This is a genomic window from Pseudomonas sp. LB3P93, assembly GCF_054898025.1.
Window position 1 is genome coordinate 4,984,631 of the sequence record NZ_CM142713.1, and the last position, 57,406, is coordinate 5,042,036.

Genomic DNA, 57,406 nt, shown 5'->3' on the forward strand with positions numbered 1-57,406 from the left:
CTTGATAGCCCGTGACCGGGCTTGCCCTAACGTTTTCATAAGTAACTCCCTTTACTGTCCAACTCCTTTATTGCTCCGTGTCGGTGCCTTGGGTTGGGCACTCTTGCGCTGCAATTTTCAAATTGCGAGCGACATCGTTAGCTACGAGTCAGCTTAGACAGCCACTTGAGGGAAGCAAGGCCACTAGTCGGCCAGTATTGAGGACAAAATCGGTTCAGCGAGCATTTCCAGCAACGCCAGTACGGCCGCAGAAGGTTTCTTGTTCGATGCGGCCAGGGCAAACTCACGATCGATCCGCGGATGGACCGGCACCACGCGCAAGCCTTGTCGATTACTTGGCAGCGTCATCTCGGGCACCAGCGTCACGCCGATGTTTTCCCGCACCAGCGTGAACGCACTGCTCCATTCCCGGACCTCGACCCGAACGTCACGCAAGTGCAGCCCGGCATCGGCGGCGAGGCTGCGGGCATTGGTCGAGCAACCACCGGTGGCCAGCACAAAAGGTTGCTCCGCCAACTCCGCGAGGGTGATGCCTTCTTCATTCGAACGGCGCGCCAAAGGATGGCCACCCGGCAAAACCGCCATCCAGGAATCACGCCCCAAATGACCGGCATTGCGCTCAGGTGTCGGGTTTAACACCACGCCGACATCCACCAGCCCGGCAGCGAGCAGCGTTTCGACTTCATCGTCGCTGACTTCCAGCGCCACCACTTGAATACCGGGATACAGCCGATTGAACTGGCGCAGCAGCGGCGGCAGGAACGTTGCCAGCACCATGGGAAAACTGGCCAGGCGAATAGTGCCGCGTTGAATGCCTTTGGCGGCATCGACGGTGCTGCGAATCGATTCCAGAGCATCGAGCATGGTCCGCGCATGCTCGATCACAGGAAGGCCGATGGCCGTCGGCAGGGTCTGGCGATTCTCTCGACTGAACAGCTGAACACCCAGGGTGTCTTCGATCAGGGCCAACGCCTGGCTGGCCCCTGACTGGGTCATGCCGACGCGCTCCGCAGCCCGGGTGATGTTGCCGGTATCGGCCACCGCCACCACCATTCGCCAGTGCATCAGATTCATCATGGCAGTAGCTTTCCTTATGGCAGGGCTCTGAAAGATTAATTTTACCGAGGGTGGCGCGCACTATGACACTGGCGCAAATCCCCAACCAGAGCCCTGCCGATGAAGTTGTATTACGCCCCACACGCCTGCTCGCTGGCGCCGCACATTGTGCTGCGTGAACTGGATTTGCCCTTCGAACTGGTACGTGTCGATAACAGGACCAAGAAAACCGAGACCGGCGCTGACTTCCTCGCGATCAACCCAAAAGGTTATGTCGCGGCCTTGCAATTGGATAACGGCGAGGTGCTGACTGAAGGACCGGCACTCCTGCAATACCTGGCGGATCTGCGACCCGATTCGAACCTTGCTCCGGCGAACGGGACGTTCGAGCGGGTACGGATGCAGGAGTGGTTGAATTTTGTCTCGACGGAGATTCATGGAGGGTTGGGTTGGCTGTTCAATTCGCAATTTGCGGATGAAGTGAAGGCGCAGATCAAAGAGAAGCTGTTCAAGCGGTTTGCGGTGCTGAGCCAGACGCTGGAGCGGCAAGATTATTTGATGGGCGAGTTCCGCGTGGTTGATGCGTATTTGTTTACGGTGCTGCGTTGGGTGCCGCTGTTTGCGATTGATTTGGGTCAGTGGCCGGCGTTGGTGCGATTTCAGGCCAGAATTGACCAGAGGCCAGCCGTTAAGGCAGCGTTGGCTGCTGAATCTTTGTGAGTCTTGAGACCATCGCGAGCAGGCTCGCTCCCACAGGGATCGTCTGTGAACACACTATTTGTGTGCACCCGAGATCCACTGTAGGAGTGACGGTGCGACCTGCTCATGATGGCGGTGGCTCATGCACCGCAAAAACATCAGGAAAAAACTACAAACTCGCACTCACCTTGGTCGCCACCTCCCCCGGCACCCATGTTTTCCAGATCTGCGGCTGATCGCGCAGAAACGCTTCGGCGACCTGACGCGGTTGCTGGCGTTTTTCGCTCATCTGCCCCAGCGTCTGGTTCAGCAAATCGATTGGAAAATCGACCTTTTCAAAGAACGCCACCAGGTCCGGGTACTGCGCCTTGAACGGCGCGGACACGCCAATCGCCAGGCTTGCCGGCATCGAGCGCGTGCCTTTGGGATTCGGGTTTTTGGCATCGGCCAGGGTCTTCCAGGCTTCGGCATCGAATGGCGGCTCGTCGAGTTTCACCAGTTTGAATCGCCCCAACAGCGGTGTTGGCGACCAGTAGTAAAACAGCACCGGTTTGCCGCGGCGGATCGATGATGCGACTTCGGCATCCAGCGCCGCACCGGAGCCGGTGCGGAAGTTGACGTAGCTGGCAGTCAGGTCATAGGCCTTGAGTTTCTGGCTGTTGACGATCTCCGAGGTCCAGCCGGTCGGGCTGTTGAGGAAACGTCCGCGGCTTGGGTCTTCCGGATCACGGAACACGTCTTTGTAACGCGCCAGGTCGGCAACGGATTTCAGCTCCGGGGCCAGTGGTTTGATGCCGCGCTCCGGGTCGCCCTTGATCACGTATTCGGGCACCCACCAACCTTCGGTGGCGCCTTTGACCGTGTCGCCCAAACCAAACACCTTGCCCTCGGCGGATGCCTTGACCCACGCCGGACTGCGCCCGGCCCACTCTTCGCCGATCACCTGAATGTCGTTCTTGGCCAACGCGGCTTCGAGGCTGACGGTGCTGCCTGGCAAGGTGTCGGTCGGGTAGCCGTAACCTTTCTCGACGATCATTCGCAGGATTTCCGTGATCAGGCTCCCGCTCTCCCAAGTGATGTCACCGAAGTGAATCGGTGCGGTTTTTTCGGCGGCCGGAACCTGGGAAACCACAAGGCTCAGGGCCAACAGCGAACTGCCGAGCAGGGTTTTGATCGATCTCATGCGGACCTCTGGGTCAGGGATTGGTTGGCGCTGTGCTGGGTGCACAGGGCCTGGGAGCGGGTCATGTAGACGCTGACCGAGCGCTGGGAAATGCCCAGTTCGGCGGCGATTTGCGGGTAGGTCAGGCCGTCGACTCGCGCCAACAGGAACGTCGCCCTGACCTTGCCGGGCAAGCGTTCAAGTGTGCGATCCAAGCCATGCAATGACTGGCTGAGTTGCACCAGTTCCTCGGGGGATTTCACATCGATATGTTGCAACTGATTGAGGTGTTGGTGCTCCAGATCCCGGTGGCGCCATAGCTGATAAATCAACCGGTGGGCGATGGTGGTGAGCAAGGCGCGAGGCTCGCGGATCGGCGTAAGGCCTGGGGATTCGAGCAGTTGCACGAAGGTTTCGGCGGCGATGTCTTCAACGCTGGAACTGCTCCCCAGATGCCGGCGCAGGCGTGTGCAAAGCCAGGGGTAATGAGCGCGGAACAATCCGCCCACATAATTGGAATGGGAGATATCGGTGCCGGACATAGAGGCTCCAAGGGTTAGGGGTCGCTGAATGTCCGGTGATCCGGTGGCGCGATCCTAGCAAGGAGCCTTATTCTTTAATAATACTTAAAAAGCATTTTTATATTCTTTAGAGGAATTTAGATTAATGGCGTCTGATCAATCGCTATCGCGGGCAAGCCACGCTCCCACAGGTCCACCGACATCCTGTGGGAGCGTGGCTTGCCCGCGAAAAATCTATCGGTCAACGCAACCGCCCATACCCCAGCGCCTCAGCCTCCTGCTGATAATCGAGAATGACTTGATAGTCGCTCTCGCTGGCCGGCAGCACTTCCTGCAGGCCGAGGATTTCCGCGACATCGGGCAACTCATGCAATGAGGCGTTCATCGCCTGCCGAAGCACTTCAACCTGCTCATCGGTCAGCGTCGCAGCCGTAATGAACGGCAAGGTCGGACTGAATGCACTTCGGGCCACGACGTGCAGACCTGCGACCTCGTTGTCGGCATGCCGCGCCAGATAGGCGAAGGTCACGCTGTCGATGGCTGCCAAGTCTGCAAGTTCTTTGCGCAGCCAGCGCAGGCTCTCGCGGTGACTCCCACTGATAGCGACACTGGAAAAAAACTGCCCGTCGCGGTGCAGTGACGCCAGTCGATGCCGCAAGAGATTCATGCCGCTGTTAGAGTCTTCGCCATTGATCACCCCGCGACTGTCGCGAAAGGCCGGCAAGGTTCGCCGTGGATCATCGGCACGGCTCAGCAGCAGGCTGCAATGGTTGCCACCGTTGCTGTCGGGGAGTTCATAACGAGGCCGGCCGACGACCCGGACTTTGCCGCGCAATGCGGTCATCAGCGGGTAGCCGCAGGTTTGGGTCAGCAGCAGATCCGGCGAGAGGCAGAGTTCGGGTAGCGACAGGCCATTGGCACTCAAACGGGCATGGCCCAGGTGTTCGAGGATGCGCGAAAGCCAGCGTTCGTTCGCCGCGCGGATTGGCTCGGGGGCGACGTACATCAAGAGTTCGGCGATGTGTTCAGTCATCAAAAATCTCCCGGACAACAAGTAACCCTGTGGGAGCGGGCTTGCCCGCGATAGCGTTGGATCAGTCACCAAATGTGTTGAATGTTAAATAGTCATCGCGGGCAAGCCCGCTCCCACAGGGTTCAGTGGTGTTCATGGATTAGTGGAATGGATGCCTCGGGCTATCAATGGCCTTCACTCCATTCTCCCGCCACAACTGCGCATAACCCTGCACCAGAAACCCGCCGCTGCGCGCCAGCCATTGCTCGCGGCGCGTGTGGTAGGCGCGTGGCAAGTCGTACCAGGGCAAGCCCGGCAAGTCGTGATGCACCAGGTGAAAATTGAGGTTCAGGAACAGCCAGCGCCACGGCCAGGCCGCTTCGTTGAGCACGGTGCGCTGCTCGGGTTCGACGTGCGGGCGGTGTTCATAGTAGGAGCGAATCATGGCAATCGAAAGCGCCGGCACGCTGATCAGCAACAGGTAATGCCAGACCGGCAGCACACTGTAGCGCGCGATGAACACCAGCATCAGCAGGGTCAGCGCACCGTGGGTCAGCCACATCAACCATGCTTGTCGCTCACCGTTAATCAACCGCTGCAATTCCTCCTTCGCCAGTGCCAGCAGAGCCAGCGGCGCGCCGAGCATGAAGCGACCGAGCACGGTTTTGTTCAGCCAGTGCAGGCCTTGTTCGAAGAGCGAACTGCCCTGCCACTGCTCGGCCGTCAGGTAACGGCTTTCCGGATCGATTCCGGGGAGGGTCAGGTCTTCGTCGCGGTGATGCAGCAAATGGCTGTCGCGATACAGGGTGTAGGGATACCAGACGGCAAACGGTGCATAACCGAGGACTTTGTTCAGCGACGTCCAACGAGTGGGATGCCCGTGAAGCAATTCGTGCTGTACCGACAACCAGAGCACCACCAGCGGAATCAGCAGAAAAGTGCTCCACCACAGCCCCAGCCGATCACTTGTCAGGACAATGCTGAACCAACCGACATACACGCCGATCAGCAACAGCCAGGTCGGCCACTCGGTGCGAGCGGTCAGGCGTTGACGCAGGGTTTCGATTTCTTCTCGGTGGGCAGCATCGAAGTAATGGGGCATGGCGTTGCTCAGATCGGGGACCAGTCCCCCTCTGTGCAATGGCGCAGGGAAATCTTGCAGATTATTTGGTGATCGTTCCCACGCTTTGCGTGGGAACGATCGATTAACGCGGGATCAATGACCGAACACATCCACCTTCTTGGCCTTCTTGTCTGCGCGCTTTTCATCGGCGGTTTTCGCCGGCTTCTTCTTTGCTGCTTTTTTTGAATCCATGCCTTTGGCCATGATACGTACTCCACTCATACGGGATGTGAGATCAGGTATACACCTATCCCCGGCCGCGCGTTCTTTTATAATCCCCCGCTTTGCGCACCGACAGACCCAACCCATGCCCGACACCCAGTACACCCTGCTCGCCGAGCCGTTATGGCCGTTGATGAACAAGTTTTATCGCGCCCACCAATCGCCGATGAAAGCGGTCCGCGACGCTCAGCTGTGGGTCGCCAGGCGCGATGGGATCATCGGCGCGCTGTGTTTGCGGCCGGTCTCGGGCGGGCATTGGTTGACGGGATTGTTCGTCGATCCGGCCTGTCGGCAACAAGGGATCGCGGCGGCGTTGATGGCCGAAGCGGTGAGCGGTCTCGAACAACCGGTCTGGCTGTTCTGCCATCCCGACTTGCGTGGCTTTTATGAACGCCAAGGGTTTTCCTTCGATCCGCACATGCCTTACGCCATGACCGAGCGCTTGAGCCGTTACGCGCGCAGCAAACCGATGATCGCCATGGGCCTGGCTAAACAGCACACTTCAGACTGATGGAGCCCCCTGTAGGAGCGAGCCTGCTCGCGAAATCGGAGTGTCAGACGACATCAATGTTGAATGACAAATTGCTTTCGCGAGCAGGCTCGCTCCCACAGGGGGTTGTGGTGTTCTCGCATCAGTCGTCGGCGTTGGGATCGAGATCCGGGAACATCACTTCGGTAAACCCGAATTTGCTGAAATCGGTAATCCGCGATGGGTACAACCGGCCGATCAGGTGATCGCACTCATGCTGCACCACCCGCGCGTGAAAGCCTGAAGCAATACGCACGATCGGCTGCCCCTTGGGATCAAACCCTTCGTAGCGAATCTCTTGATAACGATCCACCGCGCCACGCAGGCCAGGCACTGACAGGCACCCTTCAAAGCCCTCTTCCATCACCGGGCTCAACGGCGTGATCAGCGGATTGATCAGAATGGTCTGCGGCACCGCTTCAGCGTCCGGATAGCGTTCGCTGTGCTCGAAACCGAAGATCACCAATTGCAGATCGACACCGATCTGCGGCGCGGCCAAGCCAACGCCGCCGACGCTTTCCATGGTCTGGAACATGTCGTCGATCAATTGCCACAGTTCAGGGCTGTCGAACATTTCTGCCGGGACCGGCGGGGCAATGCGCAGCAGGCGCTCATCGCCCATTTTCAGAATTTCACGGATCATTTGATGACTTCGTCAGTGGTGGGCTTGATCGAGTGATCCCGACCCAGTCCCGAAACGTGGTGTTTGTGTTCGTGGTCGTTCTCGCCCGGGACTTTTTCGCCATCATTCTTGCCTTCGGTCGACATGTGCTCGATCACCGCATTCATCTCCGCGCCCAGCAACAGTACCGCGGCGGAAATGTAGAAGTAGAGCAACAGCACGATGATCGCGCCGATACTGCCATACATGGCGTTGTAGTTGGCGAACTCCTTGACGTACAGACCAAAGCCCACGGAAGCGAGGATCCACACCACCACCGCCAGCACCGAGCCTGGGGTGATAAAACGAAACTCCTGTTTGACGTCGGGCATGACGTAATAAATCAGCGCCACGGCCACCATCAGCAAAATCACCACCACTGGCCAGCGCACGATGGTCCACAAGGTGACGATGAAGTCTTCCATGCCGACTTGCGCGGCAATCCAGCCCATCAATTGCGGCCCGAGCACCATCAGCGCGGCGGCGATCAGCAGCATGCCGGCAATGCCGACCGTATAGATAATCGACAGCGGAAAACGCTTCCACGCAGGCCGGCCTTCGACCACGTCGTAGGCGGCGTTCATCGCGCTCATCATCAGCCGCACACCGGCGGACGCAGTCCACAGGGCAATCACGATACCAATCGACAGCAAGCCACCCTTGGACTGCTGGAGCTGGTCGATCACCGGGTTCACCTGTTCCAGCGCTTGCGGCGGCAGGACCAGCTCGGATTGCAGGCGCAGCCACGAGAAGAAGTCCGGCAGGTGCAGGAAACCTATCAGCGCGATAAGAAAAAGAATAAAGGGAAACAGCGAAAACAGCATTTGATAGGCCAATGCCGAGGCATAGGTCGACATCTCGTCGTCGACGAACTCGGTGACCGTGCGCACCATGACACGGTGCAGGCGCAGACCTTTCATGTGTGGGAAAAACATTAGCGTCTCCTTTCGCCGCAAGATGGGTAGAAGTCGAGGCGACTCAGGGGCCGTTTTCTACATCAAAGTAGCCTACTTGGCGACTTTGAAACAATTTCCGTGCGCAAGTTCAGGCTGACACAAAAACGGCCATCCGTGGATGGCCGCTCATGTTGCTCATCAAAGGCCGATTCAAGCCTTGTCGACGCCTTTCTTGATGGCGTCCTTGGCTTTGCCGACCGCTTGTTGGGCCTCACCTTTCTTTTCCTGGATTTTGCCTTCGGCTTGCAGCTTGGTGTTGTCAGTTGCCTTGCCGACACCTTGCTTGACGTTGCCGACGGCTTCGTTGGCCATGCCTTTCACTTTATCGCCAGTGCTGCTCATGGTGTTTCTCCTGTGAACAAATCAATGAGAAAAGTCGTTACACAAAGATTGACCGGAGGCGTTTGCACGGAGTTTCATTTATTTTCAGCCACACATTTCATCGTTCAGCGCAGATCAGGCTTTATGTTTGCCAGCCAACCCCCGAGAATGCGCAACGTATTCAGGCCATGCGCTGAAGATCCAATCCCGTAGGAATGTTATGAAACTCGATAAAAAGCAGGCCATTGCCCGCAGAAACCAGGAACTCGGCGGTGCTGTGCTTGGCGTCAACAACTGCCATTTCACCGAACTGAACCGCAACCGCAACATTTGGTGGTTCGATATCCCGGTGGCGCGCCTGGCCATTGGTCAGTACGAATGGGTTCACCTGCTGATGCACACGCCGGACACCGACGAACTGCTGCACCTGAAAGTGCCGACGGTGTTCCTGCGCGAGAAGCTTGAAGGCCTGGTGGTGCGCAACGAAGGCAAACGCAAAGCCGCTTTGAGCCTGGAACTGAGCGCGGACAAGGATTCGTACCTGCAGGACATGCGACCGGCGGGCACCAACGTCAATTTCGCGCCGTTCCGCCTGTAACACCGACTTCCTGTGCCGATCGTTCCCACGCTCTGCGTGGGAATGCCTCAATGGACGCTCTGCGTCCGCTGTTGGGACGCGGAGCGTCCCGGGCTGCATTCCCACGCAGAGCGTGGGAACGATCAGGTAGAAAAAAGCCCCGCATCTGCGGGGCTTTTTGTGGGTTACGCGCCTACTTTCTTCGCGTTCAGCTTCTTCAGCTCTTCGTCGCGCAATTCACGACGCAGGATCTTGCCGACGTTGGTGGTCGGCAGCGCATCGCGGAATTCCACGGAGCGCGGGACCTTGTAGCCGGTCACGTTCGCACGCATGTGCTCCATCACCTGTTCCTTGGTCAACGTCACGCCTGGTTTGGCAACGATGAAGATCTTGATCGCCTCGCCCGACTTCTCGTCCGGCACACCGATGGCCGCGCATTGCAGCACGCCCGGCAGGGTCGCCAGCACATCTTCGAGTTCGTTCGGGTAAACGTTGAAACCGGAGACCAGGATCATGTCTTTCTTGCGATCGACGATGCGCATGTAGCCGTCAGGCTGGATCACCGCGATGTCACCGGTCTTCAACCAGCCTTCGCTGTCGAGCATTTCATCGGTGGCGTCCTGACGCTGCCAATAGCCCTTCATCACTTGCGGACCTTTCACACACAGTTCGCCGATTTCGCCCAATGGCTGCTCAACACCGGCATCGTCGATGACTTTGCACACGGTCGACGGAACCGGAATACCGATGGTGCCGATCTGAATGTGCTGAATCGGGTTCACGGTGGCCACCGGGCTGGTTTCGGTCATGCCGTAACCTTCGCAGATGGCGCAACCGGTGACCGCTTTCCAACGCTCGGCCGCGGCCAGTTGCAGGGCCATGCCGCCGGACAGGGTGACTTTCAGTGCGGAGAAATCCAGCTTGCGGAAGCCTTCGTTGTTGCACAGCGCCACGAACAAGGTGTTAAGGCCGACAAATCCGCTGAACTTCCACTTCGACAGTTCCTTGACCATCGCCGTCAAATCGCGCGGGTTGCTGATCAGGATGTTGTGGTTGCCGATCAGCATCATCGCCATGCAATGAAAGGTGAAGGCATAGATGTGGTAAAGCGGCAGCGGCGTGATCAGGATCTCGCAGCCTTCGTTGAGGTTGGAGCCCATCAGCGCCTTGCACTGCAGCATGTTCGCGACGAGGTTGCGATGGGTCAGCATCGCGCCCTTGGCCACGCCGGTGGTACCACCGGTGTATTGCAGCACGGCAACGTCGCTGCTGGCCGGATTGGCTTCCGCCACTGGCTGGCCGTGGCCCTTGCTCAGCACGTCGTTGAACTTGATGGCCTTGGGCAAGTGATACGCCGGGACCATCTTCTTCACGTACTTGATGACGCTGTTGACCAGCAGGCGCTTGAGCGGTGGCAGCAGGTCGGCCACTTCGGTGACGATCACGTGCTTGACGCCGGTTTTCGGCACCACGGTCTCGGCCAGATGCGCCATGTTGGCCAGGCAGACCAGGGCTTTGGCACCGGAGTCGTTGAATTGATGTTCCATTTCCCGCGCGGTGTACAGCGGGTTGGTGTTGACCACGATCAGCCCGGCGCGGATGGCACCGAACACAGCGACCGGGTACTGCAACACGTTGGGCAGTTGCACGGCGATTCGATCGCCCGGCTGCAAGTCGGTATGCTGTTGCAGGTAAGCGGCAAAGGCACCGGACAATTCGTACAGTTCACCGTAGGTGATTGTCTTGCCCAGGTTGCTGAATGCCGGTTTGTCGGCGAAGCGCTGGCAGGATTGTTTCAACACTGCCTGAATATTCGGATACTCGTCAGGATTGATCTCGGCAGCAATCCCGGCAGGGTACTTATCCTTCCAAAAGTCTTCGTTCATGGAAGCCCACTCCTCAGCAACGCGAATTCAGCACCGCATTTGATGCGATTATTATTGGTGTGTGTTTGTAGGTGAATCTAGCGCTTTTACAAGCCCGAGAAGTCACAAAGCGCGCCGAGAGTAGCAGCTTTGCCAAGGGTCGACCAGAGCCAAAAGCGGCCTCTATGGTCACAATAGTGACTCAAGAATTACTAGCGGTCATTTTAGAGCAAAAATTCTATACCACCCTGAAAGCCCCGTATTTTGGGGCTTCCCTTAAAAGCATCGCGGGCAAGCCCGCTCCCACAGGTTCCGTGCTGTCCACAAAATTGGTGAACGACGCGAAACCTGTGGGAGCGTGCGGTGCGGCGATCCGACTTGCCCGCGATCCGCGCAAAGCGCGGCCATTCAACGCCTACGCGATATCACGCAGTTCCCGTCGCAGAATTTTCCCGACCGGCGTCATCGGCAACGACTCACGCAGCACAATGTGCTTGGGCACTTTGTACGCCGTGAAGTTTTCCTTGCAGTACGCCTTCAGCTCTTCAAGGCTGACCCCCGCTTCGCGAGCCACCACAAACAACTTCACCGCCTCCCCCGAACGCTCGTCTGGTACGCCGATCACCGCGCAGTTGGCGACTTTCGGGTGAGCCATCACGATGTCTTCGATCTCGTTCGGGTACACGTTGAAACCCGAGACGATGATCATGTCTTTCTTGCGATCAACGATGCGCACGAAACCGTCGGGGTCGATCACCGCGATATCACCGGACTTGAACCAGCCCTCGGCATCCAGCACTTCGGCGGTGGCCTCCGGTTTCTGCCAATAGCCCTTCATGATCTGCGGGCCCTTGATGCAGAGTTCGCCGCGTTCGCCCAAGGCCTGCTCGACGCCTTCATCGTTGATCACTTTCAACGTGGTGCCCGGCACTGGCAGGCCAACCGTGCCGATACGCGATTTCTCGCCGTACGGGTTGGTGCAAGCCACCGGGGAGGTTTCGGTCAGGCCGTAACCTTCGGTGATGCGGCAACCGGTGAGCTGCTCCCAGCGTTCGGCGGTGGCCTTGACCAGCGCGGTGCCGCCGGAGTTGGTGAGTTTGAGGCTGGAGAAATCCAGGGTCTTGAAGTCCGGGTGATCCATCAGCGCGACAAACAGCGTGTTCAGCCCCAGCAGCGCCGAGAACCGCCAGTTCTTCAGCTCCTTGATGAAGCCGCCGATGTCGCGAGGATTGGTGATCAGCACGTTGTGGTTGCCGGTCACCATCATGCACATGCAGTTCGCCGTGAACGCATAGATGTGGTACAGCGGCAGCGGCGCGATCATCACTTCCTGACCTTCGCGCAGCAGTGGCTGACCGTCGCTGCCGAACTGCCCGAGACAGGCCCGCGCCTGCTGCATGTTCGCCACCAGGTTGCCGTGGGTCAGCATCGCGCCCTTGGCCAGGCCGGTGGTGCCGCCGGTGTATTGCAACACCGCGATGTCGTCGAGGCTGACTTTCAGTGGCTTGATGCCCAGGCCCCGGCCCAGACGCAGCGCGCTCTTGAAGGAAATCGCCTGCGGCAAGGAATACGCCGGGACCATTTTCTTGACCTTGCTGACCATGGTGTTGACCAGCCAACCCTTGGCACTGGGCATCAGGTCGCCCATCTTTGCTTCGATCAGGTACTGGATATCGGTGTCGGGCAGCACTTCCTGGACCTTCTGCCCGAACATGTTCAGGTACACCAGCGCCCGGGCGCCGGAGTCCTTGAACTGATGACGCATCTCCCGCGCGGTGTACAGCGGGTTGGTATTGACTACGATCAGCCCGGCGCGCAAGGCACCGAACACGGCAATCGGGTAATGCAGGACGTTGGGCATCTGCACCGCAATGCGATCCCCCGGCACCAGGTCGGTGTGGGCTTGCAGGTAACCGGCGAACGCCAGGCTGTAGCGTTCCAGTTCGGCGTAGGTCAGGGTCACGCCCATGTTGCTGAAGGCGGGGCGATCAGCGAATTTCTTGCAGGAACGCTCGAACACCTCAAGCACCGACTTATAGGCCCCAAGGTCAATATCCAGGGGCACGCCGGCCGGGCGTTTGTCATTCCAGAAATCAGGTTGCATTGTTCTTGTCCTCTTTACCTGAGCCTATCCGGGCCGCTTTTCTGTCACTTTTGAACAAAGCGGGGCTTCACGGACACTAGCAGCTATGGCGAATCAGGCAAATATGCCAACGGGCGTCATTGACCGTGTGAATCTTGCTGCAACGGCGTGGCCTGATCAGACGGCAAGCGCAGGATGCGCTATAAACTGCATCGAGGCTGTTTTCCCACCCGGCAGCCCCATGCAAAGGAATCGCCATGATCCACGACACTTTCTGGCTGACCGCGAGTGACCGCAGCCGCCTCTACGTCAACCAGTGGCTGCCCGATCCGCCTTTAAAAGCCGTGATACTGCTGGCCCATGGCATGGCGGAACACAGTGGTCGCTACGCCCGCCTCGCGGAAAAACTCTGCGAGCAGGGCTACGGCATTTACGCACCGGACCTGCGGGGACATGGCAAAACTGCCGAAAACGGGACACTCGGCCATTTCGCCGACGACGATGGCTGGTGCAAAGTGGTCGGCGACCTGGCCAGCCTCAACCAGCACATCGGCCAGCAACATCCCGGTACACCGATCGTGCTGCTCGGCCACAGCATGGGCAGCTACATCGCCCAGGCCTATCTGCTGCATCACAGCGCCAGCCTGCACGGCGCGGTACTCAGCGGTTCGAACTTCCAGCCGATCGCGCTTTATCGCGCGGCGCGACAAATCGCCCGGCTCGAACGTCTGCGCCAGGGCCCCACAGGTCGAAGTGCGCTGATCGAGTGGTTGTCGTTTGGCTCGTTCAACAAAAAATTCAAACCGGCGCGCACGCGGTTCGACTGGCTCAGTCGTGACCCGACGGAAGTTGATCTGTACGCCAACGACCCGCTCTGCGGCTTTCGTTGCACCAATCAGCTGTGGATCGATTTGCTCGGCGGGTTGCAGCAAATCAGCAAAGCGTCCAATCTCGCTCAGATTGATCCGGGCCTGCCGTTGCTGGTGATTGGCGGTGAATGTGATCCGGTGAGCGAAGGCAAACGTCTGAACGATCTGGCCCATGCGCTGCGCGCGGCCGGCAGCCAGAACCTGCAACTGACTATTTACCCGCAGGCACGGCATGAACTGTTCAACGAGAGCAACCGCGAAGAAGTGATCAATGACGTGCTGAACTGGATCGCCCAGGCGCTGAGCCACCGCCGGCCACACAGATCGGAATAGTTTTTTTGTGGATTTTTTATTTGTCACAGGAATTGAAACAGATGACCCAGGTTACCAACACCCCTTACGAAGCCCTCGAAGTCGGCCAGACCGCCAGCTACAGCAAGACGGTCGAAGAGCGCGACATTCAGTTGTTCGCCGCGATGTCCGGTGATCACAACCCGGTGCACCTGGACGCCGAATTCGCCGCTGGCACCATGTTCAAGGAGCGCATCGCTCACGGCATGTTCAGCGGTGCGCTGATCAGTGCCGCCGTGGCCTGCGAGTTGCCTGGGCCGGGCACTATTTACATCGGTCAGCAGATGAGCTTTCAGAAGCCGGTGAAGATTGGCGACACCCTGACCGTGCGCCTGGAAATCCTGGAGAAACTGCCGAAGTTTCGTGTGCGGATTGCGACGCGGGTGTTTAACCAGCGCGATGAATTGGTGGTGGATGGCGAGGCCGAGATTCTGGCACCCCGCAAGCAGCAGACGGTGACGTTGCCGACTTTGCCGGCGATCAGCATCGGCTGAACTGCGTGATCGTTCCCACGCTCTGCGTGGGAATGCATCCAGTGACGCTCCGCGTCACACAACGGCTGGACGCAGAGCGTCCGGGGCGGCATTCCCACGCGGACGGTTCGACGGTTCGACGCCTCGACGTGGGAACGATCAGCGGTTACCCTCCTGCACCTGCACACTCGCCGTCATCCCCGAACTCAAGTTCATCCCCTCCGGCAACTGATCAATCTTGATTCGTACCGGAATCCGCTGCGCCAGCCTCACCCAGTTAAACGTCGGTTCGACCTCCGCCAACAACTGCCCATCCGGCGTGGTATTGCGATCGGTAATTCCGCGGCTGATGCTTTCCACATGCCCGTCCAGCGCTTCCCCCGCGCTCATCAACCAGACCTTCACCGGATCGCCAACACGAATCCGCGGCAGCTTGGTTTCCTCGAAATATGCCTGCACATAGAAAGTCGAATCATCGATCAACGCCATCACCGGTTGCCCGGCATTCACGTAATTGCCTTGGGCCAGACGCAGGTTGGTGATGTGGCCGCTGCGCGGCGCATGAACCTGGCTGCGGGCGAGATTGAGTTCCGCGACCTTGGCTTCCGCCTGAGCTTCACGCAGTTCACCACGGGCGATGCCGGCGTTGATCTGTGCGTTCTCGCGCAGTTCGGCGCTGATCGCTTGCGGCCCGAGACTGGCGCGGCGACTGGCTTCGCGTTCGCGCAGATTGAGTTGTTGCTGACGGGTCTGCACCACCGCTTGGGCCTTCTCCAGCGCCGCCTCGAAACGATCTCGATCGATGCTCAGCAACAGATCGCCGGCCTTGACCTGCTGGTTATCGAACGCCTTGAGCTCACGCACCCAACCCGAGACGTCCGGGGCGATGACCACCACGTCGGCGCGGATTCGCGCGTCCCGGGTCCAGGGCGTGAGCATGTAGTACTGCCACAAATGGAAGCCGGCAAATATCGCCACCGCCACCAGGCACAGGGTTACCGCGACACGTACGGGGGTACGCATTTTCAACTCCTTATAAAGGTCCGAGGACGACGGTGATCAGGGTCAATACACAGACGTACAAGGCGCAATCAAACAATGCTTCGTGCCAGATCCAGCGGCCGACCGGGGTCAGGCGCAACAGCATGCGCAAGGCTCCGGTGACGAGCAGTGCCAGCAGCACATAAATCAGAAACGGACTGAGCAGCACACCGCCCACCGCCCACTCACGCAAGCCCATGGCTTTGCTCCTGTTGACGACACCAGGCGCGCCAGCTGCTTTGCAATTGCAGCACCGCACCCTGGGCCAGTTTCACCGCATCACTGGGCGGCAACGCGTACAAGGTTTTCAAGAATGCTTCGCTGGGTTGTTCCAGTGCATCGGCGCAGTTGCCCGCCGGGCCTTGCTCGAGGATTTTTTCCAGCTGTTCAAGATAACGCCGTTGAGGCGCACTGACCGGCGCCTGCGCCACTGCAAGACTCAAACGCAGATGCAGCAATTCATCGCCAATGTCGAGACCGAGCAAGCCGTCATCCCAGCGACTGCGCGCCGGTTCTGGCAGTTCCGGATAGTGCCTCGCCAATTGCAACAAGCGGTCGGCCATGCGCCCGCCGAACCAGCTTTCGGCACCGCGCAGGTTGCGTCGGGTCAGGCGTACCAGATCATCGAGCGTCGCCGCCAGCAAGCGGCGGCCATGCCACACCGGGTTACGCAGGATCAGCAAATGAAACGCCAGCACCGCTGCGCCGACACCGACCACCATCGCTTGTGCGCTATTGAAGAACGTGGCGACGTCGAATTTCATCGCGTTCAGCGGCGCGACAAGCACGATGAAGTGCAGACAGAACGAAGTGGCCGTGGCGCCAATCTGCGGCTTGGCCATGCCCAGCGCACCGAGAAACAACGGCACGCCCATGCCCATACACAGCAACGCAAATCCACTCCATTGCGGCAGCAGAATCTGCCCGACGAAGAACGCCGCTGGAATCGCCAGAAAAATCCCCCGCATAAAACTCATGCCAATCTGCGCACCGTTCTCGCGACTGGCAAACAGGCTGCACACCACGCAGGTCAGCACCAACGCTCCCGCTGCGGCGGGCCAGGCTGTCGCCAGCCAGAAGCACGACACCACCAGAAACGCCAAGGCACTGCGCGCGCCGAAAACCAGCGCCAATGACAGGTCGCGGTGCGGTGTCAGGGTACGTGGCGGATCGACCGTTTCGCGGCCCTCCTCCACCGCTTTCAGCGCCGCAGTCGCCGCCATCGCGGTATCGAGCAGCAAAGTGAATCGGGCCAGGCAATAACTCTGCGCGGAGCTGATGAGCGGATCATGGCAAGCATCGAGCAACCTCGGCCGCAACGCTTGCAGGGTCGCGGTATCGCAACCGCTGAGCGCGGCTTGAACCTCGGACATCCAAGGCAACAGTTGCTCGGCTTCCTGTGGTTCCAATTGCTTCCACTGCCGACGCACTGAACGGGCGATACGCAGCAGCATCAACAGCTTCTGACTCAAACCGCTGATGGCGCGTGCGCGTTGCCGACCGAGGCCACCTTCAAACCAGGCATGTTCTCGCTGGGCATCGACAGCGACAATTCGCCCGAGAATTTCCAGCAAGCCTTTACGCGCCTGAGCATCGCCGGCCAGGGTGGCACGCGCAGCATTCATCCCGCTGTTCCAGGCCGCTCGTGCCTGATCCGCCAGTTGCCGCTCAACCCGCATCGGCCAGAGCAACGCGCTGGCGGCCGTAGCGCAAAGGATGCCCAGACAGATTTCCGTACAGCGCGCCACGGCTTGGTCGAACACTGTCAGCGGATGAGCAATCGCTGGCAACGCAATGATCGCCACCGTGTAACCGGCCAGCACAAATGAGTAGGACCAGGCACTGCGCAACAGCGTCGAACTCGCCGTACACAGCCCGAGCCACAACGCCAACGCCAGTAAAAACAGCCAGGGCGTCTGGGCGAACAAGCCCATGAACACGACCGACATGATCGTTCCGACCAGCGTGCCCAGCAATCTCGCCAAACCTTTCTGCACCACCATTCCGGACAGTGGCTGAGCAACGATGAACGCCGTCATCAGCGCCCAGGCAGGTTGCTCCAGACCCCAGCGTAATGCCAGCCACAGTGCCAGGCCGCCGCCGATCAAGGTCTTGATCGCGAACTGCAGCGCGCGGCGGTCTGGCGCGAATAACGCCTGCAAAGTGATCAGCACGAAAAACACTCTTGAATGGACGATTTAACGATAGTCGGGTTCGGCGAGAATCCATCAACAACGCACAGTTTATGTAGCAGCTGTCGAGTGAAACGAGGCTGCGATCTTTTGATCTTGTTTCTTGAAAGCAAATCAAAAGATCGCAGCCTCGTTTCACTCGACAGCTGCTACAAGGGATGATTCAGGATTAACCGCCAGGCATAAAAAAACGCCAGACTGGCTGGCGTTTTTGACAGATTACGAACGCTTAAGAGCGTGCGCGAGCCTGATTACGCAGGGCTTTCACCTGATCGTGATTACGTTGCACGCCGTGGTACTGACGCTCAACCAGGTCACGAATGCCCACCAGGTTGTGCTTGTTGATTTTTTCCATGGCTTCTTTGTAAGCCTTCAGCGCGTGGTCTTCACCGCGTTCGGCTTCGTTCAGCACGGCTTCTTCATCCTTGCCGGTGAACATCGCTTTCACGTCGACCCAACGACGGTGCAGGTCGCCGCTGACGCTGGTGGAAGTTTCCGGATCGCCACCCATCGAACGCACGGCGCTCTGAAGTTCGGCAGCAGCAGTTGCGCAGTCAGCGGAGCGTTGCACGAACAGGGTTTTGAGTTCAGGGTGTTTGATGTCTTCAGCGCAAGTCTTGAACCCTTCCTGACCGTCTTTGCTGGTTTCAATCAGGTCATTGAGTACAGAGATCGCTTCTTTATTCATGTCGGTCATTTTTCAATTCCTTGCGGGTTGATGAAAGATGCAATAGCTATTGCACCCTGCATGCCAGCTTCGAATTGATAATTTATCTGTTATTTTTCAATGCCTTAGTAATAGCGACAAAATCTGTCTCCGCTTTTTTTGCATGATCTGTCAATTGGCCTGCATGCAGAATGCCTGTATTTTCCAGATCGAATGAATTCAGACGACCTATGATGAACCCAGAAAAACTCGAACTGTTGATCACCCGTGAAATGCCCTTCGGCAAATACAAGGGTCGAATCATTGCCGACCTGCCCGGCCAATACCTGAACTGGTTCGCCCGGGAAGGTTTCCCCCATGGCGAATTGGGGGGTTTGTTGGCCCTGATGCAGGAGATCGATCACAACGGTCTGTCCGAACTGCTCGAACCGCTGCGCGCCAAACATGGCAAACCTGCCCCGCGCCACTGAGATTGCCGAAACCGAGTAGCCCATGCCCGATAACACCCGTCGCGCCCGTGATGAACAATTCTGGAAGACCTTCGCCGACCGTTACGCTGTCGAACCCGGGCCCATCAACCTGGAAAACGGTTACTTCGGACGAATGTCGCGCACCGTGGTCGAGGAGTACCAGCGCAATATCGAGCTGATCAACCGCAGTAACTCGGTACACGTGCGCCAGCGTTTCGAACAGGTCGAAAGCCTTGAGATCCGGGCGCAGCTTGCCGGGATGATGGGCGTTCCCGCCGACACCGTGGCCCTCACCCGCAACGCCTCGGACGGTCTGCAATCGCTGATCCGTAATTACAATCGCTTGCAGCCAGGCGATCAGGTGCTGATCTGCGATCTGGAGTACGACACGGTCAAAGGCGCAATGCGTTGGCTGGCCCGGCATCGCGGCGTGGAAGTGATCGAGATCGACCACGCGCATCCCGCAACTTTCGACAGCTTGCTGACCACCTATCGCGACGCCTTCGTGCGTTATCCAAAGCTCAAATTAATGGCCCTGACCCACGTCACCCATCGCACCGGACTGGTCATGCCGGTGCAGGCTATCGCGGCCGCTGCAAAGGAACACGGCATCGACGTGATCCTCGACGGCGCGCATGCCTTGGGCCAGATCGAGTTCAATCTGGATGAACTGGGCGTTTCCTTCGCCGGCTTCAACCTGCACAAGTGGATCGGCGCGCCCCTGACACTGGGCTTCATTTACATCGCCCCTGAGCGCCTGGCCGACATCGACCCGGACATGGGCGAGATGCATTTCCCGGTCACCGATATTCGCGCCCGCACGCCGTACAGCACGCCGAACATCCCGGCGCTGCTGACGCTGCCGCTGGTGTTCGAGGAGCATATCGCCATGGGCGGCGCTGCTGCCAAGAGCACACGGCTCAACTACTTGCGCAACCGGTGGGTCAGCGCGGTTCGCGAGCTGCCGGGGATTGATGTCATGACACCCGATGACCCGCGACTGTATTGCGGCATTACCTCGATGCGCTTTACCCGTCATGCCGATCAACAGGTGATGGTCGAGCGGCTGCTCAGCGACTACAACCTGTTCACCGTGGCCCGCAGCGGCGCCGCGAGCGGGCCATGCATTCGCATTACGCCGGGGCTCACCACAACCGCTGCCAACATGGATCTGCTGGCCCGGGCGCTGACGGAACTGCGCTGACGTCATACCGTGTACTTGTCGAAGTCCTCCGGTTTGATTTGCGTCGAAGCGGCGAACGTGTCGATACCGATGGTGGTGTGGCCGAAAAAGCCATCCTCGTTCGAGTCCCGACCGAGGGTGTGGACCGTTAATGTCGAAGCCTCGCCACCCTGATGCCGGTAGTGAAAGTCTTCATTGTTGATCAGCGGCGAGATGGATCGGCCGCTGTACTCCCGGGCATTGAGCACCGAACGCGAGGCAGGTTCGGGAAAGTACAGCTGACCGACCCAGGCGACATGTCGCTCGTCGAGGAAATTGTTGCCGGACGTGATGCGAACGGCGACGTGGATGTGCAAGGCACGACCGGCATAGAACCCCGGGTAGATGGTGGTAAACCGCACCACACCTTTTTTGTCGGTGAACTGCCCGCCACGCAGATAGGTGTCGTCGTCAGTGCGCGGGACCGAGCCGATGTCACCGACATCGACTTCCTTGTCCGGGTTGATCTTGCTCCAGCCCGAATACGCACCGCGCGCATTGCAATGCCAGATATCGACCAAGGCCCCGGTCACAGGCTGGCCGGTCATGGCATCGACAATCGCCAGTCGCAACACCAAGGGAATGCCGTCGGCGCTTTCGCTGATGTTGCGGCGGATCAGTTTCGGATTGCGGAAATACGGGCCGGCGATTTGCTCGGGAGACAGCAGGTAAACCGGGGGTGGAGGTGCAACTGAGGTGTTGTCGTCCATGACGTTCTCTCTTCCTTAAGATGAACGCAGGTTAACGCTGGTCGAGCGGCGAGATGCGGTAACTATGTATCGCTTGATGTCCCCTGTGGGAGCTAGCCTGCTAGCGATAGCGGCATGACAGACACCCAATTAGTGAATGTCAGACCGTTATCGCCAGCAGGCTAGCTCCCACATTTTTGCGGGCAAAAAAAAACGGTGCACCGACCAAGCGCACCGTAAAGCCGTAGAACACACAACGAAGTGTCGGGTAAAAGCCGATCAGTCCAGCAGCGCCAGTGCCTCGGCGGTGCATTCCTGAATGCGGGCCCAGTCGCCGTTCTTGATCCACTCCGGATCAAGCATCCAGCTACCGCCCACGCACATCACGTTTTTCAACGCCATGTAGCTCTTGATGTTGGCCGGGCTGACGCCGCCAGTCGGGCAGAATTTCACTTCACCGAACGGGCCGCCGAGGGCCTTGATGGCCGCAACGCCACCGCTGACTTCCGCCGGGAACAGCTTGAAGCGGCGATAACCCAGGCCATAGCCTTCCATGATGCCGGACGCGTTGCTGATGCCTGGCAACAGCGGGATCGGGCTGTCGACACTGGCTTCGAGCAGGTCACGGGTAATGCCCGGCGTGACGATGAACTGCGAGCCGGCGGCTTCGGCCGCGGCGAGCATATTGCGATCCAGCACCGTACCGGCGCCGGTCACCAGCTCCGGACGCTGCTCACGCAGAATCTGGATGGCCTTGAGACCGAACTGCGAACGCAGCGTCACTTCCAGGGCTGTCAGGCCACCGGCGGCCAGAGCGTCGGCCAGTGGCAAAACGTCCTGTTCGCGCGCGATGGTGATAACCGGCAGGATCCGCGCCTTGGCGCAGAGGCTGTCGATCAGGGCAACTTTGTCCGCCATGGAAACGGTCGGGGATGGGGTTGTCATAGCGGCTGTTCCTTGGCTCATGGGCACCAGTAAATCTCTAACGTAGGTTGCAGAAACGCGCGAATCGGCATGGCGGCGACATCGTCACCGGCCAATGCGGCACTCAGGGTGGTCAGCTTGGACTGACCGGAAATCGATAGAACGGTGGTCTTGGCCGAGGCCAGTAGCGCGCGACTCATGGTCAGGCGCTGATGCGGCACGGTCGGCGCCAGCATCGGATAGCAACGACGTGTGCCGTCGACTTTCAAGGCGTCAGCCAGGTTTGGGCTGTTGGGGAACAACGAGGCGGTGTGACCGTCATCGCCCATGCCGAGGATCAGCACATCGATCGGCGGCAACTCGGCGAGCAAGCGGTCGGCCTGCTCGGCTGCCAGCTCAAGGTTCGCGGTGGCGCTGTACAGGCTCAGAAACTGAGCCTTGGCCGCCGGGCCTTGCAGCAGATAACGCTTTAGCAGGCCGGCATTGCTGTCGGCGTGCTCGACCGGCACCCAGCGCTCGTCGGCCAGGGTGATGACCACCTTGGACCAGTCCAGTTTCTGCTTGGCCAGGTTCTGGAAAAACGCCACTGGGCTACGGCCACCGGACACCACCAGCGTCGCAGTGCCACGAGCATCGATGGCGTCACTCAGGTGCTTGGCCACATTCAGCGCCAAACCATCGGCCAGCAGCACCGGGCTCTTGAACTCATGGGCGCTGACGCCCTGAGGCAGTTGCAAATTAGATATCGCCATACCACGACCTCCCGTCCCGCGTGATCAGAGCAATGGAGCTCATCGGTCCCCAGGACCCGGCCGCGTACGGCTTGGGCGCATCACCGGATTTTTTCCACCCGGCGATCAACTGGTCACACCACTTCCACGCGGCTTCGATTTCATCTTTACGGACAAACAGGTTCTGATTGCCGCGCATTACTTCCAGCAGTAACCGCTCGTAGGCATCGGGAATCCGTGCGCTGCGATAGGTGTCGGAAAAATTCAGCTGCAACGGACCGCTGCGCAGCTGCATGCCCTTGTCCAGGCCTTGTTCTTTGGTCATCACGCGCAAGGAAATGCCTTCGTCCGGTTGCAGGCGGATAATCAGCTTGTTGCTGATTTGCAGTCGCTGCTCGGGGGCGAAGATGTAGTGCGACGGTTCCTTGAAATGGATGACGATCTGCGACAGTTTCTGCGGCATGCGCTTGCCGGTACGAAGGTAAAACGGCACGCCGGCCCAGCGCCAGTTGCGGATGTCGGCACGTAGGGCGACGAAGGTTTCGGTGTCGCTCTGGGTGTTGGAATTAGGTTCTTCCAGATACCCCGGTACTGATTTTCCTTCGCTGTACCCGGCGATGTACTGGCCGCGCACCACTTGCGTGGTCAGGCCTTCCGGGCTGATCGGCGCCAGGGCCTTGAGCACTTTGACTTTCTCGTCACGGATGCTGTCGGCGGACAGGTCGGCCGGCGGGTCCATGGCAATCAGGCAGAGCAGTTGCAGCAGGTGATTCTGGATCATGTCCCGCAGCTGACCGGCCTTGTCGAAGTAACCCCAGCGGCCTTCGATACCGACCTTCTCGGCCACGGTGATTTCCACGTGGGAGATGTAATTCTGGTTCCACTGGGTTTCGAACAGGCTGTTGGCGAAACGCAGGGCAATCAGGTTCTGGACGGTCTCTTTGCCCAGGTAGTGGTCGATGCGGTAGGTGCGGTTCTCCGGGAAGAACTGCGCCACGGCGTCGTTGACCTTGCGCGAGGATTCCAGGTCCGAACCGATGGGTTTTTCCAGCACGACGCGGGTGTTTTCGGTCAGGCCGACCTTCGCCAGGTTCTCGCAGATCGCACCGTAAACAGCAGCCGGTGTGGCGAAGTAAGCAATCACACGCTGAGCGCTGCCGGCCATTTCGGCCAGGGCGACGTAATCGTCAGCCTTGAGAAAGTCGACATGCAGGTAGCTCAAGCGGGCCAGGAAGCGTTCGACCACAGCTTCGTCCAGCTCTTTGGCACCCACGTAACGGCGCAGTTCGGAGGCGATGAACGCCAGGTGTTCCTGCTCGCTGCCAGGCTCACGGGCCAGCGCGATAATGCGCGTATCCTCGTGCAAGAGGCCTGCGCCATCGAGTTGATAGAGGGCAGGAAACAGTTTGCGCAGGGCCAGATCGCCAAGGGCGCCGAACAAGGCAAAGGTGCACGGTTCAACCGTAATCGAAGGCATGATGTTTGTTCTTTTATCAAGTTAAGCTACAAATACCTTTTTTCAAGGCATCACTCAAGGGAAAATGTAGTAATAACCACAACATTTTCGCAAAATACAGATTCCGAGTGGTGGTCGGTCGGAGCCATCAGTAGGATAGGCCACCGTTACGGGCCGCACCAAAGGCCCAATTTGCATTAGCCGAACGCTTATTTGCGCTGCTGACCTAAGGAACATGAAATGGACCGCGTGCGAAATCTACTGGAACAGATCCAGAATCGCCTTGAAGACCTGAACAAGGCTGAACGCAAAGTCGCCGAAGTGATCCTGCTCAACCCACAGCAGGCCACCCGGTTCAGCATCGCCGCCCTCGCCCAGGCCTCAAAGGTCAGCGAGCCGACGGTCAACCGTTTCTGCCGTTCATTCGGCGTCAGCGGTTACCCGGAACTCAAACTTCAGTTGGCCCAGAGCCTGGCCAGCGGCGCGGCGTATGTCAGCCGTGCGGTCGAGGCCGATGACAATCCTGAAGCGTATACGAAGAAGATTTTCGGCAGCGCCATCGCCTCTTTGGACAGTGCCTTGCAGGCGCTGGACCCGAACCTGATCAGCCGCGCCGTCGACCTGTTGATCCAGGCCCGGCAAATTCACTTCTTCGGCCTCGGCGCCTCGGCCCCGGTGGCGCTGGATGCACAGCACAAGTTCTTCCGCTTCAACCTGGCCGTCACTGCCCATGCCGACGTGCTGATGCAACGCATGATTGCCTCGGTGGCGCATACCGGCGAGTTGTTCGTGATCATTTCCTACACCGGCCGCACCCGCGAATTGGTGGAAGTAGCGCGTATCGCCCGGGAGAATGGCGCTTCGGTGCTCGGTTTGACCGCGGAGAACTCGCCACTGGCCAAGGCCAGTACGTTGAGCCTGAACATTCCGCTGCCGGAAGACACCGACATCTATATGCCGATGACGTCGCGGATCATTCAATTGACCGTGCTGGATGTACTGGCGACCGGCATGACCTTGCGCCGGGGCGTGGATTTCCAGCCGCATTTGCGCAAGATCAAAGAGAGCCTGAATGCGAGTCGGTATCCGGTTGGGGATGAGTTTAACTAGGCCAGCATCTTCATTTCCTGACCTGGCCTCTTCGCGGGCAAGCCCGCTCCCACAGGGATCTTCAGTGAACATAAACTTGTGTGCACCGCAAATTCCTGTGGGAGCGGGCTTGCCCGCGAAGAGGCCCAGCGCCACACCGTAGATTTTGGACTAAAGCCCCACCCTTGCCTGCAAACTCAAATGCGCCTTCTGCCCCGGCGCCAGGCTCAAACTGTCCGTCCCGCCACTCGCCGCCTCAACACAAACAAACTCCGAAATCTCGTTCCAACTCACCCCAAGCAACGGCCGCGAGCCGGGATGCCAGACCACCGTGTCCGCATGGTCACCGGTGTCGATACACAATTCCCGCTGCCAGGCGTGGTCCTTGAGCTGCAATTCACCGTCATGCTGGAACACCCGCTGACATCCACCGTCGACCCTCAACTCGCCCTCCTGCTGGCAAACCTGGCGGTTCAACTGGTCGTAACCCTGCGCTCCGTCGAGACCAGACAGCGCTATCTCGCCGACATCACCAATACGCCAATAGGCATGCAACGCCTGGCTCAATTGGCACGGCAGGCTGTCCTGATGCTCGGTGCTCAGGCGCAGATCCAGGCGTTCGCCAAGGTGTGCATGCAGGTCCACTTGCCAGTCGCACAGTTGAAGCTGCCAGTGCAGCCGCACGCCATCGTCGTCATGGCTGCTGTCGAGCAGCTTCCAGTCGATCAACCGCGCCCAGCCATGGGAAGGCCAGGCGTTTTCGCTCGGATGACGGCCATACCACGGCCAGCACACCGGCACGCCGCCACGAATCGCACCGACTTGCGGCCACTTCGCCGCGCACCAGAGCCAGGGTTTCTGGCCCTTTGGCTGGAAGTGCAGCAACTGCGCGCCCTGACGACTGAACACCGCCTGACACAGCGGATGGTCGATCACCAGCACGTCGCGCTTCTGATAGCGCTCCCACGCAAACACCGGACGTTCGCGCAAGGATTTGAAGAAGCGTTGTAGCGGATGCTCATGCATGTGCCACGGTCCTGAAAATCACTCGGGGTGCGCCGCCCCAAAAAAAAGCGGACAGCCAAGGCTGTCCGCAAAAATGCGCACATAGAGAGGAGCTTATCGCAACAGCGTTAGAACACCGACTGAATTTTCAGGCCGGCCACCAACGCGTTATCGACTTCATCCACACCGCCCGGGTGAGTGATGTATTGCAGGTTAGGACGCACGGTCAGCCAGTTGGTAACGTGGAAGCCGTAGTTGATCTCGTAGTTGTACTCAGTGTTACGCAGCGGCGCGAACAGCGGGTCCTGATAGTCAGTGACATTGTTGGAGGCATTGACCAGTTCAGAGTTTTTCTTCACGTCATCGTTGACATGGATACGCGCGGCACCGATACCGAAGTCATCCTTCGGACGTGCATCGAACGGCCCCTTGTACACCAACATCAGCGACTGGTAGTTGTCGACGAAGTTGGTGTCCTTGTCGTGGAACGTGGCGTTGGCAGCAATGTTCAGGCCGCGAGATTTGTCACCGTTGTGACTGGTGAGTTGTTGTTGCGCCACGAACCAGTAGCCGGACTTGCTATCGTGACTGCGATAGGCGTTGCCGCTGGTGGCCGCATCATTGCCGTTGGCATCTTCGCGGACGTCATCGGCATTGGCCGTGCTTTTGTAGTAACCGACACGGTATTCGCCCGGCAGGTTGCCAGGGTTAGGCAGCCAGACCAGTTCGACCGGCAACACGGTGCCTTTGGTACCACTGCCGCTGAGCTTGAAGCCGTTACCGTGCTCCAGTTGCGACGGGTTCTGGTTGTACGCGCCGATCTGCGCATACCACTCAGGCGAGATGTTGTACTTCACGCGGATCGCGGCCTGGCTGATCGGCCAGTTGTACCAGATGTTGGTCGCCCAGTTACCCACTTGGGAGCCGCAGAACGCCAGGTTCTGGAACTCGCAAGGGAAGGTGTTGAAGTCTTCGCCTTCGCCGAAGTAACCGGCCTTGACGTCCAGTTTGCCGTCGAGGAACTGATGCTTGATCCACAACTGGGTCAGACGGACCATGTGGCCACGGCCGTAGACTTCCTGGGAGGAACTCAAGGTGCCGGCACGCGGATCGCCAACACGGTCATTGGAGATGTTTTCGCCGTTACGGTTGGTGAACTGGACCTTGGCCTGGGTGTTATCCCAGCCCCAGAGTTTTTGCAGGTCCAGCGCCACGCCCAGGCCAAACTGGTCAGCGTAACGCGCGGTCTTGTCGTTGTTGTAGCCACCGTGGAGGTTGCCGCCGACTTCACCGACATAGTCCATCTTGATGTCGATACCTTGCTCGATCAGCTTGGTCCGCTCGCCACCCCAATCACCGGTCATCCATTCGGAATCGGCGCTGAACGCGTCAGCTGCATGCACACTGCCGGCCAGCATCATTGCCGCTACTGCTGACAACTGGCAGATAAGCTGAGCGTTGTTCTTCTTCTTCATCCCTACATCCTCGTTTTATTGTTATTAACTGTTTTTATTTAACGCGGTTACATCAGGTGCGGAGAGCGACAGGCCGCTCACCGCATATCCCCCTGTAGGAGCGGCTTTTGTGGGAGCTGGCTTGCCTGCGATGGCATCAGCTCGGTTCGACGTTGAACCGAGTCGCTTGCATCGCGGGCAAGCCAGCTCCCACAGAATCCCACTCCTACAACTATCTTCAGCGGCCTTTGAATTGTGTGACGTTGGCGCTGTGGCTCTCGGCTTTTGGCAGGCCGGCCACCCCCAGGCGCTCCCCGGTCTTGGCATCGAACAACAGCACTTTCGATGGATCGAATTGCAGGGTCAGGGTCTCGCCCACGTTCGGCGCGACGTCCGGCGCCAGGCGGCAGCAGACCTTGGTTTCGTTGAGATTGACGAACACCAGGGTGTCGGGACCGGTCGGTTCGGTGACCTGGACTTCGGCGCGAATGGTCGGCAAACCATTGGGCTCGCCGTTCGCCAGCACGATCTGTTCCGGGCGCAGGCCGAGGATCACTTCGCGATCTTCGAGGCCGGCGTCCTGCATGCCCATTGGCAATTCGCAACGCGCCTGGCCACTGTCGAGCAGCGCCACCAGACGGCCGTCCTTGCGCTGCAAACGCAGCGGGATGAAGTTCATCGGCGGCGAGCCGATGAAGCTCGCGACGAACAGGTTGGCCGGGTTGTTGTAGATGTCTTTCGGCGTGCCGAACTGCTGGATGATCCCGTCCTTCATCACCGCCACTTTGTCGCCCAGGGTCATCGCTTCGATCTGGTCGTGAGTCACATAAACCGTGGTGGTTTTCAGGCGCTGGTGCATCAGTTTCATTTCGGTACGCATCTCGACCCGCAGCTTGGCGTCGAGGTTGGACAGCGGTTCGTCGAACAGGTAAATCTTCGGCCGACGCGCCAGGGCACGGCCCATGGCCACGCGCTGTTGCTGACCACCAGAGAGCTGGCCGGGTTTGCGGTTGAGCAGGTGTTCGATCTGCAGCAGTTTGGCCACCCGCGCCACTTCCGCTTCGATGTCGGCGGCGGGCATTTTGCGGATCTTCAAGCCAAAGGCGATGTTTTCGCGCACGCTCATGGTCGGGTACAGCGCGTAGGACTGGAACACCATGGCGATGTCGCGGTCTTTCGGGCTCATGCCACTGACGTCCTGATCACCGATCATGATCGCGCCGCCGGTGATGGTCTCAAGGCCGGCGATGCAATTCATCAGGGTCGACTTGCCGCAACCCGAAGGTCCGACAAGGATCAGGAACTCACCGTCCTTGATCGACAGTTCGATGTTCTTGAGGGTGTCCGGCAGGCCGGGGCCATAAGTCTTGTTTACATTGCGAAGTTCGAGCGTAGCCATGATTACCCCTTGACTGCGCCGGCCGTCAGCCCGCGCACGAAATACTTGCCTGCGACCACATAGACCAGCAGGGTCGGCAGCCCGGCGATCATCGCCGCCGCCATATCAACGTTGTATTCCTTGGCCCCGGTACTGGTGTTGACCAAGTTGTTCAACGCCACCGTAATGGGTTGCGAGTCACCGCTGGAGAACACCACACCGAACAGGAAGTCGTTCCAGATCTGGGTGAACTGCCAGATCAGGCAGACCATGATGATCGGGGTGGACATCGGCAGGATGATCAAGCGGAAGATGGTGAAGAAACCCGCACCATCGAGCCGCGCCGCCTTCACCAGCGCATCGGGAACGCTGACGTAGTAGTTACGGAAGAACAGTGTGGTGAACGCCAGGCCGTAGACCACATGCACGAACACCAGGCCCGTCGTGGTGCTGGCCAGGCCCATCTTGCCGAGAGTGAATGAGGCCGGCAGCAGGACGGTCTGGAACGGCAGGAAGCAACCGAACAGCAACAAACCGAAGAACAACTGCGAGCCACGGAAGCGCCACATCGACAGCACATAGCCGTTCAGCGCACCGATGGCGGTGGAGATCATTACCGCCGGGACGGTGATCTTGATCGAGTTCCAGAAGTACCCGTCAACCGTGCCCCAGGCCTTGACCCAGCCAATGCCGCTGACCACGGTCGGCCAGCTCAGCAGGTTGCCGGAGTTGATGTCTTCCGGGGTCTTGAAACTGGTCAACAGCATGACCACCAGCGGAATCAGGTACAGGAATACCGCAAGGATCAACACGCCGTAGATCGCGATGCGACTCAGGCTGATGGAAGGTTTGGCAGCGAAACTAGTCATGGCGCTTGGTCCTCAGCTCGGAGTACAGGTAAGGCACGATGATTGCGAGAATCGCACCGAGCATCAGAATTGCACTGGCCGAACCCATGCCCATCTGGCCGCGACTGAACGTGAAGGAATACATGAACATCGCAGGCAGGTCGGAGGAGTAACCCGGACCACCGGCGGTCATTGCCGCCACCAGGTCGAAACTCTTGATCGCGATGTGAGCCAGGATCATGACTGCGCTGAAGAACACCGGGCGCAGGCTCGGCAACACCACTTTCAGGTAGATGCGCGGCATGCTCGCGCCGTCGATCTGGGCGGCACGGATGATCGATTGATCAACGCCACGCAGGCCGGCGAGGAACATCGCCATGATGAAGCCCGAGGCTTGCCATACCGCAGCAATCACCAGGCAATACACGACGCGATCCGGGTCAATCAGCCAGTCCAGGCGAAAGCCTTCCCAGCCCCAGTCCCGCAGCAATTTGTCCAGGCCCATGCCCGGGTTGAGCAACCATTTCCAGGCGGTACCGGTGACGATCATCGAGAGCGCCATCGGGTACAGGTAAATGGTGCGAATGAAGCCTTCGCGACGAATGCGCTGATCAAGAAACACCGCCAGCAACACGCCGATCACCAGGGTGATGCCGATGAACATGCCGCCGAACACTGCGAGGTTCTTGCTCGCTACCCACCAGCGGTCGTTGTCGAACAGCCGTTGGTATTGCGCCAGTCCCGCCCATTTGTAAGTCGGCAGGAAAGTCGACGTAGTGAACGACAGGATGAACGTCCACAGGATATAGCCATAGAAGCCCACCAGGACGATGAACATGCTCGGCGCCAGCACCAGTTTGGGGAGCCAGCGCTGCAGTGCATCGAACGGCGAGGCCTTGCTGAACACAGCAACAGAACTCATGGGAAGATCCCGTACGTAGAAAAAGGATTACATGCAGGCCCTTTGTAGGAGCCGGCTTGCTGCGGGCTCCTACAGGCCAAGCATTACTTGGCAGCTTTAACGGCAGTGCCCAGTTGTTTGGCGGCAGTGGCCGGATCGGCTTTCGGATCGTTGATGAAGTTGGTCACGACATCAAAGAACGCGCCTTGTACTGCCAGCGTGGTCGCCATGTTGTGCGCCATGCTCGGCTGCAGGCCGCCGGACTTGGCGTCCGCCAGGAAATCCTTGGCAGCGGTCTGGGCGCAGGAGTCGAAACCGTACTTGCCCATGTCGTTCAGCATGTCGATTCGAACCGGGATCGAGCCCTTGTTGATGCTGAACACTTTCTGGAAGTTCTCACCCAGCACGACCTTGGCAATGTCCTGCTGAGCGGCAGCAGTGCCTTTGTCTTTCTGCTTGAACACGGCCAGGGAGTCGATGTTGTAAGTGAAGGCCTTGTCGGTACCCGGGAACGCTACGCACTCGTAGTCCTTGCCGGCGACTTTCTTGGCCGCTGTCCACTCGCTCTTGGCCCAGTCACCCATGATCTGCATGCCGGCCTTGCCGTTGATGACCTTGGCCGCTTCCAGGTTCCAGTCCTGGCCTTTGCCGTCGGCGTCCATGTAGGTCGCGACTTTCTTCAGCTCGGTCAGCGCCTTGACCATTTCAGGACCGGTCAGTGCAGCGTTATCCAGGTCTACCAGGGCTTTCTTGTAGCCGTCGACGCCCATGACCGAAAGGACCACCGCTTCGAACACGGTGCTGTCCTGCCAAGGCTGGCCGCCGTGAGCAAGGGCAATGAAGCCCGCTGCCTTGAGCTTGTCACCGGCCGCGTAGAATTCTTCGAGGGTGGTTGGCGCTTTTTCGATGCCGGCTTTCTTGAAGACTTCCGGGTTGATCCACAGCCAGTTGACGCGGTGAATGTTCACCGGCACGGCCACGTAGTCACCCTCGTACTTCACGGTATCGGAGACTTTCTTGTCGAGCAGGCTGTCCCACTTCTCGGTCTTGGCAGCGTCTTTCAAGACGTCGGTGTCGAGCAGACCGGTCGACGCCCATTCCTGGATGTCCGGGCCTTTGATCTGCGCTACGCCCGGCGGGTTACCGGCAACGGCGCGGCTTTTGAGTACGGTCATGGCCGTAGCACCGCCACCACCGGCGACTGCGCCGTCCTTCCAGGTGAAACCGTCTTTTTCGACTTGGGCCTTGAGCACATCAACGGCCGCTTTTTCGCCACCGGACGTCCACCAGTGAACGACTTCTACCGATCCTTTGGAATCGGCGGCAAGTGCACTGACAGGGAATGCAGAGATAGGAAGCAATGAGGCAAGAGAAATGACAGTAGCGAGGCGAGAAATCGCATTCATCTAGAATTACCTTTCTTGTTGTTATGCATGCAAGTCTGGTGCTTGCGCTGCATACGATTTTAAACAGGAGTTATCCCCTCGCAGGTAACGAAGGGACGCTTGAATGTCACCACATGGTTACACAGGAGCGCTCTGGGACAACTGCCCCAAGGCAGTCGCCATGCTCGGCGCCAACGGCAGGCGCGGAATCAGAACGGCTTGCCAGGCGTGATACAGATCGGGTTTGCCGGCCCAGATATCGGCGCTCGGGCTGTTTTGCGGATCGAGCTCATGGTGCCAACTGCCATCGCAGCGGTCGATGAAATGACTGTCACAGAATTCCCAGAACAGTCGGTACCAGCGCTCGTATTGTTCGTCGCCGGTGCGTTTGAGTAGCGCGCTGGCGGCAGCGCTGGCTTCGCAATGGGTCCAGTGCAAACGATGGCGAACCACCGCGCGATTGTCCCAGTCGAGGGTGTAGACAATCCCGGGCAGCCCGTCGACATCCCAGCCGTGACGGCAATTGTTATCAAAGAGTTTTTGCGCGTCCGTCGCCAGCCAACCCGGCGTGAGCATCCCGGCCTGCCCCCGCGCGGCTTCGAGGTGCAGCAACAGCCGCGCCCACTCGAACCCGTGGCCCGGCGTGGTGCCGTAGGGTCGAAAACCGTCGGCTGGATTGTCGTGGTTGTACTCGCGCAGCGGCTGCCAGTCGCGATTGAAATGCTCGACCACCAGGTAATCGTTGGCCGCGGCGTGACCATGAATGACTCGCTCGACGATGCGTTGAGCGCGGCATAGCCAGCGGTTGTCTTCGGTGACATCGGCCAAGGCGAGAAAGGCTTCGGTGGCGTGCATGTTGCTGTTGGCGCCGCGGTAGGCTTCTTCAGCGCTCCAGTCGCGATCAAAGGATTCGCGCATGGCACCCTCCTCTTCGCTCCAGAAATGCGTGTCGATGATGTTGATCGCGTCATCGAGCAAGGCTTGTGCGCCGGGGCGTTGCGCGACCACTGCGGAACTGGCGGCGAGGGCCACGAAGGCGTGCAGGTAAGCGGCCTTGCCGGTGTTGCCATCGCGATGATGGGCAACGGCAAACCAGCCGCCGTGCTCGGCATCTCGCAACGGGCCGCTGAGCGCCTTGATGCCGTGATCGACCAGCTCGGCAAAACCCGGCAAGCCCTGGATGTGTGCCATGGCGAAGCTGTGGGTCATGCGTGCGGTGTTCATGGTTTCGGCTTCGGCGTTGGCCGGGAGCCGGCCCTTTTCATCCAGATTGCCGAAGCCTTCGGCAAGCTTTGAAGCCTTGGCAAATGCGAGCAGGCGCAGGCCTTCGGCAGCGAGCCATTGCTGATGGGCAGGTGCGTTGAGCCAACTGCTGAAAGCAGGTTGGAAGGTGTCCATGGGGTGCCTTTTTTGTTGTTTTGACTGGGGGCAGTCTAAACAACGGGCGGGGGCGGGCTTGTAACGAAGGGGGCGAGTTATGTCACTGGGTTGTGACATTCAGATTTTGTGCGGGGTGATTATTTGTGGCGAGGGAGCTTGCTCCCGCTGGACTGCGCAGCAGTCCTTCTTTTAGGGGCCGCTTCGCGCCCCAGCGGGAGCAAGCTCCCTCGCCACAGGGTCAGTGTTAATCGATCGAACGAGGCAACTGCAACGTCACCCGCAACCCGCCTTCACGCAGGTTTTGCAGGCTGACCTCACCGCCATGACTATGCGCAATGTTTCGCGCAATGCCCAAGCCCAACCCATATCCCTGCTGCTGCCCGCTCAGGCGGAAGTGCGGTTCGAACACCTGCTCCATCCGCTGCTCCGGCACACCCGGCCCTTCGTCATCGACATGCAGGATGAAGGCGCTCTCGTCGTCATCGATATGCAAATGCGCGTTCTGCCCATACTTCAACGCGTTGTCGATCAGGTTGCCGATGCAGCGCTTGAGCGCCAGCGGTTTGCCCGGATACGCCGCCAGCGCCCGGCCCTGCTGAGTCACGCGACCATTGCCGTTGGGCGCCAGGTACGGCTCCACCAAACAATCGAGCACATGATTGAGGTCCACCGGTTCGATGTTTTCGTGAATGTCGGTGTCTTTCACGCATTGCAGCGCGCCCTTGACCAGCAGCTCCAACTCATCGAGATCGCGACCGAATTTGGCTTGCAGCGTTTCGTCTTCGAGCAATTCGACCCGCAACCGCAAGCGAGTGATTGGCGTGCGCAAGTCGTGGGAGATGGCGCTGAACAATTGGCTGCGTTCGGTCAGGTAACGGCTGATGCGTTCGCGCATCGCATTGAAAGCGCGGCCCACTTCGACCACTTCACTGCCGCCGCCTTCGGCCACCGGCTCGACTTCGGCACCGAGGGACATGTCCCGCGCCGCCCGCGCCAGGCGTTTAAGCGGACGACTCTGCCAGTGCACCAGCAGGCCAATGAACAACAGCAAGAAGCCGCTGGTGAGCACGATGAACCAGACTTGCTGCGCCGGCAGGCCTTGCTCCTCAAGACTGGTGTAAGGCTCGGGCAAGAGTGAGGCGATGTACAGCCACTCACCCGGGGCCATCTGGATTTGCGTGACCAGCACGGGCGGGTTCACCGGCTCCAGCGTGAGCGCGTAATGCGCCCATGAGCGCGGCAATTCATCGAGTTTCAGCCCGCTGTTGAAGATCCGCAGGTCTTCGGGGCTGACGAAGGTCACCGAAATATCCGTGTCTTGGCCGAGAGACTCGCGCAACACCTGGTCCACCGCCTTGAGCACGGCTTCCTTGCGCGGGGTGATCGGCAGCACTTCCATGCCCAAGGGTTTGTCGTTGAGCGTCACCACGAAACGGGTGCCGCCCATGCTGCGCAATTGGTCGAGCACCAAGGGACGAAACGCCACCGGCAGCGAGCGAAAGTAACTGACGCTGGCCGTCATCGAATGGGCAAGGCTGCGGGCGCTGGTCACCAGGCCTTCGAGCTGGGTGGCGCGCAGTTGCGACACCCAGATCACGCTCGACAAGGTCTGCGCGAACAACACGGCCAGCAAGGTCAGCAGCAACATGCGCCCGAGCAGCGAACGCGGCACCGGCACGCGGGCGGCGAGCTTGCGGAGAAACTCAGTGGCCATTACTGGCAACCACATTGGCTGCCAGTTGGTAGCCGCTGCCGCGCACGGTACGGATCAGCCGCGGCGGTTTTTCGGTATCGCGCAGACGCTGGCGCAAACGGCTGACCGCCATATCAACAATGCGATCCAGCGGCATCAGATCGCGGCCTCGGGTGGCGTTGCCGATGGTGTCGCGATCGAGGATTTCCTGAGGGTGATCGAGGAACAGTTTCAGCAGCGCAAAATCGGCGCCGGAGAGAATCACTTCTTCGCCGTCGATGTGGAACAACCGGTGACTGACCATGTCCAGCCGCCAGTCGTCGAACGCCAGCACTTCACCGCCGGAGCGCTCCTGACCGAACTGCGCGCGGCGCAACAAGGCCTTGATGCGTGCCTGCAATTCGCGGGGGCTGAAAGGTTTGCCGAGGTAGTCGTCGGCGCCCAGTTCCAGACCGATGACGCGGTCGGCCTCGTCGGAGCTGGCGGTGAGCATGATGATCGGCACCTGCGCCTGACGCGGGTGCTGGCGAATCCAGCGGCAGAGGCTGAAACCGTCTTCGTCCGGCAGCATCACGTCGAGGATCACCAGGTCGCTCGGCGCTTCGTTCATCGCTTGGCGAAAGCCTGCACCATCGGGCGTGGTACGGACCTGGAAACCGGCGCGGGTCAGGTAGGTGTCCAGCAACTCGCGTATCTCTTGATCGTCATCGACCAACAAAATCGACCTGACTGAGCTCACGGGGCGGCTTCCTTGTTGTTTGAATTGGGCGGATTATGCCTGATCGATCATAAATCTATGTGTCTGTGAGGGCCCCATCGCTGGCAAGTCGAATCGTCGCACCGCAGCTCCCACAGGTCATGTGCACATTTTGAAAGTGTCACCAATCCTGTGGGAGCTGGCTTGCCAGCGATGGGGGCTCCGCAGTGTCAGGTCTGATCGAGCGCCACACCCGCACCCATCAGGCCAGAATACGGCGCCGTCACCAGCCACACCGGGATGCCTTTGAAGTAATCGCTCATGCAGCCCTTGTCGGCGAAGCATCGGGCGAAACCGCTTTCGACGAAGAAATCGGCGAACCGTGGAATCACCCCGCCTACGATATACACGCCACCGCGTCCACCCGTGGTCAGCACGTTATTGCCGGCCACTCGGCCGAGCCAGCAGCAGAACTGCTCCAGCACTTCCAGCGCAATAGGGTCACCCGCCAGACCAGCCGCGGTAATCGATTCCGGGGTGTCGAGCACCGGTTCGTGACCGTCCACCGCACAAATCGCCCGATAAACCCGAGGCAAACCGCTGCCGCTCAACGCGGTTTCAGCGCTGACATGCCCGATCTCATTGAAGATGTGTTGCCACAGTTGCGTTTCACGCGGGCTGCTCAAGGGCAGATCGACGTGACCGCCCTCCCCCGGCAACGCGGCGAAACGGCCTTCGCCCAGATCCAGCAAGGTGCCAACACCCAGGCCCGTGCCAGGACCGATTACCACGGCAGGGCGCAACGGTTCCGGCGTGCCTTCGCAGACCACCCGAAACTCGTCCGGCTGCAAGCGGGTCATGCCCAGCGCCATCGCCGAGAAATCATTGACCAGCAACAATTGATCGACCTGCAAGGTCGTGCAGAAACCCTTGCGACTGAGCCGCCAGTGGTTGTTGGTGAACTTGAATTCGTCACCGCTCACCGGGCCGGCCACCGACAGGCACACCGAGCCGATCGAACCCAACGCCAGGCCAAGCCCGCTCAGGTAGAGGGCAATCGCCTCTTCCGGGCTGGCGTGGTCGGCCGTCGCCAGCACCTGGATCGCTTCCAGTTGCTGGTTTTTCCACAACGCGAAACGTGCGTTGGTCCCACCGATGTCACCGACCAAAGCCAGTTTCAATTAAGCGTCTCCAGGGCAGAAGTAAAGGCGCTGGCGCCCTGCTCTGCGGAGCTGAAGGCCATGCGCATGAAACCAAACAGTTCGCGACCGCTGCCAATGTTATTGCCCAACAGGCCCTTGGCCGGCGTGCGCGCTGCGAATTCTTCGGCGTCCACCTTAAGCTCCAGGGTGCCTTTGACGCCATCGACGCGGATGATATCGCCCTCTTGCACCCGCGCAAGAGCACCGCCGACATAAGCTTCGGGACTGACATGAATCGCCGCCGGGATTTTCCCCGACGCGCCGGACATCCGCCCGTCAGTCACCAGCGCCACTTTGAAACCGCGATCCTGCAGCACGCCGAGGAACGGCGTCATCTTGTGCAGTTCCGGCATGCCATTGGAGCGCGGGCCCTGGAAGCGCATCACCGCGACAAAATCCTTCTCCAGCAAACCGGCCTTGAACGCATCGGCCAAATCCTGCTGATCCTGAAACACCATCGCCGGTGCTTCGACGATCTGGTTTTCCAATGCCACGGCCGAGACTTTCATCACGCCGCGACCGAGGTTGCCTTCCATTACCCGCAAGCCGCCCTCTGGCGAAAACGCACGTGAAACCGGGCGCAGGATGGTTTCATCGAGGCTGTCGGTCACGCCTTCGCGCCAGACCAGTTCGCCGTTATCGAGGAACGGTTCCTGGGTGTAGCGGCTCAGGCCATGGCCCAGCACGGTGTTGACGTTTTCGTGCAGCAAGCCGGCTTCCAGCAGTTCGCGGATCAGGAACGACATGCCGCCCGCCGCCTGGAAGTGGTTGATGTCGGCTTTGCCGTTCGGGTAGACGTGGCTCAGGGTCGGCACGACTTCGGAGAGGTCGGCCATGTCCTGCCAGGTCAATTGAATACCGGCAGCCATCGCGATGGCCGGCATGTGCAGGGTGTGGTTGGTCGAGCCGCCAGTCGCGTTCAGCGCCACGATGGAGTTGACCAGCGAACGTTCATCGACGATTTCACCGATCGGCATGAAGTTGCCATTTTGCTTGGTCAGACGAGTGACCTGATGCGCCGCTTCGCGGGTCAGGGCATCGCGCAATGGCGTGTTCGGGTTGACGAAAGAAGAGCCCGGCAAGTGCAGGCCCATGACTTCCATCAGCAGCTGGTTGGTGTTGGCGGTGCCGTAAAAAGTACAGGTGCCGGGGCTGTGGTAGGAATTCATTTCCGATTCCAGCAGCTCTTCGCGCGAGGCTTTGCCTTCGGCATAGCGCTGGCGCACATCGGCTTTCTGCTTGTTGGAAATGCCCGAGACCATCGGCCCGCCCGGGACGAAGATCATCGGCAGATGACCGAAGCGCAACGCGCCCATCATCAGGCCCGGCACGATCTTGTCGCAGATGCCGAGCATCAGCGCGCCATCGAACATGTTGTGGGACAGCGCCACGGCGGTGGACAGCGCGATCACTTCGCGGCTTGGCAGGCTCAGTTCCATGCCCGGCTCGCCCTGGGTCACGCCATCGCACATCGCTGGAGTGCCGCCGGCGAACTGGCCGACAGAGCCGATCTCGCGCAGGGCTTTTTTGATCTGTTCAGGGAAGACTTCGTACGGCTGGTGCGCCGAGAGCATGTCGTTATATGACGAAACAATCGCAATGTTGGCGGAGTTCATCATCCGCAGACTGTTTTTGTCTTCGGTGCCGCAACCGGCCACGCCGTGGGCGAAGTTGGCGCATTGCAGCTTGCCGCGCATCGGACCGTCGGTGGCCGCACCGCGAATGAGCGCAAGGTAAGCCTCACGGGTTGCACGGCTGCGGGCGATAAGCCGTTCGGTGACCTCAATTACGCGGGGATGCATGTGTAGAACTCCAGGCTAACGGATGTGGCGACCTGATTGTCTATGCTGAGCAAGAGCCGGTGTCGATGGGATGACAGACGGTTTTCTTGATCGGTCGGACCAGTTGATTCAGGCCACTCGTTGTAGATTGAACAAAATATTGCCATTAAAAAGGCTTGTTTTCTATTTTTATGCGAATAATCTTGTAATTCCAACAACAAAACGACGGCGGCCCTGTTAAATGACTCTTCGAATCGCAATCAATGGTTTTGGCCGAATTGGCCGTAACGTCCTCCGCGCACTGTATACCCAAGGCTATCGCCAAGACTTGCAGATCGTTGCCATCAATGACTTGGGCGACAGCGCGATGAACGCTCATCTGCTCAAGTACGACACTGTTCACGGCACGTTCGACGCCGATGTTCAGCACGATCAGGAAAGCCTGACCGTAAACGGCGACCGCATTGCAGTCAGCGCCATTCGCAACCCGGCCGACCTGCCCTGGGCCGCGGAAAAAATTGATGTCGTGTTCGAATGCACCGGTCTGTTCACCGACCGTGCCAAAGCCGCCGCGCATATTACGGCCGGCGCGCGCAAAGTGATCATCTCGGCACCCGCCAAAGGCGCCGACGCCACCGTGGTTTACGGGGTCAACCACGACATTCTGCGCCAGTCGCACCAGATCATTTCCAACGCGTCGTGCACCACCAACTGCCTGGCCCCGGTGGCTCAGGTGCTGCACCGCGAACTGGGTATCGAAAGCGGTCTGATGACCACGATCCACGCCTACACCAACGACCAGAACCTGACCGACGTCTACCATACCGACCCGTACCGCGCCCGTTCGGCCACCCAGAACATGATCCCGAGCAAGACCGGCGCCGCTGAAGCGGTCGGCCTGGTGCTGCCGGAACTGGCAGGCAAGCTGACCGGCATGGCGGTGCGTGTTCCAGTGATCAACGTGTCGCTGGTGGACTTGACCGTGCAGCTCAAGCGCGAAGCGTCGGCCGATGAAGTGAATGCGCTGCTGAAAGAAGCCAGCCAGCACTCGAAGATTCTCGGCTACAACACCCTGCCGCTGGTCTCCAGCGACTTCAATCACAACCCGCTGTCGTCGATCTTCGATGCCAACCACACCAAGTCCAGCGGCAAGCTGCTCAAGGTACTGGCCTGGTACGACAACGAGTGGGGCTTCTCCAACCGCATGCTCGATAACTGCCTGGCGCTGTGCAACGCAGAGTGACCCGAGACCGTGTGGCACATTCCCTGTGGGAGCGAGCTTGCTCGCGATGAGGGCGTGTCAGTCGACATTGATGTTTGCTGATACACCGCTATCGTCGGAACGCCGCCCGGAGCAAGCTCGCTCCCACAGGGTTTGCTGTGCATTACAGGTAACTCACAAATCAGCACTTGACCACTCGAGCGGATGATAAGCATTATCATTCGCTCGAAATGGATCAGGTCCTCCCGTGAGTCAATCTCGCTTCAATCACGTCTTCATCGCCCAGCGAGTCTCTCTGCTGCGCACGCTGGAGCGGATGGTCAACAATCACAGCACCGCCGAAGACCTCTTGCAGGAGACCTACCTGCGAGTGACCCGGGCGCTCAGTGAACGGGCCATCGATCACCTTGAACCCTTCGTTTTCCAGACCGCCCGCAACCTGGCGCTGGACCATTTGCGTGCGCGGCGCATTCAGTCGCGCACGATGCTCGACGACGTGCCACTGGACGTGGTTGAAAGCGTTGCCGCCCCCGTCAGCAGTGCCGAGGATGCAGCCCATGCCGAACAATTGCTGGAGCGTTTGAACGTGAGCCTCAGTGAACTCAGCCATCGGCAACAGCAGATTTTCATCCTCAGCCGGCTGCACGGTCACAGTTATCTGGAGATCGCCGAAAAGCTCAACGTCTCATTGAGCACCGTGCAGAAAGAGCTGAAGCTGATCATGGCGATCTGCATCGGTGTTGCCGAACGGTTAAACGGCGACTGAGTCTGTAGGTTTATTCTCAACCTGCCGGGATCGCCTGCGCTGACCCTCGGGCTTTGCTACCCTTGCCCACTTTCAAGCTTCACTCATAAAACAGCCGTGCACAGACACTGCCGAGGAAACACCGTGACGGACACCCCCCGTTCCCCTCCGCCCTCCCCGGCGCGGGATGCCGCAAGCGCGATGGACCAGGCCTTGGACTGGCTGATCGTGCTGGGCAGTCCGAGCGAGGAACAGACCCGACAGTTCCATGACTGGCTGGCCGCCGATCCGTTGCATGCCGAAGCGTTCGCCAAGGCTCAGGCGATCTGGGATGGCCCGCAAGTGGTGCAATGCGCACAAAGCCTGGCCGCCCGGCCGCCGAAAGTGACGGTGCTGTCGCGTTTGCGTCCGCACTGGAAACCGCTGGCCACGGCTGCCGTGCTGATTCTCGGTTTGTTCAGTTTCAGCAACCTGCCGATGCGCCTCCAGGCCGATCACTTGACCGTGGTCGGTGAACGCCAGCGTCTGCAACTGGAGGACGGCTCGAAAGTCCTGCTCAATACCAACTCGGCATTCTCCAGCACCATCAACGATCAACAGCGCGTGGCCCGGTTGTATCAGGGCGAGGCGTTTTTCGAGGTACCGGCCAATCGCGGCCAGCCACTGGAAATCGATGCTGGCCCGGTCAAGGCCAGCGTGCGCGATACCGCGTTTGCCGTGCGTTACCTGGATGGCGTGGCGCAGGTTCGGGTGCAGCGTGGCGATGTCGATCTGCGGGCCACCCGCGACGATGCCCGGGTGCGACTGTCTGCCGGCGAAAGCATCCGCATCGGCCCCAACGGTTTCGACCGCCCGGCCAAGCTCGATGCCGCCACGGACCTGGCCTGGGTCCAGGGCCGACTGGTGTTCGAGAACTGCCCGCTGAGCCAGGTGCTGGCGGAGCTGCGACGCTATTATCCGGGCTGGATTATCAACAACAACGAACAGTTGGCTGACGTCGCCGTGACCGGCAATTACCGTCTCGACCAGCCGCTGGACGTGGTCCGCTCCCTCGCTCACATCACCTCCGCACGCCTTCAGGAATTCCCCGCGCTGGTGATCCTGAACTAAATGAGAATTATTTTTACTCGATAGCTGAAGCTCGTTCGTCTCGTTATAGCCAATGCAATTGATTCGCATCTCTACATGCCAATCAGCACCTATAAAGATTCGTGCGACACGGAGCGCTATCGATGTCCTCTCGCCATACCCGCCAGTCCTCTTCACCTTCCCGCGTGCTATCGCTGCTGACTGCCGCCATCCTGATGGCCGGCAGCGCGCCGCTGATGGCCGCCACTGCCGCCGGGCAGCCGACCCGCAACATGGGCGATTACTCGTTTGCCATTGCGCAGCAGTCGCTGGTCTCGGCACTGAATGCCTTTACGGCGGTGACAGGCTGGCAAGTCGGCTTGCCCGCCGAACTTGCAGACGGTGTGGCCTCGCCGGGTGTGCGCGGTTCGTTGCCGCCGGAAAAAGCCCTCGATCGCCTGTTGGTGGGGACCAACCTGAGCTATCGCAAACTGGGCAGTAACAACATCGTGCTGGAAAAGCGCAGCAACAGTAACGCGCTCAACCTCGATCAGGTGACCATCAGCGCCACCCGTAATGAACAGGACGTGAGCAGCGTGCCGAGCACGGTGACGGTCCAGACCCGCGAAGACCTGGACCGCAACAACGTCAATAACATCAAGGATCTGGTGCGCTACGAACCGGGCGTATCGGTCGGCGGGGCTGGCCAGCGTGCCGGTCTCACCGGCTACAACATCCGTGGCATCGACGGCGACCGCGTCCTGACGCAGATCGACGGCGTGCAAGTGCCCGACAGTTTCTTCAACGGCCCTTACGCCCAGACCAACCGCAACTACGTCGACCCCGAGATCGTCAAACGCGTGGAAATCCTGCGCGGCCCGGCGTCGGTGCTTTACGGCAGCAACGCCATCGGCGGCGCGGTCAGCTACTACACGCTGGATCCGGACGACATCATCAAACCGGGCAAGGATGTCGGCGCACGTCTGAAAACCGGTTACAGCTCGGCGGATGACAGCTGGCTGACCTCCGGCACGGTCGCCGGTCGCACTGGCGACTTCGACGGCTTGCTGCACCTGAGCCAACGCAACGGTCATGAAACCGAATCCTACGGCGAGACCGGTGGCATCGGCCTGAACCGCACCGAAGCCAACCCCGAAGACGTGCGCACCACCAACGTGCTGGCCAAACTGGGCTGGAACTATGCCGACGACGCGCGCTTCGGCCTGACCTACGAGCACTACAAGGACGACCGCGACACCAATCAGCTGAGCGCAGTCGGCGGCCCGTTCAACGCGGGACGCGGTTTCGGCTTCTATAAATCTCGCACCGGTAATGACACGGTCACCCGCGAACGCTTCGGCCTGGAGCACAGCTTCGGCCTGGACAGTCTGCTGGCCGACAACATCAAGTGGTCGCTGAATTACCAAATTGCCAAGACCGATCAGAGCACCGAAGAAATCTACGCGCCGTCGCGGACCGTGCTGCGTAACCGTGATACCAACTACAAAGATCGCCAATGGGTGTTCGATGCCCAGGCTGACAAGTCGTTTGCCATCGCCGACACCGATCACCTGGTCACCTATGGCACGACCATCAAGCAGGACAAAGTCACCGGCCTGCGTACCGGCAGCGGCACTTGCCTGACCGTGTCCGGTGCCTGCCGGGTCATTGGTGCGCCGAGTGCCGCCGACACCCTGAAACCGGCCAGCGACTTCCCGGACCCGACCATCAACAGCTACAGCCTGTTCGCCCAGGATCAGATCAGCTGGGGCAACTGGACTTTCCTGCCCGGCGCACGCTACGACTACACCGAACTCAAGCCGCACATCACCGACGAGTTCCTGGCCACCGCCGACCAGAGCGGCAACGGCGTGGTGAGCGACAGCACTAAAACCTGGCATCGTCTGTCGCCGAAATTCGGCACCACTTACAGCTTCAACGACAATTACACTTGGTACGGCCAATACGCCGAAGGCTTCCGCACGCCGACCGCCAAGGCCTTGTATGGTCGTTTCGAAAACCTGGCCGGCGGTTATCAGGTCGCGCCCAACCCGGACCTGGAACCGGAAAAGAGCAAGAGCTATGAAACCGGACTGCGCGGCCAGTTCGACGCAGGCACGTTCGATGTGGCGGTGTTCTATAACAAATACCGCGACTTCATCGATGAAAACGCCATCACCCCCGGCTACACCGAGACCACGTTCCAGAGCAATAACATTGCCCACGCCACCATCAAGGGCGTGGAGCTCAAGGGCCGCCTGAACCTCGACAATTTCGGTGCCCCGACCGGCCTTTATACCCAAGGCTCGGTGGCTTACCTGTACGGCCGCAACGACGACAACGGTCAGCCGCTGAACAGCATCAACCCGCTGACCGGCGTGTTCGGCCTCGGCTACGACCAGGATAACTACGGCGCGCTGTTGAGCTGGACTCTGGTCAAACGCAAGACCCGGGTCGACAGCACCAGCTTCAAAACCCCGGACGGCACCAGCACCCAGTTCAAGACCCCGGGATATGGCGTGCTCGACCTGGCCGGGTTCTACAAGGTGACCGACGACGTGACCGTCAACGCCGGCCTGTACAACCTGACCAACAAGAAATACTGGCAGTGGGATGACGTGCGCGGTTACGACAGCGTCGGCGAGGCCTCGGTGACGCAACCGGCCAACCTTGATCGACTGACCCAACCGGGCCGCAACTTCGCGATCAATCTGGTCTGGGACATCTGAGGTTAATCACCTCACTGCGCCGCTTTTATAAAAACGCTGCAGTGAGGTTTTTTTACTGTCCTGCCCCTTCTTATTCGTCTCGTTACCAAGCGCCTCTTTTTCTCAAGGATTTCTCATGATTCAGGACACTGCTCAACGCCCTGCACTTCGTTCGCAACGCTTGAACCAGATCACCCACGAGCCTCACACCAAACTCGATGCCTTGGTCAAAGCCCACGCACCGTTTGAAACCCAGGCCAACTTTGCCCGTTTTGTGGTGGCGCAGTATCTGTTCCAGTCGGAACTGGTGTCGCTGTACAACGATGCAGATCTGACGGCCATCGTTGCGGACTTGCCCGCGCGTTGCCGTGCTGAAGCGGCCAAGGCTGACCTGGCGGATCTGGACACTGAAGTGCCGGCACCGGTGGCTGGCGCGGTGAAGAACCCGAGCAAGGCCGAAGCGCTGGGTTGGCTGTTCGTTTCCGAAGGTTCGAAGCTGGGCGCAGCGTTTCTGATCAAGCGTGCTGTCGGTCTCGGTTTGAGCGAAACGTTCGGCGCCCGTCATCTCGGGGAACCGGCCGGCGGCCGCGCTGAAGGCTGGAAAAGCTTCGTCAAAACTCTCGACTCGTTGGCGTTCAGCGCTCAGGAAGAAGCTGAAATCGAGCAAGCCGCTGTTGATGCATTCAACCGCTTCACCGTGCTACTGGAACAGGCTTACACCACCACCCCCGAACTCGCCTGACACAACACCCTCCCTGTGGGAGCGGGCTTGCCCGCGATGACGGCTTACTATTCAACAGAGATGCTGAATGTTGTATCGCCATCGCGGGCAAGCCCGCTCCCACAGGGGACGGAGCAAGTCTGCAAGATTCCGATCCGCCGAGTACCCGCTCCCTTAAGCACATGCCTCAACCAGCCTCCTCAAAACTCGCCCGCATTCTGTTCGGCCTTCTGGCCTACCTCAGCCTGGGCATCGGCCTGATCGCCATCGTCATCCCCGGCCTGCCGACCACCGAGTTCATCCTGCTCGCCGCCTGGGCCGCGACCAAGAGTTCGCCGCGCCTGAGTGCCTGGCTGGAAAACCATCGGCTGTTCGGGCCGATCCTCTGCAACTGGCGCAACGGCAAAATCATCGCGCGTCGAGCCAAAGTCAGCGCCACCGTGAGCATGCTGCTGTGCGCCGGGTTGATGCTGGTCATGCTCGATCACGGCTGGGCGATTTACCTGGCCATTGCAGGCATGAGCCTGGGCAATCTGTGGATCTGGTCACGACCGGAATCACTACCGAAAATCTCCTGATTTTTTGTCCTTTTCAGGGAGTTTTCCTGCGCAAACGTTCAACCATGACCGTTCGTCGGAGCCACCATCATGCATGCTCGCCCCACGCCGATGTGCATTAAATGGCGCTGAATGGATTTGGCGACCGGGTCGACCTCGACTCACAGTCAACACTTCATCCCTTCGCGAGTTCGCCCTATGTTTGACTCTCTCTCTATCCGCCTGAAAATCGTCATGCTGTCCGGCCTGTGCCTGCTGGGCGTGGTCGCGTTGATCGTCAGCATGAACTTCTACCAGACCAATCAGAACGATGAGCTGGTCAGCGCCTCGAGCAGCAAGATGCTCACCGCCAGCGTGCAGGACCTGCTCCAGGCCAAGGCTGCCGAGCAAGCGGTGCGGGTGCAGAAGACCTTCGGCGAAAGTCTGCTGGTGGTGACCGCCCTGGCCGATCAGATCAAAGACATGCGGACAATGGCCGCCAAGCGCTCGCTTGAGGCCGGTGCCCTGCGTGAAGAGTTGAACCAGAGCCTGAAAACCGCGTTCGAGCGCAACAACAAAGTGCTGGGGATCTGGCTGGCGTTCGAACCAAACGGGCTGGACGGCAAGGACAGCGAGTTCGCCAACGATGCGGCCCGCCAGTCCAACGAAATCGGACGTTTCGCCAGTTACTGGAGCCGTGCCGGTGGCCCCGGGATCAACACGGTCATGGTCGAAGACGACATGACCAAAACCACCTTGAGCCTCAGCGGCACGCCTTACAACAGCTGGTACACCTGCCCTCGTGACAGCAAGCGCACCTGCCTGCTGGACCCGTATGCCGACACCGTTGGCGGCAAGGAAATGCTGATGACCACGATTTCCGTACCGCTGCTGGTGGACGGCAAATCCATCGGCGTGGTCGGTATCGACATTGCCCTCGACGCCCTGCAAGCCGCCGCGGTCGATTCCCAACGCGACCTGTTCAACAGCGCCGGGCACATGCTGATCGTCTCCGGCAGCGGTGTATTGGCCGGTTACAGTATCGACGCGAGCAAGGTCGGGAAAAACATCGGTGAAACCCTGGGTGCGGAAGGCAAAGACGTCCTGCAACTGCTCAGCGGCGGCGCCCCGAAGATTCTCGAACAAGGCGAGTTGATTCGCGCGGTGTACCCGGTCAGCCCGATTGCCGACTCCAAAGCCTGGGGCGTGGTGATCGACCTGCCGAAACAAGTGCTGCTGGCCGATTCGGTCAAGCTGCAAGCGGTGCTCGATGACGCCCAGCAAAGCGGCACGATCAAAGCGGTGCTGGTGGCTGTCGCAGCCGGCCTGGTCGGTCTGTTGCTGATCTGGCTCACCGCCTCGGGCGTGACCCGGCCGATCAACAGCGTTGCCGAGATGCTCAAGGCGATTGCCAGCGGCGACGGCGACCTGACGCAGCGTCTGCACTACAGCAAGAAGGATGAACTGGGCGAACTGGTCAGCTGGTTCAACCGTTTCCTCGACAAGCTGCAACCGACCATTGCGCAGATCAAACAAAGCATCACCGACGCCCGTGGCACCGCCGACCAGTCCTCGGAAATCGCCCGCCAGACCAGCGAAGGCATGCAGGTGCAGTTCCGCGAAATCGACCAGGTCGCCACCGCCTCCAACGAAATGAGCGCCACCGCCCACGACGTCGCCAACAGCGCGTCGAACGCGGCCAATGCCGCTAAAGGTGCCGATCAATCGGCTCGCGACGGCATGTCGATCATCGAACGCAGCACCCGCGACATCAATCAACTGGCCGACGAAGTCAGCAAGGCCGTGACCGAAGTCGAGGCGCTGGCGGTCAACAGCGAGCAAATCGGTTCGGTGCTGGAGGTGATCCGCAGCATCGCCGAGCAGACCAATCTGCTGGCCCTGAACGCGGCCATCGAAGCGGCGCGTGCCGGCGAGAGCGGGCGTGGTTTTGCGGTGGTGGCTGACGAAGTCCGTAACCTGGCCAAACGCACCCAGGATTCGGTGGAAGAAATCCGCATCGTGATCGAGCGCATCCAGACCGGCACGCGCGGCGTGGTCGCCACCATGCATTCGAGCCAGACCCAGGCCCACAGCAACGCCGGGCAGATCCAGCAAGCGGTGCAGGCGTTGAGCAAAATCAGCGACGCGGTCACCGTGATCAGCGACATGAACCTGCAAATCGCCAGCGCCGCCGAACAGCAAAGCGCCGTGGCCGAAGAGGTCAACCGCAACGTCTCGGCGATCCGTACCGTCACCGAAACCCTGACCGGGCAAGCCACCGAATCGGCGCAGATCAGCAGCCAGCTCAACTCCCTGACCACCCACCAGATGAAATTGATGGACCAGTTCCGGGTGTAGCAAACAAACACAAATCCCTGTGGGAGCTGGCTTGCCGGCTCCCACAGGGTCAGATGTTCGTCAGGCAATCGGCGTTTTCATCTAACCGACCAGATTTTTGATCTATGCTCGGGCTCTCGTTCCGGAGGGCCTTCGATGACTGGTTTACTCTCGTCCATTCAAGCCGCACTCGGCTTGCCTCACACGCCGATTCCTTTTACGTCGAGCGGCGCCCTGCCCTCGGCGTTTGCCGTAACTGACCTGGCCTGTGCCAGCATCGCTGTCGCAGGCCAGGCGGTCGGCGAATTACTGCAGCAACACACCGGTCGTTTGCCCAGCCTTGAAGTCGACCGACGCCTGGCCTCCTTCTGGTTTGCCACCTCGATTCGTCCCGTGGGCTGGAGCGTTCCACCGCTGTGGGACCCGGTGGCCGGTGACTACGCGACCAAGGATGGCTGGATCCGCTTGCACACCAACGCGCCGCATCACCGCGCCGCCGCTGAAAGCGTGCTCGGCGCCTGTGCCGACCGTACGGCGATGGCGAGCAAGGTTGCGCAATGGGCCAAAACTGATCTGGAACAGGCCGTGGTCGAGGCCGGTGGGTGCGCCGCCGAGATGCGTAACTGGGCGCAATGGCAGGCGCATCCCCAAGGGTTGGCGGTGAACGCCGAACCGTTGATTCAGTTCAGCGCCGCTTCCTCTCAACAGCCGAAATCGTGGCAGGGTTCTGTGGCGCAACCCTTGGCCGGGATCAAGGTGCTGGACCTCACGCGCGTGCTCGCCGGCCCCGTCGCCAGTCGTTTTCTCGCGGGCCTCGGCGCCGATGTGTTGCGCATCGATCCACCGACCTGGAACGAACCGGGCGTGGTGCCGGAAGTCACGTTGGGCAAACGCTGCGCGCGGCTGGACTTGCACAACAACGACGACCGAGCGGTGTTCGAAAGCTTGCTCAAGGATGCTGATATCGTGCTCCACGGCTACCGCGCCGATGCCCTGGAAAAGTTGGGCTATGGTGTCGCCGAGCGTCAAAAACTGGCGCCGGGCCTGATTGACGTGTGCCTCAACGCCTACGGCTGGAGCGGCCCGTGGCAGAACCGTCGCGGCTTCGACAGCCTGGTGCAGATGAGCAGCGGCATTGCCGACGCGGGCAGACAGTGGAAGAAAGCAGACAAGCCGACGCCGCTGCCAGTGCAGGCGCTTGATCATGCAACCGGGTATTTGATGGCGGCTGCGGCGATCACCTTGTTGGGACGGGGTGGGTCGACCCGGTTGTCGTTGGCGCGCACGGCGAAGTTGTTGATTGAAAACGGCGTGGGAACCGATGAGGCGCTGCGAGCAGAAGATGAAAACGATCAAGGCATGCTGGTTGAGCAGACACCTTGGGGGCCGGCGCATCGGCTTCATGTGCCGCTGAAAATCACCGGGACGCCGTTGCAATGGGCGCTTCCGGCCTCGGAATTGGGTTCCCATCGCGCGCAATGGTGGTGACCGTTCTGGCCCCATCGCCAGCAGGCTGGCTCCCACAGTGAATTTGTATCGTTCACAAAACCTGTGGAAGCCAGCCAAACCAAATCATCAAAATCAAGACAGTTGCCCACAGCGGATTTATGTCGATCACAAAATCTGTGGGAGCCAGCCTGCTGGCGATGAGGCCGGAACAAACAACTCAATCCATCCGGCTCAGCGATGTCCAAAGCACCTGCGCCGCATAACCTCGCCAAGGTCGCCAAGCTTCAGCCCGCCTCAACAAATCCCGCGCTGTAACCGGCCCACCCTCAAGCGCCGCCAGCGCATTGATCAACCCCACATCCCCACTGGGAAACGCATCCATCTCCCGCAACTGGCGCAACGCAATGTACTGCGCCGTCCAGTCGCCAATCCCGTGCAACGCCAGCAACCGCGCCACCCCGCCCTCTCGTTCTGGCTCAAACAGCAAGGGATCGTCCAGCACCGCCTGAGCCACGCCGGACAAGGTCCGACCGCGACTTTTCGGCATCCGCAACGTCGCCAGATCCGCTATCGCCAACACCGCAGCATCAGGAAACACATGGGTCAATCCCGGCATCGGCACCTGCAAGGGCTGCCCATATTGCGCCACCAGTTTCCCCGCCAGCCTGATAGCTGCGCCCACGGGAATCTGCTGGCCAAGCACCGCACGAATGGCCAACTCCAGCCCATCCCACGCGCCCGGCACCCGCATCCCTGGGCGTTCGGCCATCAACCGTTCCATCAACGAATCACCCGCTAACTGGCGATGGATCGCAGGCAAATCCGCATCCAGATCAAACATCCGCCGCAGCCGCGTGACGATCTGCGGCACGGCCGTCGGATCAGGAAAATCCAGCGTCACTTCCAGCGCATCGTCTGCCACGGGCCTGATCGAAAACCTGCCGTGTACACCGTTCAACCCGATGCTGCGCGAGTAAACGCCATCGACCACCGCTTCCATTCCGGCCACAGCCCGCGCCGACAAAAATCCCAGCATCGCCGGCCAGTCGTAAGGCGGTTGATACGTCAGCAACAACCTCAAAACGACAACAATCCGCTGTACAACCCGTAGGCCGCCAGCCCAGCGCCGCTGATCACGCAGGTGAAAATGCCTTTCTCGATATGAGTAAACAGAGGCTCCCCCTGTTCGTGTTTGGCCTTGGCAAACAAGATCACCCCCGGCGCATACAACAGCGCCGACAGCAGCAAATACTTCACCCCGCCTGCATACAACAACCACACCGCGTAACCCAGGGCGATGCCGCCGATCATCAGGTCCTTGGTGCGTTCGGCCGACGCGTGTTCGTAGGTTTCGCCGCGTCCGCTCAACAGCACTGCATACGCCGCCGACCACAGGTAAGGCACCAGAATCATCGACGACGCGAGGTAGATCAGGCTGGTGTAAGTGCCGGCGGAAAACAGCGTGATCAACAGGAAAATCTGGATCATCACGTTGGTCAGCCACAGCGCATTGACCGGCACGTGGTTGGCGTTTTCCTTGGTCAGGAAGGCCGGCATGGTCTTGTCTTTAGCCGTGGCGAACAGGATTTCAGCGCAGAGCAGCGCCCAGGACAACAACGCACCGAGCAGCGAAATCGCCAGGCCGATGCTGATCAGCAGCGCGCCCCAAGGGCCGACGATGTGCTCCAGTACCGCCGCCAGTGACGGGTTTTGCAAGTTGGCTAATTCGGGCTGGCTCATGATCCCCAGGGACAACACGTTCACCAGCACCAGCAGGGCCAACACGCCGAGAAAACCGATGACCGTCGCCCGACCGACATCCGAGCGTTTCTCCGCCCTTGCCGAATACACACTGGCGCCTTCAATACCGATGAACACGAACACGGTGACGAGCATCATGTTGCGCACCTGGTCCATCACGCCGCCAAAATTCGGGTTGCTGTGGCCCCAGATGTCCCGGGTGAAGATGTCCGCCTTGAAGGCCACAGCGGCGATCACGATGAACATGATCAGCGGCACGATCTTGGCCACGGTGGTCAGCTGGTTGATGAAGGTTGCCTCCTTGATCCCGCGCATCACCAGAAAATGCACGGCCCACAGAAGCACCGAGGCGCAGCCGATGGCGATCGGCGTGTTGCCCTGGCCAAATACCGGAAAGAAATAACCGAGGGTGCTGAACAGCAACACGAAGTAACCGACGTTGCCCAGCCAGGCGCTGATCCAGTAACCCCAGGCGGACGAGAACCCCATGTAATCGCCGAAACCGGCCTTGGCGTAGGCGTACACCCCGGAGTCCAGTTCAGGTTTGCGATTGGCCAGGGTCTGGAACACGAAGGCCAGGGTCAGCATGCCCACGGCGGTGATCGCCCAACCAATCAAGATCGCCCCGGCATCGGCACGGGCGGCCATGTTTTGCGGCAGGGAAAAAATCCCGCCGCCGATCATTGATCCCACCACCAGTGCAATCAGCGCACTCAAGCGAAGTTTTTGCGTCGGTTGCGACATCCTGCATCCCCTTTTCACTGCATCGCCACTATGGATAACTTCAACTAAACAGGTAACGGTTTTTAGCGTTTATTAGATAAGGGTGAATAACGTCTTTTATTTATAGCCGATGATTCTATCGCAATCGGTGTTTAACAGTTTTGTGTGTCAAATCTAATAAATCAATTCTGCACTGAAAACAGTTGGCAAAATTTGCGGAAAACGGAAAACGGACTAGCTTAAAAGCTGCGAACACTACACGTTATTCCTGCTTGATCTGGCCGAGCCTCTGGACAGGGCTTTTCCGGCGATATCGTTATGCCCGGGAAAGATTCTTAAGTCTTTCATTATCAATGGAATGTGCCCATGCACTGATCTAAGTCAGCTGACTGAATAGCTAACAGAATTAATCTGTTGTCTCTCTTCTCCTGCATTGGAGTCATGCAATGTCTGAATCCCCCGGAAAACTAAAGCTGGGCGCACTGGTTGCGTTGGTTGTCGGCTCAATGATTGGCGGCGGGATTTTTTCCCTGCCGCAAAACATGGCCGCCAGCGCCGACGTCGGCGCCGTACTGATCGGTTGGGCCATTACCGCGGTCGGCATGCTGACCCTGGCCTTCGTCTTCCAGACCCTTGCCAACCGAAAACCCGATCTGGATGGCGGTGTCTACGCCTACGCCAAGGCCGGGTTCGGCGACTACATGGGTTTCTCGTCCGCCTGGGGTTACTGGATCAGTGCCTGGCTGGGCAACGTCGGCTACTTCGTTCTGCTGTTCAGCACCCTCGGCTACTTCTTTCCCATTTTTGGTGAGGGGAATACGGTTGCTGCGGTGATCGGTGCGTCGGTGCTGCTCTGGGGTGTGCATTTCCTCGTGCTGCGGGGGATCAAGGAAGCGGCGTTCATCAACCTGGTGACCACCGTCGCCAAGATCGTGCCGCTGCTGCTGTTTGTGCTGATCGCGATATTCGCCTTCAAACTGGACATCTTCACTGCTGACATCTGGGGTGTGAAAAACCCGGACCTGGGCAGCGTGATGAACCAGGTGCGCAAGATGATGCTGGTCACCGTCTGGGTGTTCATCGGCATTGAAGGCGCGAGCATTTTTTCGGCCCGCGCGGAAAAACGCAGCGACGTCGGCAAGGCCACAGTGATCGGTTTCATCACCGTGTTGCTGTTTCTGGTGCTGGTGAACGTGCTGTCGCTGGGCATCATGACCCAACCGGAACTGGCCAAACTGCAGAACCCGTCGATGGCCGCGGTGCTGGAACATATCGTCGGTCCGTGGGGCGCGGCGCTGATCAGCGTCGGTCTGATCATTTCCCTGCTCGGTGCGTTGCTGTCGTGGGTGCTGTTGTGTGCGGAGATCATGTTCGCCGCAGCCAAGGACCACACCATGCCGGAATTCCTGCGCAAGGAGAACGCCAACCATGTGCCGGTCAACGCCTTGTGGCTGACCAACGCGATGGTGCAGCTGTTCCTGATCATCACTTTGTTTTCGGCCAGTACTTACCTGTCGCTGATCTACCTCGCCACTTCAATGATTCTGGTGCCGTATCTGTGGTCCGCGGCTTATGCGCTGCTGCTGGCGGTGCGCGGCGAGAGTTATGAGAACGACCCGGGCGAACGCTCGAAGGATTTGCTCATCGGCGCCATTGCGGTGATCTACGCAGTCTGGCTGGTCTACGCAGGCGGAACCAAATACTTGCTGTTGTCTGCCCTGCTCTATGCGCCCGGGGTCATCCTGTTCGCCAAGGCCAAGCGAGAACTCGGAAAACCGGTTTTCACCAACGTCGAGAAGCTGATTTTCGCCGCAGTCGTCGTGGGCGCCCTGGTGGCGGCTTACGGGCTGTATGACGGCTTCCTGACCCTGTAACACACGACTTGTTTTGTCATCTGGAGGATCACTGTAATGACCACGGAAAAAGTTAAGTACGGCGTACATTCCGAAGCCGGCAAACTGCGCAAAGTCATGGTTTGCTCTCCAGGCCTGGCCCATCAGAGGCTGACCCCGAACAACTGCGACGAACTGCTTTTCGATGATGTGCTATGGGTCGCCCAGGCCAAGCGTGACCACTTCGACTTCGTCACCAAGATGCGTGAACGCGGAGTCGACGTGCTGGAAATGCACAACCTGCTGACCGACATCGTCGCCATCCCTGAAGCCCTCGACTGGATTCTGGAACGCAAGGTCACCGCCAACTCGGTGGGCCTGGGTTTGATCAACGAAGTGGGTTCGTGGTTGCGCAGCCTGGAGCCGCGCAAGATCGCCGAGTTTCTGATTGGCGGTGTTTCCGCTGACGACTTGCCGGACAGTTTCGGCGGCAAGACCATCCAGATGTTCCGCGACTTCCTCGGCCACTCCAGCTTCATTCTGCCGCCGCTGCCCAACACCCAGTTCACCCGCGACACCACCTGCTGGATCTACGGCGGCGTGACGCTGAACCCGATGTACTGGCCGGCGCGCCGTCAGGAAACCCTGCTGGCCACCGCCATCTATAAATTCCACCCACAGTTCACCAACGCCGACTTCGAAATCTGGTACGGCGACCCGGACAAGGAACATGGCAGCTCCACCCTTGAAGGCGGCGACGTGATGCCGATCGGCAACGGTGTGGTGTTGATTGGCATGGGCGAACGCTCGTCCCGCCAGGCCATCGGCCTACTGGCGGTGAACCTGTTCAAGAACAAAGCCGTGGAGAAAATCATTGTTGCCGGCCTGCCGAAATCCCGCGCGGCGATGCACCTGGACACGGTGTTCAGCTTCTGCGACCGCGACCTGGTGACGATCTTCCCGGAAGTGGTGAACCAGATAGTCGCCTTCACCCTGCGCCCTGATGAAGGCAAACCGGGCGGCATCGACATTCGCCGCGAAGAAACCAACTTCCTCGACACCGTGGCCAAGGCCCTGAATCTCAAAGCGCTGCGCGTGGTGGAAACCGGCGGCAACAGCTTCGCCGCCGAACGCGAGCAATGGGACGACGGCAACAACGTGGTGGCCGTGGAGCCGGGCGTGGTGATCGGTTATGACCGCAACACCTACACCAACACCCTGCTGCGCAAGGCCGGTGTGGAAGTCATCACCATCAGCGCCGGCGAACTCGGACGCGGCCGTGGCGGCGGCCACTGCATGACCTGCCCGATCATCCGCGACCCTATCGATTACTAAACGACCATCTCCCCGGCCGCACTAACCCCGTAGCGGTCGGGCCGATTACCGAATCCAAGGAGAATCATCATGGCGTTCAACATCCACAATCGTAATTTGCTGAGCCTGGAGCACCACACCCCTCGCGAATTGCGCTACCTGCTCGATCTGTCCCGCGACCTCAAGCGCGCCAAGTACACCGGCACCGAGCAGCAACACCTCAAGGGCAACAATATCGCGCTGATCTTCGAAAAAACCTCGACCCGCACCCGTTGCGCCTTCGAAGTCGCGGCCTATGACCAGGGTGCCAACGTCACCTACATCGACCCGAATTCCTCGCAAATCGGCCACAAGGAAAGCATGAAGGACACCGCCCGCGTTCTGGGGCGCATGTACGACGCCATCGAATACCGTGGCTTCAAGCAGGAAATCGTCGAGGAACTGGCCAAGTTCGCCGGTGTGCCAGTGTTCAACGGCCTGACCGATGAGTACCACCCGACGCAAATGATCGCCGACGTGCTGACCATGCGCGAAAACGCGGACAAACCTATCCACGAAATCAGCTACGCCTACCTGGGCGATGCCCGCAACAACATGGGCAACTCGCTGCTGCTGGTCGGCGCCAAGCTGGGCATGGACGTGCGCATCTGCGCGCCCAAAGCCCTGTGGCCAACAGATGATCTGGTGGCTCGCTGCAAAAAATACGGTGAAGAAAGCGGCGCCCGCATCACGCTGACCGAGGACCCGAAAGCCGCGGTCAAAGGCGTGGACTTCATCCACACCGACGTGTGGGTGTCGATGGGCGAGCCGGTCGAAGCCTGGGCCGAACGCATTCAGCAACTGCTGCCGTACCAGGTCAACGCAGAACTGATGAAAGCAACCGGCAACCCGCGCACCAAGTTCATGCACTGTCTGCCGGCGTTCCATAACAGCGACACCAAGATCGGCAAACAGATTGCCGAGCAGTACCCGAATTTGAGCAACGGCATCGAAGTCACCGATGACGTGTTCGAGTCGCCGGCCTGCATCGCCTTCGAGCAAGCGGAAAACCGCATGCACACGATCAAGGCGATTCTGGTGTCGACGTTGGCCGATCTCTAACGGCCCACTCGGCTCTCACTGACGGAACATGGTCAATGTGGGAGCTGGCCTGCCAGCGATGGCAACGCCGCGGTGCATCTGACAGACCGCGGCGATTCCATCGCGAGCAGGCTCGCTCCCACAGGGTCAGGGTTCCATCGACAGACCGAGTTGCCCGCTTACTGCTCTTTTAGAAGGAATGCATTATGCGTATCGTCGTTGCTCTGGGCGGTAACGCCCTGCTCCGCCGTGGTGAACCCATGACCGCGGACAATCAACGCGCCAACATCCGGATCGCCACCGAACAAATCGCCAAGATCCATGCCGGCAATGAACTGGTGATCGCCCACGGTAATGGTCCGCAGGTGGGCCTGCTGTCGCTGCAAGCCGCCGCCTACACCTCGGTTTCACCATATCCGCTGGACGTGCTCGGTGCCGAAACCGAAGGCATGATCGGCTACATCATCGAACAGGAACTGGGCAACCTGCTGGACTTCGAAGTGCCGTTCGCGACCCTGTTGACCCAGGTTGAAGTCGACGCCAACGACCCGGCCTTCCAGAACCCCACCAAACCCATCGGCCCGGTCTACGCCAAGGCCGAAGCGGAAAAACTCGCCGCCGAGAAAGGCTGGGCGATTGCCCCGGACGGCGACAAGTACCGCCGCGTGGTGGCCAGCCCGAGACCGAAACGCATCTTTGAAATCCGTCCGATCAAATGGCTGCTGGAAAAAGGCAGCATCGTGATCTGCGCCGGCGGTGGCGGCATTCCGACGATGTACGGCGCCCACGGCAAGCTGCAAGGCGTGGAAGCGGTAATCGACAAGGACCTGTGCTCGGCGCTGCTGGCCGAACAGCTGGAAAGCGATCTGCTGGTGATCGCCACCGACGTCAACGCGGCGTTCATCGATTACGGCAAACCGACCCAGAAAGCCATCGCCCAGGCCCACCCCGACGAAATGGAAAGACTCGGCTTCGCGGCCGGCTCCATGGGACCGAAGGTGCAGGCTGCCTGCGAGTTTGCCCGCCATACTGGAAAAACCGCGGTGATCGGTTCACTCTCGGACATCGAAGCGATCGTCCAGGGCAAGGCCGGCACCCGCATCAGCACGGCGACACCTGGCATAACTTACTTGTAAGGAGAAACGTCAATGGCAACGTTTGAGCCCGGTCACTTGCACATCGAGCGCCACGCGCTGACCCCGGATGATGTCAACTACAACGTGCA

General features: G+C 59.6%; 51 protein-coding genes and 2 pseudogenes (1 of these 53 only partly in view). 22 read left to right on the top strand and 31 right to left on the bottom strand.

Going from position 1 to position 57,406, the window contains the following annotated elements; all coding sequences use genetic code 11:
• Positions 1-183 precede the first annotated feature (183 nt).
• Positions 184-1,077 carry a LysR family transcriptional regulator gene (locus ACYZT8_RS22670; RefSeq protein WP_461976090.1) on the bottom strand — a complete coding sequence of 298 codons (894 nt, stop codon included), beginning with the start codon at positions 1,075-1,077 and terminating at the stop codon, positions 184-186.
• Between the two features lie 99 nt (positions 1,078-1,176).
• Between ACYZT8_RS22670 and gstA the strand changes: the two genes are divergently transcribed.
• Positions 1,177-1,776: a glutathione transferase GstA gene (gstA, locus tag ACYZT8_RS22675; protein WP_461976092.1), complete on the top strand. Its 600-nt coding sequence runs from the start codon at positions 1,177-1,179 to the stop codon at positions 1,774-1,776.
• A 148-nt stretch (positions 1,777-1,924) separates the two neighbouring features.
• Here gstA and ACYZT8_RS22680 read toward each other — a convergent pair whose 3' ends face one another.
• The 4 genes from ACYZT8_RS22680 to ACYZT8_RS22695 all read right to left on the bottom strand — a co-directional run bounded on the left by ACYZT8_RS22680 (position 1,925) and on the right by ACYZT8_RS22695 (position 5,552).
• Positions 1,925-2,938: an ABC transporter substrate-binding protein gene (locus tag ACYZT8_RS22680; protein ID WP_461976094.1), complete on the bottom strand. Its 1,014-nt coding sequence runs from the start codon at positions 2,936-2,938 to the stop codon at positions 1,925-1,927.
• A complete protein-coding gene (locus ACYZT8_RS22685) occupies positions 2,935-3,459 on the bottom strand; it encodes a sigma-70 family RNA polymerase sigma factor (protein ID WP_461976096.1) in 525 nt (174 codons plus the stop codon). The genes ACYZT8_RS22680 and ACYZT8_RS22685 overlap by 4 nt, the downstream gene beginning before the upstream one ends.
• 220 nt (positions 3,460-3,679) lie before the next feature.
• Positions 3,680-4,471: a phosphate/phosphite/phosphonate ABC transporter substrate-binding protein gene (locus ACYZT8_RS22690; protein WP_461976098.1), complete on the bottom strand. Its 792-nt coding sequence runs from the start codon at positions 4,469-4,471 to the stop codon at positions 3,680-3,682.
• Positions 4,472-4,610: 139 nt separating this feature from the next.
• Entirely contained in the window at positions 4,611-5,552 is a 942-nt protein-coding gene (locus ACYZT8_RS22695) for a fatty acid desaturase (protein ID WP_461976100.1), read from the bottom strand.
• Between the two features lie 328 nt (positions 5,553-5,880).
• Here ACYZT8_RS22695 and ACYZT8_RS22700 point away from each other — a divergent pair, with 328 nt between their 5' ends.
• Entirely contained in the window at positions 5,881-6,306 is a 426-nt protein-coding gene (locus ACYZT8_RS22700) for a GNAT family N-acetyltransferase (RefSeq protein WP_461976102.1), read from the top strand.
• 121 nt (positions 6,307-6,427) lie between these two features.
• Here ACYZT8_RS22700 and def read toward each other — a convergent pair whose 3' ends face one another.
• From def to ACYZT8_RS22715, 3 genes are all read right to left on the bottom strand, one after another.
• The gene (gene def / locus ACYZT8_RS22705; RefSeq protein WP_461976104.1) at positions 6,428-6,967 is read right to left on the bottom strand and encodes a peptide deformylase; all 540 of its coding nucleotides are present in this window, start codon (positions 6,965-6,967) and stop codon (positions 6,428-6,430) included.
• Entirely contained in the window at positions 6,964-7,920 is a 957-nt protein-coding gene (locus tag ACYZT8_RS22710) for a YihY/virulence factor BrkB family protein (RefSeq protein ID WP_461976106.1), read from the bottom strand. Before ACYZT8_RS22710 ends, def begins: the two co-directional genes overlap by 4 nt.
• 171 nt (positions 7,921-8,091) lie before the next feature.
• Positions 8,092-8,283: a CsbD family protein gene (locus ACYZT8_RS22715; protein WP_400507342.1), complete on the bottom strand. Its 192-nt coding sequence runs from the start codon at positions 8,281-8,283 to the stop codon at positions 8,092-8,094.
• 199 nt (positions 8,284-8,482) lie between these two features.
• Here ACYZT8_RS22715 and ACYZT8_RS22720 point away from each other — a divergent pair, with 199 nt between their 5' ends.
• Entirely contained in the window at positions 8,483-8,860 is a 378-nt protein-coding gene (locus ACYZT8_RS22720; RefSeq protein WP_109634211.1) for a hypothetical protein, read from the top strand.
• 164 nt (positions 8,861-9,024) lie between these two features.
• On the opposite strand, the gene fadD1 is transcribed toward ACYZT8_RS22720, so the two are convergent.
• Together fadD1 and fadD2 are read right to left on the bottom strand one after the other, a co-directional pair.
• Positions 9,025-10,725 carry a long-chain-fatty-acid--CoA ligase FadD1 gene (fadD1, locus tag ACYZT8_RS22725; RefSeq protein WP_461976108.1) on the bottom strand — a complete coding sequence of 567 codons (1,701 nt, stop codon included), beginning with the start codon at positions 10,723-10,725 and terminating at the stop codon, positions 9,025-9,027.
• Between the two features lie 394 nt (positions 10,726-11,119).
• Complete coding sequence (gene fadD2, locus ACYZT8_RS22730; RefSeq protein WP_461976110.1) at positions 11,120-12,808, bottom strand: long-chain-fatty-acid--CoA ligase FadD2; 1,689 nt, start codon at positions 12,806-12,808, stop codon at positions 11,120-11,122.
• Positions 12,809-13,044: 236 nt separating this feature from the next.
• Here fadD2 and ACYZT8_RS22735 point away from each other — a divergent pair, with 236 nt between their 5' ends.
• Positions 13,045-13,989, top strand: a complete 945-nt coding sequence (locus tag ACYZT8_RS22735) for a lysophospholipase (protein WP_461976112.1) — start codon at positions 13,045-13,047, stop codon at positions 13,987-13,989.
• 41 nt (positions 13,990-14,030) lie between these two features.
• A complete protein-coding gene (locus ACYZT8_RS22740; protein WP_008151121.1) occupies positions 14,031-14,501 on the top strand; it encodes a MaoC family dehydratase in 471 nt (156 codons plus the stop codon).
• A gap of 138 nt (positions 14,502-14,639) precedes the next feature.
• On the opposite strand, the gene ACYZT8_RS22745 is transcribed toward ACYZT8_RS22740, so the two are convergent.
• The 4 genes from ACYZT8_RS22745 to ACYZT8_RS22760 form a co-directional block, all read right to left on the bottom strand.
• Entirely contained in the window at positions 14,640-15,503 is an 864-nt protein-coding gene (locus ACYZT8_RS22745) for an efflux RND transporter periplasmic adaptor subunit (protein ID WP_461976114.1), read from the bottom strand.
• A gap of 10 nt (positions 15,504-15,513) precedes the next feature.
• Complete coding sequence (locus ACYZT8_RS22750; protein ID WP_461976116.1) at positions 15,514-15,720, bottom strand: DUF1656 domain-containing protein; 207 nt, start codon at positions 15,718-15,720, stop codon at positions 15,514-15,516.
• Positions 15,707-17,695 carry an FUSC family protein gene (locus ACYZT8_RS22755; protein WP_461976118.1) on the bottom strand — a complete coding sequence of 663 codons (1,989 nt, stop codon included), beginning with the start codon at positions 17,693-17,695 and terminating at the stop codon, positions 15,707-15,709. Before ACYZT8_RS22755 ends, ACYZT8_RS22750 begins: the two co-directional genes overlap by 14 nt.
• Before the next feature lie 247 nt (positions 17,696-17,942).
• The gene (locus ACYZT8_RS22760; protein WP_461976120.1) at positions 17,943-18,410 is read right to left on the bottom strand and encodes a ferritin-like domain-containing protein; all 468 of its coding nucleotides are present in this window, start codon (positions 18,408-18,410) and stop codon (positions 17,943-17,945) included.
• A 203-nt stretch (positions 18,411-18,613) separates the two neighbouring features.
• Between ACYZT8_RS22760 and ACYZT8_RS22765 the strand changes: the two genes are divergently transcribed.
• Together ACYZT8_RS22765 and ACYZT8_RS22770 are read left to right on the top strand one after the other, a co-directional pair.
• Entirely contained in the window at positions 18,614-18,850 is a 237-nt protein-coding gene (locus ACYZT8_RS22765; protein WP_007949456.1) for a DUF3820 family protein, read from the top strand.
• A 22-nt stretch (positions 18,851-18,872) separates the two neighbouring features.
• Positions 18,873-20,054: an aminotransferase class V-fold PLP-dependent enzyme gene (locus ACYZT8_RS22770; protein WP_461976122.1), complete on the top strand. Its 1,182-nt coding sequence runs from the start codon at positions 18,873-18,875 to the stop codon at positions 20,052-20,054.
• 2 nt (positions 20,055-20,056) lie between these two features.
• Here ACYZT8_RS22770 and ACYZT8_RS22775 read toward each other — a convergent pair whose 3' ends face one another.
• From ACYZT8_RS22775 to zwf, 4 genes are all read right to left on the bottom strand, one after another.
• A complete protein-coding gene (locus ACYZT8_RS22775; protein WP_461976124.1) occupies positions 20,057-20,782 on the bottom strand; it encodes an intradiol ring-cleavage dioxygenase in 726 nt (241 codons plus the stop codon).
• A gap of 258 nt (positions 20,783-21,040) precedes the next feature.
• The gene (locus ACYZT8_RS22780) at positions 21,041-21,706 is read right to left on the bottom strand and encodes a bifunctional 4-hydroxy-2-oxoglutarate aldolase/2-dehydro-3-deoxy-phosphogluconate aldolase (protein ID WP_461976126.1); all 666 of its coding nucleotides are present in this window, start codon (positions 21,704-21,706) and stop codon (positions 21,041-21,043) included.
• A gap of 17 nt (positions 21,707-21,723) precedes the next feature.
• Positions 21,724-22,437, bottom strand: a complete 714-nt coding sequence (gene pgl / locus ACYZT8_RS22785) for a 6-phosphogluconolactonase (RefSeq protein ID WP_131059764.1) — start codon at positions 22,435-22,437, stop codon at positions 21,724-21,726.
• Positions 22,424-23,893 (bottom strand): glucose-6-phosphate dehydrogenase, encoded by a 1,470-nt coding sequence (zwf, locus tag ACYZT8_RS22790; RefSeq protein WP_461955355.1) that lies wholly within the window; start codon positions 23,891-23,893, stop codon positions 22,424-22,426. The genes pgl and zwf overlap by 14 nt, the downstream gene beginning before the upstream one ends.
• Positions 23,894-24,121: 228 nt before the next feature.
• On the opposite strand from zwf, the gene ACYZT8_RS22795 reads away from it, so the two are divergent.
• The gene (locus tag ACYZT8_RS22795; protein WP_178083825.1) at positions 24,122-24,982 is read left to right on the top strand and encodes a MurR/RpiR family transcriptional regulator; all 861 of its coding nucleotides are present in this window, start codon (positions 24,122-24,124) and stop codon (positions 24,980-24,982) included.
• Positions 24,983-25,132: 150 nt separating this feature from the next.
• Here ACYZT8_RS22795 and ACYZT8_RS22800 read toward each other — a convergent pair whose 3' ends face one another.
• The 11 genes from ACYZT8_RS22800 to edd form a co-directional block, all read right to left on the bottom strand.
• A complete protein-coding gene (locus tag ACYZT8_RS22800) occupies positions 25,133-25,987 on the bottom strand; it encodes a D-hexose-6-phosphate mutarotase (RefSeq protein ID WP_461976129.1) in 855 nt (284 codons plus the stop codon).
• Between the two features lie 107 nt (positions 25,988-26,094).
• The gene (locus ACYZT8_RS22805; RefSeq protein ID WP_461976131.1) at positions 26,095-27,441 is read right to left on the bottom strand and encodes a carbohydrate porin; all 1,347 of its coding nucleotides are present in this window, start codon (positions 27,439-27,441) and stop codon (positions 26,095-26,097) included.
• A gap of 217 nt (positions 27,442-27,658) precedes the next feature.
• A complete protein-coding gene (locus tag ACYZT8_RS22810) occupies positions 27,659-28,819 on the bottom strand; it encodes an ABC transporter ATP-binding protein (protein WP_461976133.1) in 1,161 nt (386 codons plus the stop codon).
• Positions 28,820-28,821: 2 nt separating this feature from the next.
• The gene (locus ACYZT8_RS22815) at positions 28,822-29,667 is read right to left on the bottom strand and encodes a carbohydrate ABC transporter permease (RefSeq protein ID WP_033056821.1); all 846 of its coding nucleotides are present in this window, start codon (positions 29,665-29,667) and stop codon (positions 28,822-28,824) included.
• Positions 29,660-30,568, bottom strand: coding sequence for a carbohydrate ABC transporter permease (locus tag ACYZT8_RS22820; protein ID WP_010457390.1), 909 nt, complete (start codon positions 30,566-30,568; stop codon positions 29,660-29,662). The genes ACYZT8_RS22815 and ACYZT8_RS22820 overlap by 8 nt, the downstream gene beginning before the upstream one ends.
• A gap of 83 nt (positions 30,569-30,651) precedes the next feature.
• On the bottom strand, positions 30,652-31,953 hold the full coding sequence (locus ACYZT8_RS22825) for an ABC transporter substrate-binding protein (RefSeq protein ID WP_461976136.1): 1,302 nt from the start codon (positions 31,951-31,953) through the stop codon (positions 30,652-30,654).
• Between the two features lie 117 nt (positions 31,954-32,070).
• A complete protein-coding gene (locus ACYZT8_RS22830; protein ID WP_461976138.1) occupies positions 32,071-33,330 on the bottom strand; it encodes a D-mannose isomerase in 1,260 nt (419 codons plus the stop codon).
• Between the two features lie 226 nt (positions 33,331-33,556).
• A complete protein-coding gene (locus tag ACYZT8_RS22835) occupies positions 33,557-35,026 on the bottom strand; it encodes an ATP-binding protein (RefSeq protein WP_461976140.1) in 1,470 nt (489 codons plus the stop codon).
• Positions 35,016-35,744 (bottom strand): response regulator, encoded by a 729-nt coding sequence (locus ACYZT8_RS22840; RefSeq protein WP_131059773.1) that lies wholly within the window; start codon positions 35,742-35,744, stop codon positions 35,016-35,018. Before ACYZT8_RS22840 ends, ACYZT8_RS22835 begins: the two co-directional genes overlap by 11 nt.
• A gap of 188 nt (positions 35,745-35,932) precedes the next feature.
• Positions 35,933-36,883, bottom strand: coding sequence for a glucokinase (locus ACYZT8_RS22845; RefSeq protein ID WP_461976142.1), 951 nt, complete (start codon positions 36,881-36,883; stop codon positions 35,933-35,935).
• Entirely contained in the window at positions 36,880-38,706 is a 1,827-nt protein-coding gene (gene edd, locus ACYZT8_RS22850) for a phosphogluconate dehydratase (protein WP_461976144.1), read from the bottom strand. Before edd ends, ACYZT8_RS22845 begins: the two co-directional genes overlap by 4 nt.
• Positions 38,707-38,926: 220 nt before the next feature.
• Between edd and gap the strand changes: the two genes are divergently transcribed.
• The 9 genes and pseudogenes from gap (at position 38,927) to ACYZT8_RS22895 (ending at position 49,510) form a co-directional block, all read left to right on the top strand.
• Complete coding sequence (gene gap, locus ACYZT8_RS22855) at positions 38,927-39,928, top strand: type I glyceraldehyde-3-phosphate dehydrogenase (RefSeq protein WP_461976146.1); 1,002 nt, start codon at positions 38,927-38,929, stop codon at positions 39,926-39,928.
• A gap of 226 nt (positions 39,929-40,154) precedes the next feature.
• The gene (locus ACYZT8_RS22860) at positions 40,155-40,673 is read left to right on the top strand and encodes an RNA polymerase sigma factor (RefSeq protein WP_461976148.1); all 519 of its coding nucleotides are present in this window, start codon (positions 40,155-40,157) and stop codon (positions 40,671-40,673) included.
• A gap of 123 nt (positions 40,674-40,796) precedes the next feature.
• Entirely contained in the window at positions 40,797-41,762 is a 966-nt protein-coding gene (locus tag ACYZT8_RS22865; RefSeq protein WP_461976150.1) for a FecR family protein, read from the top strand.
• Between the two features lie 122 nt (positions 41,763-41,884).
• The gene (locus ACYZT8_RS22870) at positions 41,885-44,449 is read left to right on the top strand and encodes a TonB-dependent receptor (protein WP_461976152.1); all 2,565 of its coding nucleotides are present in this window, start codon (positions 41,885-41,887) and stop codon (positions 44,447-44,449) included.
• A gap of 115 nt (positions 44,450-44,564) precedes the next feature.
• Positions 44,565-45,170, top strand: coding sequence for a biliverdin-producing heme oxygenase (locus tag ACYZT8_RS22875; protein ID WP_461976154.1), 606 nt, complete (start codon positions 44,565-44,567; stop codon positions 45,168-45,170).
• Positions 45,171-45,331: 161 nt separating this feature from the next.
• Complete coding sequence (locus tag ACYZT8_RS22880; protein WP_461976156.1) at positions 45,332-45,727, top strand: YbaN family protein; 396 nt, start codon at positions 45,332-45,334, stop codon at positions 45,725-45,727.
• Between the two features lie 450 nt (positions 45,728-46,177).
• Positions 46,178-47,137: pseudogene (locus ACYZT8_RS22885) on the top strand (methyl-accepting chemotaxis protein); the annotation flags it as partial.
• Between the two features lie 378 nt (positions 47,138-47,515).
• A pseudogene (locus ACYZT8_RS22890) lies at positions 47,516-48,043 on the top strand (methyl-accepting chemotaxis protein); the annotation flags it as partial.
• Positions 48,044-48,178: 135 nt separating this feature from the next.
• Positions 48,179-49,510 carry a CoA transferase gene (locus ACYZT8_RS22895; protein ID WP_461976158.1) on the top strand — a complete coding sequence of 444 codons (1,332 nt, stop codon included), beginning with the start codon at positions 48,179-48,181 and terminating at the stop codon, positions 49,508-49,510.
• A gap of 178 nt (positions 49,511-49,688) precedes the next feature.
• On the opposite strand, the gene ACYZT8_RS22900 is transcribed toward ACYZT8_RS22895, so the two are convergent.
• The gene (locus tag ACYZT8_RS22900; RefSeq protein WP_461976160.1) at positions 49,689-50,552 is read right to left on the bottom strand and encodes a DNA-3-methyladenine glycosylase family protein; all 864 of its coding nucleotides are present in this window, start codon (positions 50,550-50,552) and stop codon (positions 49,689-49,691) included.
• Entirely contained in the window at positions 50,549-51,976 is a 1,428-nt protein-coding gene (gene arcD / locus ACYZT8_RS22905; RefSeq protein ID WP_461955369.1) for an arginine-ornithine antiporter, read from the bottom strand. The genes ACYZT8_RS22900 and arcD (ACYZT8_RS22905) overlap by 4 nt, the downstream gene beginning before the upstream one ends.
• Positions 51,977-52,401: 425 nt before the next feature.
• Between arcD (ACYZT8_RS22905) and arcD (ACYZT8_RS22910) the strand changes: the two genes are divergently transcribed.
• The 5 genes from arcD (ACYZT8_RS22910) to ACYZT8_RS22930 form a co-directional block, all read left to right on the top strand.
• Positions 52,402-53,829, top strand: coding sequence for an arginine-ornithine antiporter (gene arcD, locus ACYZT8_RS22910; protein ID WP_461955370.1), 1,428 nt, complete (start codon positions 52,402-52,404; stop codon positions 53,827-53,829).
• Positions 53,830-53,865: 36 nt separating this feature from the next.
• On the top strand, positions 53,866-55,122 hold the full coding sequence (arcA, locus tag ACYZT8_RS22915) for an arginine deiminase (protein ID WP_461976161.1): 1,257 nt from the start codon (positions 53,866-53,868) through the stop codon (positions 55,120-55,122).
• A 69-nt stretch (positions 55,123-55,191) separates the two neighbouring features.
• Complete coding sequence (locus ACYZT8_RS22920) at positions 55,192-56,202, top strand: ornithine carbamoyltransferase (protein WP_461976163.1); 1,011 nt, start codon at positions 55,192-55,194, stop codon at positions 56,200-56,202.
• Positions 56,203-56,387: 185 nt separating this feature from the next.
• Positions 56,388-57,317 (top strand): carbamate kinase, encoded by a 930-nt coding sequence (gene arcC / locus ACYZT8_RS22925; protein WP_461976165.1) that lies wholly within the window; start codon positions 56,388-56,390, stop codon positions 57,315-57,317.
• 12 nt (positions 57,318-57,329) lie between these two features.
• Positions 57,330-57,406, top strand: the 5' portion of a protein-coding gene (locus ACYZT8_RS22930) for a DUF5064 family protein (protein ID WP_461976167.1). 286 nt of this gene lie beyond the right edge of the window; the window shows 77 of its 363 coding nt (coding positions 1-77); it begins with the start codon at positions 57,330-57,332; the stop codon falls past the right edge of the window.

Bases quoted from the DNA above. Each gene is read 5' to 3' on its own strand.
- ACYZT8_RS22735 (WP_461976112.1), top strand. From the start codon at position 13,045: ATGATCCACGACACTTTCTGGCTGACCGCGAGTGACCGCAGCCGCCTC.
- ACYZT8_RS22810 (WP_461976133.1), bottom strand. From the start codon at position 28,819: ATGGCTACGCTCGAACTTCGCAATGTAAACAAGACTTATGGCCCCGGC.
- fadD1 (WP_461976108.1), bottom strand. From the start codon at position 10,725: ATGAACGAAGACTTTTGGAAGGATAAGTACCCTGCCGGGATTGCTGCC.
- ACYZT8_RS22685 (WP_461976096.1), bottom strand. From the start codon at position 3,459: ATGTCCGGCACCGATATCTCCCATTCCAATTATGTGGGCGGATTGTTC.
- arcD (WP_461955370.1), top strand. From the start codon at position 52,402: ATGTCTGAATCCCCCGGAAAACTAAAGCTGGGCGCACTGGTTGCGTTG.
- ACYZT8_RS22740 (WP_008151121.1), top strand. From the start codon at position 14,031: ATGACCCAGGTTACCAACACCCCTTACGAAGCCCTCGAAGTCGGCCAG.
- fadD2 (WP_461976110.1), bottom strand. From the start codon at position 12,808: ATGCAACCTGATTTCTGGAATGACAAACGCCCGGCCGGCGTGCCCCTG.
- ACYZT8_RS22715 (WP_400507342.1), bottom strand. From the start codon at position 8,283: ATGAGCAGCACTGGCGATAAAGTGAAAGGCATGGCCAACGAAGCCGTC.
- ACYZT8_RS22805 (WP_461976131.1), bottom strand. From the start codon at position 27,441: ATGAAGAAGAAGAACAACGCTCAGCTTATCTGCCAGTTGTCAGCAGTA.
- ACYZT8_RS22895 (WP_461976158.1), top strand. From the start codon at position 48,179: ATGACTGGTTTACTCTCGTCCATTCAAGCCGCACTCGGCTTGCCTCAC.
- ACYZT8_RS22815 (WP_033056821.1), bottom strand. From the start codon at position 29,667: ATGACTAGTTTCGCTGCCAAACCTTCCATCAGCCTGAGTCGCATCGCG.
- ACYZT8_RS22760 (WP_461976120.1), bottom strand. From the start codon at position 18,410: ATGACCGACATGAATAAAGAAGCGATCTCTGTACTCAATGACCTGATT.
- ACYZT8_RS22680 (WP_461976094.1), bottom strand. From the start codon at position 2,938: ATGAGATCGATCAAAACCCTGCTCGGCAGTTCGCTGTTGGCCCTGAGC.
- ACYZT8_RS22820 (WP_010457390.1), bottom strand. From the start codon at position 30,568: ATGAGTTCTGTTGCTGTGTTCAGCAAGGCCTCGCCGTTCGATGCACTG.
- ACYZT8_RS22750 (WP_461976116.1), bottom strand. From the start codon at position 15,720: ATGGGCTTGCGTGAGTGGGCGGTGGGCGGTGTGCTGCTCAGTCCGTTT.
- arcD (WP_461955369.1), bottom strand. From the start codon at position 51,976: ATGTCGCAACCGACGCAAAAACTTCGCTTGAGTGCGCTGATTGCACTG.
- ACYZT8_RS22670 (WP_461976090.1), bottom strand. From the start codon at position 1,077: ATGATGAATCTGATGCACTGGCGAATGGTGGTGGCGGTGGCCGATACC.
- arcC (WP_461976165.1), top strand. From the start codon at position 56,388: ATGCGTATCGTCGTTGCTCTGGGCGGTAACGCCCTGCTCCGCCGTGGT.
- ACYZT8_RS22710 (WP_461976106.1), bottom strand. From the start codon at position 7,920: ATGTTTTTCCCACACATGAAAGGTCTGCGCCTGCACCGTGTCATGGTG.
- ACYZT8_RS22770 (WP_461976122.1), top strand. From the start codon at position 18,873: ATGCCCGATAACACCCGTCGCGCCCGTGATGAACAATTCTGGAAGACC.
- ACYZT8_RS22765 (WP_007949456.1), top strand. From the start codon at position 18,614: ATGAACCCAGAAAAACTCGAACTGTTGATCACCCGTGAAATGCCCTTC.
- zwf (WP_461955355.1), bottom strand. From the start codon at position 23,893: ATGCCTTCGATTACGGTTGAACCGTGCACCTTTGCCTTGTTCGGCGCC.
- edd (WP_461976144.1), bottom strand. From the start codon at position 38,706: ATGCATCCCCGCGTAATTGAGGTCACCGAACGGCTTATCGCCCGCAGC.
- ACYZT8_RS22690 (WP_461976098.1), bottom strand. From the start codon at position 4,471: ATGACTGAACACATCGCCGAACTCTTGATGTACGTCGCCCCCGAGCCA.
- ACYZT8_RS22875 (WP_461976154.1), top strand. From the start codon at position 44,565: ATGATTCAGGACACTGCTCAACGCCCTGCACTTCGTTCGCAACGCTTG.
- ACYZT8_RS22780 (WP_461976126.1), bottom strand. From the start codon at position 21,706: ATGACAACCCCATCCCCGACCGTTTCCATGGCGGACAAAGTTGCCCTG.
- gap (WP_461976146.1), top strand. From the start codon at position 38,927: ATGACTCTTCGAATCGCAATCAATGGTTTTGGCCGAATTGGCCGTAAC.
- ACYZT8_RS22825 (WP_461976136.1), bottom strand. From the start codon at position 31,953: ATGAATGCGATTTCTCGCCTCGCTACTGTCATTTCTCTTGCCTCATTG.
- ACYZT8_RS22695 (WP_461976100.1), bottom strand. From the start codon at position 5,552: ATGCCCCATTACTTCGATGCTGCCCACCGAGAAGAAATCGAAACCCTG.
- pgl (WP_131059764.1), bottom strand. From the start codon at position 22,437: ATGGCGATATCTAATTTGCAACTGCCTCAGGGCGTCAGCGCCCATGAG.
- ACYZT8_RS22830 (WP_461976138.1), bottom strand. From the start codon at position 33,330: ATGGACACCTTCCAACCTGCTTTCAGCAGTTGGCTCAACGCACCTGCC.
- ACYZT8_RS22870 (WP_461976152.1), top strand. From the start codon at position 41,885: ATGTCCTCTCGCCATACCCGCCAGTCCTCTTCACCTTCCCGCGTGCTA.
- ACYZT8_RS22700 (WP_461976102.1), top strand. From the start codon at position 5,881: ATGCCCGACACCCAGTACACCCTGCTCGCCGAGCCGTTATGGCCGTTG.
- ACYZT8_RS22880 (WP_461976156.1), top strand. From the start codon at position 45,332: ATGCCTCAACCAGCCTCCTCAAAACTCGCCCGCATTCTGTTCGGCCTT.
- ACYZT8_RS22920 (WP_461976163.1), top strand. From the start codon at position 55,192: ATGGCGTTCAACATCCACAATCGTAATTTGCTGAGCCTGGAGCACCAC.
- ACYZT8_RS22745 (WP_461976114.1), bottom strand. From the start codon at position 15,503: ATGCGTACCCCCGTACGTGTCGCGGTAACCCTGTGCCTGGTGGCGGTG.
- ACYZT8_RS22835 (WP_461976140.1), bottom strand. From the start codon at position 35,026: ATGGCCACTGAGTTTCTCCGCAAGCTCGCCGCCCGCGTGCCGGTGCCG.
- def (WP_461976104.1), bottom strand. From the start codon at position 6,967: ATGATCCGTGAAATTCTGAAAATGGGCGATGAGCGCCTGCTGCGCATT.
- gstA (WP_461976092.1), top strand. From the start codon at position 1,177: ATGAAGTTGTATTACGCCCCACACGCCTGCTCGCTGGCGCCGCACATT.
- ACYZT8_RS22800 (WP_461976129.1), bottom strand. From the start codon at position 25,987: ATGCATGAGCATCCGCTACAACGCTTCTTCAAATCCTTGCGCGAACGT.
- ACYZT8_RS22775 (WP_461976124.1), bottom strand. From the start codon at position 20,782: ATGGACGACAACACCTCAGTTGCACCTCCACCCCCGGTTTACCTGCTG.
- ACYZT8_RS22720 (WP_109634211.1), top strand. From the start codon at position 8,483: ATGAAACTCGATAAAAAGCAGGCCATTGCCCGCAGAAACCAGGAACTC.
- arcA (WP_461976161.1), top strand. From the start codon at position 53,866: ATGACCACGGAAAAAGTTAAGTACGGCGTACATTCCGAAGCCGGCAAA.